At 58.3% G+C, this 57,671-nt stretch carries 34 protein-coding genes, 1 pseudogene and 1 riboswitch (1 of these 36 running past the window's edge); of the genes and pseudogenes, 18 read left to right on the forward strand and 17 right to left on the reverse strand.

Annotated features, from left to right (window positions below):
- Together J0X19_RS14120 and J0X19_RS14125 are read left to right on the forward strand one after the other, a co-directional pair.
- Nucleotides 1–630, forward strand: a 630-nt coding sequence (locus tag J0X19_RS14120; RefSeq protein WP_206985025.1) for an ATP-binding cassette domain-containing protein, incomplete at its 5' end; no start/stop codon positions are given.
- A 206-nt stretch (nucleotides 631–836) separates the two neighbouring features.
- Nucleotides 837–2,882 (forward strand): HelD family protein, encoded by a 2,046-nt coding sequence (locus tag J0X19_RS14125; protein ID WP_242582658.1) that lies wholly within the window; start codon nucleotides 837–839, stop codon nucleotides 2,880–2,882.
- A 102-nt stretch (nucleotides 2,883–2,984) separates the two neighbouring features.
- Here the strand turns inward: J0X19_RS14125 and J0X19_RS14130 are convergent, their stop codons facing one another.
- The 6 genes from J0X19_RS14130 to J0X19_RS14155 form a co-directional block, all read right to left on the reverse strand.
- Nucleotides 2,985–4,934, reverse strand: coding sequence for a M14 family metallopeptidase (locus tag J0X19_RS14130; RefSeq protein ID WP_206985027.1), 1,950 nt, complete (start codon nucleotides 4,932–4,934; stop codon nucleotides 2,985–2,987).
- 12 nt (nucleotides 4,935–4,946) lie between these two features.
- Nucleotides 4,947–5,696 carry a M14 family zinc carboxypeptidase gene (locus J0X19_RS14135; RefSeq protein ID WP_206985028.1) on the reverse strand — a complete coding sequence of 250 codons (750 nt, stop codon included), beginning with the start codon at nucleotides 5,694–5,696 and terminating at the stop codon, nucleotides 4,947–4,949.
- Between the two features lie 169 nt (nucleotides 5,697–5,865).
- Nucleotides 5,866–7,221 (reverse strand): RagB/SusD family nutrient uptake outer membrane protein, encoded by a 1,356-nt coding sequence (locus J0X19_RS14140; protein ID WP_206985029.1) that lies wholly within the window; start codon nucleotides 7,219–7,221, stop codon nucleotides 5,866–5,868.
- Nucleotides 7,222–7,233: 12 nt separating this feature from the next.
- Nucleotides 7,234–10,260, reverse strand: a complete 3,027-nt coding sequence (locus J0X19_RS14145; protein WP_206985030.1) for a SusC/RagA family TonB-linked outer membrane protein — start codon at nucleotides 10,258–10,260, stop codon at nucleotides 7,234–7,236.
- 475 nt (nucleotides 10,261–10,735) lie between these two features.
- A riboswitch (SAM riboswitch) is annotated at nucleotides 10,736–10,827 on the reverse strand.
- A 460-nt stretch (nucleotides 10,828–11,287) separates the two neighbouring features.
- Nucleotides 11,288–11,656, reverse strand: a complete 369-nt coding sequence (locus J0X19_RS14150) for a hypothetical protein (RefSeq protein ID WP_206985031.1) — start codon at nucleotides 11,654–11,656, stop codon at nucleotides 11,288–11,290.
- Between the two features lie 4 nt (nucleotides 11,657–11,660).
- Nucleotides 11,661–12,773, reverse strand: coding sequence for a hypothetical protein (locus J0X19_RS14155; RefSeq protein WP_206985032.1), 1,113 nt, complete (start codon nucleotides 12,771–12,773; stop codon nucleotides 11,661–11,663).
- Between the two features lie 174 nt (nucleotides 12,774–12,947).
- Here J0X19_RS14155 and J0X19_RS14160 point away from each other — a divergent pair, with 174 nt between their 5' ends.
- From J0X19_RS14160 to J0X19_RS14175, 4 genes are all read left to right on the forward strand, one after another.
- The gene (locus J0X19_RS14160) at nucleotides 12,948–14,783 is read left to right on the forward strand and encodes a type VI secretion system Vgr family protein (RefSeq protein ID WP_206985033.1); all 1,836 of its coding nucleotides are present in this window, start codon (nucleotides 12,948–12,950) and stop codon (nucleotides 14,781–14,783) included.
- A 10-nt stretch (nucleotides 14,784–14,793) separates the two neighbouring features.
- The gene (locus tag J0X19_RS14165; protein WP_206985034.1) at nucleotides 14,794–15,630 is read left to right on the forward strand and encodes a hypothetical protein; all 837 of its coding nucleotides are present in this window, start codon (nucleotides 14,794–14,796) and stop codon (nucleotides 15,628–15,630) included.
- 66 nt (nucleotides 15,631–15,696) lie between these two features.
- Nucleotides 15,697–19,908: a DUF6531 domain-containing protein gene (locus tag J0X19_RS14170; protein WP_206985035.1), complete on the forward strand. Its 4,212-nt coding sequence runs from the start codon at nucleotides 15,697–15,699 to the stop codon at nucleotides 19,906–19,908.
- 4 nt (nucleotides 19,909–19,912) lie between these two features.
- Nucleotides 19,913–20,350 (forward strand): hypothetical protein, encoded by a 438-nt coding sequence (locus tag J0X19_RS14175; RefSeq protein ID WP_206985036.1) that lies wholly within the window; start codon nucleotides 19,913–19,915, stop codon nucleotides 20,348–20,350.
- Between the two features lie 180 nt (nucleotides 20,351–20,530).
- Here the strand turns inward: J0X19_RS14175 and tssD are convergent, their stop codons facing one another.
- The 3 genes from tssD to J0X19_RS14190 all read right to left on the reverse strand — a co-directional run bounded on the left by tssD (nucleotide 20,531) and on the right by J0X19_RS14190 (nucleotide 22,921).
- Nucleotides 20,531–20,932: a type VI secretion system tube protein TssD gene (tssD, locus tag J0X19_RS14180; RefSeq protein ID WP_073287881.1), complete on the reverse strand. Its 402-nt coding sequence runs from the start codon at nucleotides 20,930–20,932 to the stop codon at nucleotides 20,531–20,533.
- 103 nt (nucleotides 20,933–21,035) lie between these two features.
- Nucleotides 21,036–22,409: a DUF5458 family protein gene (locus J0X19_RS14185; RefSeq protein WP_206985037.1), complete on the reverse strand. Its 1,374-nt coding sequence runs from the start codon at nucleotides 22,407–22,409 to the stop codon at nucleotides 21,036–21,038.
- A 71-nt stretch (nucleotides 22,410–22,480) separates the two neighbouring features.
- Nucleotides 22,481–22,921 carry a hypothetical protein gene (locus tag J0X19_RS14190; RefSeq protein ID WP_206985038.1) on the reverse strand — a complete coding sequence of 147 codons (441 nt, stop codon included), beginning with the start codon at nucleotides 22,919–22,921 and terminating at the stop codon, nucleotides 22,481–22,483.
- A 325-nt stretch (nucleotides 22,922–23,246) separates the two neighbouring features.
- Between J0X19_RS14190 and J0X19_RS14195 the strand changes: the two genes are divergently transcribed.
- Entirely contained in the window at nucleotides 23,247–25,811 is a 2,565-nt protein-coding gene (locus tag J0X19_RS14195; protein ID WP_206985039.1) for an ATP-dependent Clp protease ATP-binding subunit, read from the forward strand.
- 252 nt (nucleotides 25,812–26,063) lie between these two features.
- Here the strand turns inward: J0X19_RS14195 and J0X19_RS14200 are convergent, their stop codons facing one another.
- The 5 genes from J0X19_RS14200 to J0X19_RS14220 all read right to left on the reverse strand — a co-directional run bounded on the left by J0X19_RS14200 (nucleotide 26,064) and on the right by J0X19_RS14220 (nucleotide 31,502).
- Nucleotides 26,064–27,911: a type VI secretion system baseplate subunit TssF gene (locus tag J0X19_RS14200; protein ID WP_206985040.1), complete on the reverse strand. Its 1,848-nt coding sequence runs from the start codon at nucleotides 27,909–27,911 to the stop codon at nucleotides 26,064–26,066.
- Between the two features lie 125 nt (nucleotides 27,912–28,036).
- Nucleotides 28,037–28,462, reverse strand: coding sequence for a GPW/gp25 family protein (locus J0X19_RS14205; protein WP_206985041.1), 426 nt, complete (start codon nucleotides 28,460–28,462; stop codon nucleotides 28,037–28,039).
- Nucleotides 28,463–28,490: 28 nt separating this feature from the next.
- A complete protein-coding gene (locus J0X19_RS14210; RefSeq protein WP_206985042.1) occupies nucleotides 28,491–29,381 on the reverse strand; it encodes a hypothetical protein in 891 nt (296 codons plus the stop codon).
- 33 nt (nucleotides 29,382–29,414) lie between these two features.
- Entirely contained in the window at nucleotides 29,415–30,593 is a 1,179-nt protein-coding gene (locus tag J0X19_RS14215) for a hypothetical protein (RefSeq protein ID WP_206985043.1), read from the reverse strand.
- Nucleotides 30,594–30,662: 69 nt separating this feature from the next.
- On the reverse strand, nucleotides 30,663–31,502 hold the full coding sequence (locus tag J0X19_RS14220) for a TssN family type VI secretion system protein (protein WP_206985044.1): 840 nt from the start codon (nucleotides 31,500–31,502) through the stop codon (nucleotides 30,663–30,665).
- Nucleotides 31,503–31,769: 267 nt separating this feature from the next.
- Here J0X19_RS14220 and J0X19_RS14225 point away from each other — a divergent pair, with 267 nt between their 5' ends.
- Entirely contained in the window at nucleotides 31,770–32,756 is a 987-nt protein-coding gene (locus J0X19_RS14225; protein WP_206985045.1) for a hypothetical protein, read from the forward strand.
- Between the two features lie 315 nt (nucleotides 32,757–33,071).
- Here the strand turns inward: J0X19_RS14225 and pgl are convergent, their stop codons facing one another.
- From pgl to gndA, 3 genes are all read right to left on the reverse strand, one after another.
- Nucleotides 33,072–33,800 (reverse strand): 6-phosphogluconolactonase, encoded by a 729-nt coding sequence (gene pgl / locus J0X19_RS14230; RefSeq protein ID WP_206985046.1) that lies wholly within the window; start codon nucleotides 33,798–33,800, stop codon nucleotides 33,072–33,074.
- Nucleotides 33,800–35,317 carry a glucose-6-phosphate dehydrogenase gene (gene zwf / locus J0X19_RS14235; RefSeq protein ID WP_206985047.1) on the reverse strand — a complete coding sequence of 506 codons (1,518 nt, stop codon included), beginning with the start codon at nucleotides 35,315–35,317 and terminating at the stop codon, nucleotides 33,800–33,802. Before zwf ends, pgl begins: the two co-directional genes overlap by 1 nt.
- 135 nt (nucleotides 35,318–35,452) lie before the next feature.
- A complete protein-coding gene (gene gndA / locus J0X19_RS14240) occupies nucleotides 35,453–36,952 on the reverse strand; it encodes an NADP-dependent phosphogluconate dehydrogenase (protein WP_242582677.1) in 1,500 nt (499 codons plus the stop codon).
- A gap of 322 nt (nucleotides 36,953–37,274) precedes the next feature.
- Here gndA and J0X19_RS14245 point away from each other — a divergent pair, with 322 nt between their 5' ends.
- The 10 genes and pseudogenes from J0X19_RS14245 to J0X19_RS14290 all read left to right on the forward strand — a co-directional run.
- Complete coding sequence (locus tag J0X19_RS14245; protein ID WP_206985048.1) at nucleotides 37,275–38,501, forward strand: oligogalacturonate lyase family protein; 1,227 nt, start codon at nucleotides 37,275–37,277, stop codon at nucleotides 38,499–38,501.
- A complete protein-coding gene (locus J0X19_RS14250) occupies nucleotides 38,502–39,593 on the forward strand; it encodes a glycoside hydrolase family protein (RefSeq protein WP_206985049.1) in 1,092 nt (363 codons plus the stop codon).
- A 155-nt stretch (nucleotides 39,594–39,748) separates the two neighbouring features.
- On the forward strand, nucleotides 39,749–41,266 hold the full coding sequence (locus tag J0X19_RS14255) for a sialate O-acetylesterase (RefSeq protein ID WP_206985050.1): 1,518 nt from the start codon (nucleotides 39,749–39,751) through the stop codon (nucleotides 41,264–41,266).
- A 276-nt stretch (nucleotides 41,267–41,542) separates the two neighbouring features.
- The gene (locus J0X19_RS14260; protein WP_206985051.1) at nucleotides 41,543–44,755 is read left to right on the forward strand and encodes a SusC/RagA family TonB-linked outer membrane protein; all 3,213 of its coding nucleotides are present in this window, start codon (nucleotides 41,543–41,545) and stop codon (nucleotides 44,753–44,755) included.
- A gap of 104 nt (nucleotides 44,756–44,859) precedes the next feature.
- Complete coding sequence (locus tag J0X19_RS14265) at nucleotides 44,860–46,413, forward strand: RagB/SusD family nutrient uptake outer membrane protein (RefSeq protein ID WP_206985052.1); 1,554 nt, start codon at nucleotides 44,860–44,862, stop codon at nucleotides 46,411–46,413.
- A 482-nt stretch (nucleotides 46,414–46,895) separates the two neighbouring features.
- A pseudogene (locus tag J0X19_RS25245) lies at nucleotides 46,896–47,537 on the forward strand (DUF4450 domain-containing protein); the annotation flags it as partial.
- Between the two features lie 2,826 nt (nucleotides 47,538–50,363).
- Nucleotides 50,364–52,496, forward strand: coding sequence for a hypothetical protein (locus tag J0X19_RS14275; protein ID WP_206985054.1), 2,133 nt, complete (start codon nucleotides 50,364–50,366; stop codon nucleotides 52,494–52,496).
- A gap of 209 nt (nucleotides 52,497–52,705) precedes the next feature.
- The gene (locus J0X19_RS14280) at nucleotides 52,706–54,358 is read left to right on the forward strand and encodes a glycoside hydrolase family 28 protein (protein ID WP_206985055.1); all 1,653 of its coding nucleotides are present in this window, start codon (nucleotides 52,706–52,708) and stop codon (nucleotides 54,356–54,358) included.
- A 252-nt stretch (nucleotides 54,359–54,610) separates the two neighbouring features.
- Nucleotides 54,611–55,825, forward strand: coding sequence for a glycoside hydrolase family 88/105 protein (locus tag J0X19_RS14285; protein WP_317194780.1), 1,215 nt, complete (start codon nucleotides 54,611–54,613; stop codon nucleotides 55,823–55,825).
- A gap of 324 nt (nucleotides 55,826–56,149) precedes the next feature.
- A protein-coding gene (locus J0X19_RS14290; RefSeq protein WP_206985056.1) for a glycoside hydrolase family 2 protein crosses the window boundary here: on the forward strand, nucleotides 56,150–57,671 show its 5' portion. 1,349 nt of this gene lie beyond the right edge of the window; only the first 1,522 of its 2,871 coding nucleotides appear in the window; it begins with the start codon at nucleotides 56,150–56,152; its stop codon lies beyond the right edge, outside the window.

Genomic DNA, 57,671 nt, shown 5'->3' on the forward strand with positions numbered 1-57,671 from the left:
CCGCCCAGCACCGGCCAGGTGTTGCTGGATGGCCGGCCGCTGTCGGGTTTTGATAGTACCCAGCTAGCCCGGCAGCGGGCGGTAATGTCGCAGGAAATTCACCTGGCTTTTCCGCTCAGCGTGCAGGACGTGGTGCTGATGGGCCGCTACCCGCATTTCCAGCGCCGCCCCACCCGCCACGACCAGCACATTGCGCAGCAGGCCCTGGCCGACCTGGGCATGACGGATTTTGCCGGGCGCGACTATTCCACGCTGAGCGGTGGCGAAGCCCAGAAAGTGCAGATGGCCCGGGTGCTGGCCCAGATTTGGGAGGCACCTGCCCAGGGTAGCCGGGTGCTGCTGCTCGATGAGCCCGTATCCAGCCTCGATATTCAGTACCAACACCAGCTCCTGCAACGAGCCCGGCAGCTTGCTCACGCCCAAGCCATTGTGGTTGCCATCCTGCACGACCTCAACCTGGCCCTACGGTATGCCGACCGGCTGGTGCTAATCAAGAACGGCCAGATTTACGCCAACCTAGCAAATCCGCTTGACCTCACCGAGCAACTCCTGCGCGACGTATTTGCAGTGGATATGCACCTCATTACCAATCCGTACACCCAAAAGCCAGTAATTGTAGTGGCCAATTAGGTAGTGTTGTCGTTAGTGGTAAGCCGTTTGCTGTCCGAGCACAGCCTGGTACAGACCATTGGTGATGAAATTGATTGGTTGGCGGTTTTCCTGAAGGGCCTTTGCTGAATGCGGAGTACCCGTTTATAGCCAGGATACTCTTGAATCTTTCGGCTAACCAGATTTTGGGGCCACCTTTAAGGTCCGTTTTACAAGCGCCGCACGTGATGAACGACACCGAACAGCAAGAGCGAGAATACCTGGAAGAAATAAAGGAGCAACTGACACTGGCTATTCGGCGGGTTGACGACGCAGTTAAGCAGTCTTCCGCCGAGCTCCGGCAGCAAAAGCACTACATCCACGAGCACCAGTCCAGCATGGACGACGCCGACATGGTGGCCGCGGGCCAATCCATTAACCGCATGGCCTTTACCGGCGAAGCTGCCGTGTCGCGCAAGCGCAAGCTCCTCAAGCTGGGGCAGTCGCCGTACTTTGGCCGGGTAGATTTCGCTGCAAAAAATCAGGCCGTAACGCCGGTTTACATCGGTATTCACTCTTTCCTCGACGAGCGGCAGCGCCGTAACCTAATCTACGATTGGCGGGCGCCCATTGCCTCCCTCTTCTACGACTTCGAGCTGGGTGAAGCCTCGTACCGTACCCCTTCCGGCACAATTCAAGGGGCCATTGAGCGCAAACGGCAGTACAAGATCCGCGACGGTCGCATGGAGTTTATGCTCGACAGCGACGTCAACATCAACGACGACGTGCTGCAGCGCGAGTTGGCCAAGTCGTCGGACGACAAGATGAAAAACATTGTCGCCACCATTCAGCGCGACCAAAACGCGGTGATTCGCAACGAAACTGCGTCGGTGATGATTATTCAGGGCGTAGCGGGTTCCGGGAAAACCTCCATTGCGCTGCACCGTATGGCGTTTCTGCTTTACCGCTACCGCGAAACCATTGCGGCCCACGACCTGCTCATCATCTCGCCCAACAAGGTATTTGCCGATTACATCTCCAACGTCCTGCCCGAGCTTGGCGAAGAGCACATTCCGGAACTGAGCATGGACGAGCTGGCGGCCGACCTGCTCGGGCAACCTTACACGTTTCAAACTTTTTTCGAGCAGGTATCGGCGTTATTGGAGCACCACAACCCAGCGTTTATTGAGCGCATCCGCTTTAAATCTTCGTTCGATTTCCTGAGTCAGCTCAACCAATACCTGCTTCATATTGAAAATAACTATTTCACTTGGAGCGACTTGCGGGTTGGCCGGACCGTTGTTCCAGTTGCCTTTTTGCAGCAGAAGTTCCGGACCTTCCACCGCGTACCGCTCCTGAAACGGTTTGCGCTGGTCGCCAACGAGGTTCGGGCCTACGTGCGCGATGCAGCCGGCCGCAAGCTGACCGGACAGGAGAAGGCCACGATTGGGGAAGCAGTGCCTCGCCTGTTCAAGTTTCATCAGGTGCTGGACCTCTACCGAGACTTCTACCGCTGGCTCGGCAAACCCGAACTGCTTCAACTCGACCACCGGTTGCGCCTGGAGTACGCCGATGTTTTTGCGCTGATCTATTTACGCCTGCGCCTGGAAGGCATTACGGCATATGAGCACGTCAAGCACTTGCTGATAGACGAAATGCAAGACTACACGCCGGTGCATTATGCCGTGCTGTCGCGCTTGTTTCTGTGCCGCAAAACCATCCTGGGCGACGTTAGCCAAACGGTAAACCCCTACAGCTCCTCGTCGGCCGACACCATTGAGCGGGTTTTCCCGCAGGCCGAGGTGGTTACGCTTTACCGCAGCTACCGCTCAACCCTGGAAATTACCACCTTCGCGCAGCGGATCATACCGAACCCCAACCTCATTCCGCTGGAACGCCACGGGCCGGAGCCAACAGTAACGCACTGCAACAGCCAAGCCGAGGAGTTGGAAACCGTTAGGCAGCTAGTTGAGGCCTTTGCAGGTTCCGGCAATCAGTCGTTGGGAATCATCTGCAAAACGCGCCAGCACGCCGCGCAGGTGTATCGGGCACTGCAAGGACTTGATGTGCAGCAGCTCACGGAGGATTCCACAACCTTCAAAGAAGGGGCCGTTGTTACCACGGCCCATTTAGCAAAAGGGCTGGAATTTGATGCGGTAGTGGTGCCTTTCGCCTCCGCCCGGCACTACACAACGGAGGTTGATAAGCGCCTGCTCTACGTAGCCTGCACCCGAGCCATGCACCAGCTCACGCTCACGTATTCGGGGGCTATTACGGCCTGTTTAACAGCCTGATAGCAAGCCTCCAAATACGTGAGCTGATGCATAGGAGGGACGCTGGAACCCGCCCGTAAACTTTAGGCCGACATAGACCTACAGCTTCGGGCCGTAAGGTGCTTACTCTTCCTCGGCGGCAACAATAGAAGGGCCTTCGGGCAGGTTGAGCAGCGGGCCTAACAGCAAGGCGTTGGTGAACAGCCGGTCGGTGCCATGCCAGTAGTGCCGGAAGTTGGGGTTATCAGCAAAGAGGATAACCCGCCCGGTACCGGCTTTGCTGACCACCACGGCCGCCGAGTTGCTGATTTGCCGCAGGTTGGCTCTCGACACGTAGCCGCTTACCAGCGGCGTAGGCGTGTACTGCACCACCGTGGCATACGGGTTGCGGCTGGGGCGCAGGAAGGTGGTGCCGTTGCGGAATATATACAGCTGCCGGTTGGCCAACCCGAACCCAATGGGGTTGGTGGGGTCCACGGTGGCTTTGTAGATGGAGCCGGCAATGGCGCGGGTGCCTTCCTGCTCCTGCTCCACGAAGTCCACGCGCTTGGCGAAGGGCAATTCGCTTTTCTTGGGGCGTTGGGTGGCTTTCGGGGCGGGCGGGGTGGCCTCGGCTACGGCCACGGCAAAAGCCGTGGTGTCGGCCCAACCACCGTTGGCGGGAATCAGCAGTTTCTCCTTCACAATGCCTTGCTTGATGGCCCACTCCGAGGCATTCTTGAGCGTGATGAGCGTGCCGCCGTCCGTCACCCAGCGCCGGATTTTCTCCACGGCAGCCTTATCCAGCGCGGCGTAGCTGCCGCCTACCAGCACCAGGCTGCTGTAGCGGCTCAGCGGCGCACGGCCTACGTTGCTCAACTCGATGCGGCTCAAGGGCAAGCCCAGATGCTGGCTGGCCACAAACCACGCCTCGCCTACTTCGGCTACGTTGGTGCCAGCGCCTACCAGCAGCGCCGCCTTGGCTTCCGGCACCGTGCGTACGTTGTTGGATCCCAAATCAATACCACCCACGCTGAAACCAGTATTCACGCTGGTAAACGTGACTTGCGCCAGCCGGCTCACCCGGCTCACAATCTGAAACACCGAATCGGTGGGCAGCTTTTGCGTGGCCACCGGCACCACCAAAGAGCCGTACCCGAAGTCGATGGGCTGGGCGGCGGTGCCGGCGCGGAAGGGCTTGAAGGCGGTTTTCACGGTGACCCCAGCTTGCTGCAACGCCACCAAGGCTTTCGGGGCGTTGTAGTTGGACCAGGGCAGCAAGTATGCGTAGCTGCTAGCCCCGCCGTTGACGGTACCGGTCAGGGTTTTGGCCACGGTTACGGGCGCGCCTTGTACTAGGCTGGTGTTCTTCTGCTTAGACAGCGGTAACCCGTAGGCCTGGGCCTGACTCCAACCGGTTACGTCGTAGAAGATACTGTCGTGGAAGGCAGTAACTTCCTCGAACAACGAGTGCACAATGCGGTACTGGGGCTGCGCGGCGGGCACCACGTAGGCCTTGCCTTGCTCGAAAGTCTGCTTGTCGAGCGTAACCGTTTTGCCTAGCTCGTGCACCCGGATTTTGTGTTGCAGCAGCAATTCCAGAAACCGGTTGGTGAGCGTCGGGTCCTGGGCATTGCCGAACACGTAGGCTTTGGTCGGGAACTTGCCGGCGGCCGTCAGGGCCGAGCTGAAAAACTCGCGCTGGTGGCGCAAATACAGTTCCCGCTCTTCCACCGCGCCGCGCACGGTAGCCAGGCCAGTAGCTACGTGGTTGCGGATGGTAAACGGAAACTTCACCACGCCGTTGCCGCCTTCCTGCGCTATACCCCGCGAACTGCCCACCTCGAACGTCACGCCCACGCCGCCCTGAAAATCAGGGTAGGTAGAGCCGTAGATAGGGGAGAGGTTGTCGAACTGCTCTTTGGTCCAGTACAAAGCGCCGAGCTGGTCGAGGGCCTGGGCGTGGTACTTGGCCAAATGCACATTCAGTACCTCGTAAGTAGCCCTCGGAATCAGGTCGTTTTCGGTGCTCAGTGGCTTGGTGGGCTCGAAGTAGTAGGTGCTACTAGTGCCCATTTCGTGAAAGTCGATCATCACGTTGGGGTACTACTCGTGGAAAAATGCCATCCGGGCCCGGCTTTCCGGCTGGGTCAGGGCTAGCCAGTCCCGGTTAAGGTCGGTGTAGAAGTGGTTGGTGCGGCCGTTGGGCCAGGCCTCGGTGTGCTCCCGGTCCAGCGGATCCGTCACCGGCGGCCACGACTTATTCTGGTCGAACCAGTGCGAAGCCCGGTCGCGCCCATCCGGGTTTTCCAGCGGATCAATAGTAATGACGGACTGATCGAGCCACTGCTTGGTTTCGGGGGCGGTGGAGGCCGTGAGGTAATACGCCGTAAGCAACGCCGCTTCCGAGCTGGAGCTTTCGTTGCCGTGCACCCCGTAGTTCAAGCTGATAACCACCGGCAGCTTGCCGTAGTCGGGCACCGGCAACGACGGGTCCACCAAGCCCTTGCGCTCGGCTTGCAGCTTGGGCAGGTTCTGCTGATGCTCCACCGAGGTAATGGTAGCCACCACCTGGGGCCGCTCCTCAAACGTTTTGCCCAGCACCCGCAAACTCACCTTGTCGGATACCCGATCCAACTCGCGCAGATACGCCACAATCTGGTCGGTGCGGGTGTAATGCGAGCCAATTGGGTACCCCAGAAATTGCTCGGGCGTAGGAATGGCCGGGTCGAAGGAGCCTGCCGCTGCTTTGGGAAAGTAGTAGCCGATAGAGCCGGCAGTCTGGGCCGTGGCGGGCACCAGCGTCAGGCTCAAGCCCAACGTTAGAAGGGCAGCGGAGAAGTATGGTTTCAACATGAAAGTAGAAATCGGAAGGAGGTCTATAAGCTTGTGTTTGCAAGCTTATGGTGACAGTTATTTTGGTGACAGCCTGGTCAAGCAAGGATATTGTCATTCCGACGAAGGCGGAATCTGAGTAAGCTTTTCATATGAGTCAACTCAGATTTCTCCTTCGTCGAAATGACAATTAATAGCCCGGATTCTGCTCCAGGTCGGGGTCAGCAACCAAGTCGTTAAAGGGAATCGGGAACAGCCAGCGGCGCTGGTCCGTGACGCCGAGCACCGTGCCGGCCCGGCCGGTGCGCACCAGGTTAAACCAGCGGTCCGCCTCGAAGGCAAACTCGATGCGCCGCTCGTTTTCAATGGCCAGGAGCAAGGCTTCGGCAGTGGCGGCGGAACTGGCGGGTACCCCGGCCCGGCTGCGCACAGCGTTCAAATCGGCCAGGGCCTCGGTGAGCTTGCCTTGCTTGGCGCGGGCCTCCGCCCGAATCAGGTACTGCTCGGCCAGGCGCAGCACGTAACTCGGGTCGTCGCGCTGGGCCGAACGGCTGTAGAGGTTGCCGTAGGTAACAGGAAGGGTTGCAATGGTGGTGGTAGCCAGCAAGGCCGAGCGGTTGCCGCCCACAGCCGGGTCGTTAAGCTGCGTAATCAAGCTCTGTACCGGCTGGAAGTTGAACTGCCCGCCCAGCGCACTCGGGAACCAGTTGTTCCACATGGTATTGGCGTCGGAGTTGCTAAATGTCAGTTCAAAAATGGATTCCCGGCTCAGGAAAGGGGCCGTCGAAAACGTGCGGTAGGGCGTCACGAGGCCGTAGTTGGCGTTGCTGATTACCAGCGTAGCCGCCGTTTCCGCGTCGGTCCATTGCTGGCGGTAGAGGTGCAGGCGGGCGCGCAGGGCGCGGGTGGTGGCTTTCACGGCCCGGTTGCGGGTGGCGGCTTCGGGCAGCAGGGTTTCGGCTTCGTTCAAATCGGCTAGCACCTGGTCGTAGGTTTGGGCGAGGGTGCTCCGGCGGATACCCTGGCCGTTTTCTTTGCCGCGGGTGGGCGTGAGCACCAGCGGCACGCCGCCCCAGCCCCGGCCCAAATCGAAGTACACCAGGGCCCGCAGGAAGTAGGCTTCGCCCAGCAGCTGGTTTTTCTCGGTGGTCGGCAGCAGCGGGTCATTCACGCCGGGCACGGCCGCAATAACGTTGTTGGCGCCGTTGATGGCCTGGTACATCTGGGTCCAGGCTTCGGTAATCAGCACGTTGTCGGCGCTGAGCTGGTTCTGGTCGATTTGCAGGAACTGGTTGAGCGTGCCGTTGAAGCGCACGTCTTCGCCGGGCAGAAAACCGAGTACCGGCCAGTTCAGTTGGTAGTACGCCTGCACCCGGTCGTAGGCGCCGATGGTGGCCGAGCGGGCACTGCCGGCATCGGTTATGGCGCGGTCGGCGGGCAGCTGCTGCACGGGGGTGGGTTCCAGCAGGTCACCGCAGGCGCTCAGCCCGAGGGTAGCAGCGGTGGTTTGGAACGCGAAAAGGAGGCGGTATAGCGTCTGTTTCATCTCAAGTAAAGCTTAGAATCCGACCGTTACGCCCACCTGGAAGGTGCGGGGCTGGGGCACCGTGGCCCAGTCGATGTTTTTGCTGTTTTGCACGCCGCTCTGCGAGTTGATTTCCGGGTCGAGGCCGGAGTAGGGCGTGACAGTGAAGAGGTTGGCGGCCTGCACGTACACCCGCAGCGAGTTCAGATGCGCCTGTCCCACCACTTCCTTGGGCACGGTGTAGCCCAGCGTGAGGGTGCGCAAGCGCAGAAACGAGCCATCTTCCAGGTACCGGTCGCTCAGGTTCTGCACCACGCCGCCGTAGTTGTTGCTGGCCGCGTTGGTGGTCAGGCGCGGCACGCTGGTGATGTCGCCGGGCTGCTGCCAACGGTCCAGCTGCTCGCGCAGGTAGCCGATGTTGCTTTGCGTGCCGCCGTGCACCAGGAAGAAGCGGTTCATGTTCATGATTTTCGCCCCCTGCTCGAAGTTCAGCAGGAAATTAAAATCAAAGCCCTTGTAGCTCACCGAGTTGGTAACGCCCCCGAAGTAGTCGGGCCAGGCGTTGCCCACCAGCTGGCGGTCGGCCACCGAAATCTGCCCGTCGCCATTCACATCCTCGTACTCGGCATTGCCATTCTCGGGGTTCACGCCGGTTTGGTGGTAGAGCCAGAACGAGTACAGCGGCGCGCCTTCTTCCAACCGGAAAATGTCGCGCGAGCCGGCCGTAATCGGGGCCGCCAGTTTCTCGATGCGGTTCACGTTGCGGGCCAGGTTGAAGGTGGTGCTCCACTGCACCGCGCCCTGGGGCAGCCAGTTGGCGGTCAGCTGCACTTCCACGCCCTTGTTGCTCACGGCTCCGTAATTTTCCACCACGGAGGCAAAGCCGGTTTTGCGCGGCACCGGCACGTTCAGCAACAAGCCCGACGTGTACTTATCGTAGTAGTTCAGCTCCAGTTGCAGGCGGTTTTGCAGCACGGCCGCGTCCAGCCCTACGTTCCACTGCCGGGTCGATTCCCAACTCAGATTAGGGTTGGCCAGCTGCAACGGCGTGGTGCCCGGCAGGTCCAGGTAGTTGGCGCCGCCTTGCACCAGCCCCAGCGCCGCAAAGTCGCTGATGCCGGCCTGGTTGCCGGTTTTGCCTACGCTGGCCCGCAATTTCAGCTCCTGAAACACGTTCAGGTCTTTGACGAAGTTCTCTTCGCCCAAGCGCCAGCCCAACCCCACGGCCGGGAAGTAGCCCCAGCGCTGGTCGGCTCCGAAGCGCGAGGAAGCATCGGCCCGCAAGCTAAAATCAGCGGTGTAGCGCTGCTTGAAGCTGTACGTCGCCTTACCGAAAAACGACAGCAGCCCCGCCTCCGAGCGAGCCGACGACCCCGTTTGGGTTGCCGCCGAGGCAATGCTGGTTAAGTCGTTGCTCGGGAATTGCTGTCCGAACAGGGAGGTGCGTTGAAAGGTATTTTTCTGGATGGTATTGCCTACCAGCGCCTGCAACGAGTGGTTTTCCCCGAAATCCACGTTGTAGTTCAGGGTCTGCTCGTTGAGCAAGGTGATGTCGCGCGAGAGGTAGGAGGTGGCGGTGCCGCGCGGCTGCCCGGCCAGAATGAGCGTGTTGTTGAAGTTGTTTTCGTACATCTCATTGAAGTCGATGCTCCAACTGCTGCGCAAGGTCAGGTTCCTGCGCAGGCGGTATTCGCCGTACACGTTCGAGATGCCGCGGGTGCCCACCGCGTCGTTGTTGAGGTTGTCAATCAGGGCCTGGTGGTTGTCGAACGAGCCATATTTAGCGTACGAGCCGTCGGAATTATACACCGGCAGATTGGTGCGCGGAAACAAGGCCGAGTTGATGACGCCCACCGGGTTGTTGTCGTTGCTGCTTACGTTGCGGTGGGTGCGGGTGAGGGCCGTGCTGGTGCCGATGCGCAGCTTGTCGTTCACCGAGTTATCGAGGTTGACGCGCAAGCTGAACCGGTCGAAATCGGTGGGCCGGGCAATGGCTTCCTGCTTGAAATAGCCCGCCCCGATGTAGAACTGCGTTTTCTCGGAGCCCCCGGCCGCCGACAGCTCGTAGCTCTGGGTTTGGGCCGTGCGAAACACGTCGGAGAGCCGGTCGTAGGTTTGCTGCTCTTCCGGCAGGCCGCGCCCTCCCGATGCCACCGAGCGGTACGGCAGCAGCGCCGGGTTGCCGCCGTCATTCAGAAACCGCTCGTTTTCCAGCGTCGCCAACTCCTGCCCGGTTACCAAATCAAACTTTTTCGGCGCTTTCGACAGGGCGTGGTAGGTGTTGAAGGTGATGCGGGTTTTGTCGCTGGCTTTGCCGCGCTTGGTCCGGATGAGCACCACCCCGTTGGCCCCGCGGGAGCCGTAAATGGCTGTAGCGTTGGCGTCCTTCAGGATTTCCATGCTCTCGATGTCCTGCGGGTTCAAATCGGCCAGCGGGTTGGAGGCCACCTGGTTACCGAGGCCGGTGGCAATCAGGTTGCTGTTGTTGATGAACACGCCGTCCACCACGTAGAGCGGGTCGTTGCTGGCATTCACCGAGTTGCTGCCCCGGATGCGGATAAACACGCCCCCGCCCGGCACCCCCGAGTTGGCCGATACCTGCACGCCGGGTGCCTTGCCCTGCAAGAGTTGGTCGGGGCTGGCCGCCGGAATGTCGCGCAAGTCGTCGCCCTTCACCGAGCTGATGGCGCTGGTCAGGGTCTTGCGGTTCTGCTCGCTGTAGCCCGTCACTACCACTTCCGAGAGCTGCTTCACGTCGGATTTCAACGCAATACTTACCGTGCCCGACGTGGCATTTATCGTCTGGCTCACGTAGCCCACGGCGCTAACTACCAGCGTGTTGTTGCCGGCAGGCAGCACCAGCGTGAATTGTCCGTTTGCGTCAGTGGAAGCGCCTGCTGTGGTGCCTTTTACCACCACCGTAACGCCCGGCAACGGGGTGCGGTCGGCGGCATCAAGGATGGTTCCCGTCACGGTTTGCGCGGGGGTAGTTTGGGCTAGACTCGTGCTGGCCAGGCTCAGCAAAGCCACGGGCACCGCCCCAAGAGTAGATAATTTCATATGAAAAATGAGCGTAGTGGCGATGAAAACCCACCGTCGGCGGCGCGCAGTGGTAGCGGCGCTAGTGGGCAGTTCTTTTCGGAATGGGGGCCTTCGCGCGGGCTGCTACGCGGCTTGAAAAGGCGCACAGAGTAGCAGATTCCTCGGGGAGGAACTCGGCAAAAACCACCGTAAAAGGCAGGAAACGGCCCCAGAGGGTGTCTGGCGGTTGCGCGTAATAGCCCGCTGAAACGGGCAGCGCCGGGCCGGCAGGACACACAAGTGCCCTGGGGTGGGGTAACGGAGCGGCGTGCTATAGCCCGCGGTTACCTAAGCAAACAGGAAGGAGAAAAGGGGAGTACCCGGTCCTTAGCAGCTCATGCCCATCACCCGCATACAGACGACCAGACGCAGGAAGTCACAACATCCATGCTGTACGGCGGCGCAGGTGGCGGATGGGGCGGCAAGAAAGGTGAAGGTGCTCACGGCAATGTTGTTTTTATATGGTCAGGACTTGGCACCGTTCCGGATGTTCCGGGGGTTGTCGGCGGTTCATCGAGCCTGTCTCTCCGCGCCTCTGTATAAAAACAATCCTTTACTTTATTGGAAAGAATTGATGTTGCAAATGTAGGTGAGCATTTTTTAGAAATCCAAATTTTTATCACCAGCACCGCGCCGCGCTACCACTACTTCTGTTGATGTTGGGTTTTATTTCACCTCGTTTGAGGTGGTTTGCCGCCGCATTAAAATGATAGTAAGCAGTTGTTCTACTGCTCAGAATAAAGCGCTTTTATCATTAAAATAATGAGCTGATTAAATTGATAAAATTACATTAAGTACCTGTTGAAATCAGACTGCTGATTTGTTATTTGTTATACTAATCGGGCCTTAATTGTCTTGTTTGAAGGTGTGTTTTGGAAGAAATGATATTCGAAACGTAGATATGTTTACTTGTAAAATTATATTTTACTGACTTTGTAAATATTCTTGTTGTTTATATGGTATTTCCTGTAAATAGTGTTAATTCATTAATGTTCTGAGTTGCTTTTCATTTGCTGGCTGCCATGTGCGACTTTGCTCGTAGCACATGAAAGTTTGCTTGAGAAATTTCAGGGTATGCTGTCTTAAGCTTGGCTTCCGCAGCAGATTCTGACAGGATTCCGTCCCGGACGTTGTAGTAAATTTCCAGTGCTTGCCGGCCTGCTGCATCAGCTTTAGCCAGGGCAGTTTCCGCGTCGGATTTAGTAAGGCCGGGAAAAGCGGCCTGCAAGGTTTCAGCAGTAACTCTCGAACGGTTGGGGTCCGTGTTGAAGCTGGCTTGCAGTGCGTAATTGAAGGGGGTTTCAGCGGAGCCTAAAGGAGTGTTGGGCTTATCGAACCTTTCCAGAAAATCACCAATTGCGTCTCGCCAGCTCATGTTGCTACTTCTTAGGAATAGTGGTAATCTGAATTTCTGTGACGCGGCCGGCCTGCATGGAAGTCGCGAGTTCCTTTTCTTCAATCGTCGCCCAGATAGAAAATTTTGGGTCGTAGAACGGACCTTTATACACTTCCACGCTGCCGCTGGCTCCCCTGGCAAACCGGCGCGACAAGCGCCCCCACTGGGGCCGCATTTGCGTGCGCCAATCCACTTTGCCATCCAGCAGCACGGTTTGCCGATCCAGCCAGGCGCCGCCTCTGGTCATTTCCAAAGAAGTGCGGCCATTCAAGCGGGCCAGCATTTCGGCCTCTTGCGCCGCTTTCCCGCCCGAAACACCTTCCAGCCCCGACCAGAAAGCCGATTTACCGGGCGGGGTACTTACGTTCCGGAACGGAATCTGGGCCCTTACGGACGTAAAGCGCCCATAAGCTGGCGCTGCTTTGGCTACACTACCCGTCAGCTTGGTAATAGTCCGGACGTGCTGCACTTCCGTTGCGGCAATGCGGAAGCCGGTTTTGGCCGCGCCGCCGGCTCCTTTGGTCGTGAGTACGTCGCCGGCTACGCGGCCTACCACTTTGCCCCATTGCCGCGCCTTCCAACTCGGCATTTCCTTAATGGTTCGGTCTAACGCCATGACAATCTGCACTTGCCGCGGAGCAAACTGGGTACCAAGCTTCTGATCCAGCCATTGCGCACTGCGCATTCCAGCGGTAGGGTTGCCGGGTGTCTGGCCAATCAGGCTGACAGCAACGATGGTGGTACCCATTTCAGTCCAGGTTTTTGCCTGCCAAGCATCGTGGGTGGCAAAATTCCAGGTGCCTTTCAAGGAAGCGCCTACACCTTCATAAAAGCCGATGGAGTATTGCCCGTAGGCTCTGGCGGCCTGTACCCCACCCGCCAGCATCCGTGCTCCTATGCTAGGAGGCGCAATGGCTCGGGGGCGCTGGCTTACTGGCCGCGGAGCCACTCGCGGAGTTGCTTTTCCTTGCTGTGCCACCACCACCCGCCCACTTACGGGCCGAGACTTGCTTAGCGGTTTGGCAGTAGGGCGGAGCGCCTGTACCCGGTTACTGGCAGGTGGCTGGCGACGAGGTGGTGGGGTAGGAGCGAGCATATCGAATCAGCAGTACGCGAAATGAACAGCAATGCAAGAATCCACGTAAGGCCTAATGGAAGGCGGCCTTGAAAAGCGCAAGTTTCAAGAATTCTTCTAAGTTTACTGAATGCCCAGGATATAGTTGGGGTGTCGTTAGTGAATGTCCAGTTTTTTTTAACTTCTCTCGGATTCATGAGTCGTCAGGTAACATCCTCTGTGCAATGCGCTGGTGCGGCATTAGCCCCCTCCGCCGATATTCAACAAATATCTCTCACCCAAAGTCTGTTCGCTCATCACGAGTTTCAGGTGGTTGTACCCTTCGACCGGGTGGAGGGAAGCAAGGTGTCTTTTTTTTCGCAGGCCCATAAGCGTTTGTTAGGTCAGCCGCTTACACTGGCCATCGAAGCTGATTCCTTCCACTTCAACCAGGGGCAGAAGCTGTTGTTCAAGGGCGTAATTACGCATCTGGAAGCCGGCAAAGACAACGATTTTGCGGGCAGCGTAGTGGCTCGCGGCTTCAGTCCGTGCTACCTGCTGGCCAGCGGCTCCAAAAAGCGCACGTTCGTGGCCAAAACCCTCGATGCTATTTTCAATGAGGTGTTGCAGCCGTACCCGGCCAATGTATTGGCGCGCAAAATCAACCCGCAGCACAAGGCGCCGCTGCCTTACGTGGTGCAGTACCGCGAAACCAACTTCGAGTTTCTGAGCCGGCTGGCCGCCGAGTACGGCGAGTGGTTTTACTACGACGGCGAAGCCTTGCAGCTGGGTACACCGGCCAGCAGCGAGGAAATTGAGTTTGTGGCCGACGGCGACTACAACAGTTTCAGCTTTGGGATGACGCTGCTGCCCACCAAGGCCAAGATGTACGAGTACAACTACCAGAAACACCAGCACTTTAAAAGCAGCACCAGTAGCCAAAGCCTGCCCAGCCTGCAAAACCACCCCTACGGCGGCTTTGCGCTAAGCCAGGCCGAAAAGCTGTTTGCAGACGAGGCCCACACCACAGCCGAAATGGTTATCGAGGGCAACAGCCAGCTTGATGAAGAAGCCAAGCTGCTCAAGGCCAATGCGGCGGCCGGGCTCGTGACGCTGCAAGGCTTTAGCGACAACCCCAGCCTGCACTTGGGGAGCGTGCTCAACGTTAGCGGCGAGGGTATTGGCACGGAGCACCTCACGGCAGAAAGCTTCGGCAAGTACCGCATCCTGGAAATCACCCACTTCATTGATGAGGTAGGCAACTACAGCAACCAGTTTTCGGCGGTGCCGCACGTAGTGGAAGTGCCGCCGCTGAACCCAACTTACGACGCCCCGCAGGGCTCACCCGAGCTGGCCGAAGTCATCAACGACAAAGACCCCGAGAAGCTAGGGCGCCTGAAGGTGCGCTACCACTGGCCCGTTGATAATCCGCAGCAAGCCGAAACCGATTGGATACGCCTGCTCACGCCGTATTCCGGAAGTGGCAAAGGGCAGCTGTTCAAGCCCGAAGTAGGCTCGCAGGTGTTGGTAGATTACCAGAATGGGCTGGCCGAACAGCCGTTTGTACTGGGCAATATGTTCCACGCCAATAACAAGCAAGGAGCTAAATACTCGCCCGACAACAACCTGATGAAAGGCATTCAGACGGCTGGGGGCAATAAGTTTGTGATGCAGGACAAGGAGGGCGAGCAGAGCATCAATATCTCCAACTCCAACAACAAAGCCACGTCCCTGAACATCAACTTCAACGGCGACGGTAGTGTCAGTATCAGCACCAATGGCCCTATCAATCTCACCGCTGGCGGCGACATTACCCTTACGGCCAAGAAAAATATCACCCTCACGGCCGAAAACGTGACAATCAATGCCAAAACCAAAATCACGAAAACAGCCAAGGAAATAGCCATGACCGGCAGCGAAAAAGTGAATATGGATGGCAAAGCCACCTCCATCAGTGCTGGCGACACCATGAAAATTGCCGCGTCCTCGTCGTTGGATGTGACTGGGGGCAGTAAAGCCAGCATCAGCTCCGGCAAAACCAGAATCCACTAATTCCAGCGCTATGTCATTGCCTCTGGCGCTGGGAGCTGTGGCAGCCCCGCGTACGTACAAGCTCACTACCACCTCATTTATGCGCATGAATGAAGCCGAGGAGCGCAACGTGTATCATACGGTGGCCCGGCAGACGCTGCTGGAGCGCAAACCCAACAACACCTATCGGCTGGCTATTGATGTGCTAAGCTTTGAGGCTGAGAATCGTACTTTCTTCAACTCGCTGGCCGCCGACCTCAACCGGGTCAGCAATGCCCTAATTGTTCAGACCGACATTTACGGGCGGCTGGACCGCGTCGAAAACAAAGGGGAAATGCTTGACACCTGGCAGCGCATCCGCTCCGGCGTAAGCAAGAAGTACGAGAAGTACTACCCCAAAGCCTTTTTCGAGGCATTCGGCCAGAACATGCAGAAAGAGGGCGTGTTCGAGAAAACTATCCGCCACAAAGGTCTGCACGGCGTGCTACTACCTGGCATCTACGGGTACGGCTACACCCCTGACGTGCCCGTACCGGGTACGCGGGTGCTCGAGCAGTTTATCAATCAGGTAAGTCTGCCCCTTCAAATCACTACGAAAGTGGTGGAAAGTCAGGCTCCCAACCACCTGACCCTTGAGGTAGTGGGTACGCTCAACCAGGAGGCCTTGCAGGAAGACGACCTTCGCCGGTTGTTCCGTACCATGGCTGACAATCCCTTGCTGAAGGTGAATATGCACGTAAACTGTATGGAACGCTATACGCTGGAGGCAGCTACGGGCTGGCTGTTGCAGGCCGAGCAGCGCCTGGAAGTGGCAGTGCCGGGCATCTACCAAAACAACGTGCACCACACCCTGGAAACTGTTGGCTAGGTGCTCCTTTCCGCCAAGAAATTGCTATCTGTTCTGTTCGATCTTCCCTAACTCACCCGCTACGCTATGGCTGTTGACGACAAGTATGTGATGAACGGAGTCTGGCTCACCTGCGACAAAGGCGTAAGTCCTTCGCGCTTCAACGTGACCCCTAAGCCGGTACAGCTCTACGACGAGCACTTCGCCAACGAATTAGACAAGATTCCGCTGGTCAACATCCTGCCGTTTGGCGTGTGCAGCGTAACGCGCACTCCCTGCATGCCCGCTCCTGTGATGTGGGAGCGGGTGATGGAAGACGGCCTCACCGTGCTGGGCGCCCGGCCCCTGCTCGATACCAGCAAGTGCATGTGCGGAGTGGGCGGTAAAATTGCCATTCACTTCACCAAAGCCGATGCCACGGCCGCCGTTGAGCTGGACCAGAAGCTGGACCAGATAGACGCCGCCGCGGATGCCGTGGAAGAAGCCTCGGGCTGGGGCTTCTGGGGCGGCTTGGCCATGGGAATTGGCGGCGCTATTCTGGTGGCTACGGGCGTAGGGGCACCGCTGGGCGCAGCCATGATAACGGGGGCCGGCTACCTGATGACGGCCAGCACCATTGCGGGCACTGCCGCCGTGGCCGTGAGAGGAGCCACCAAGTTTGCCCGCGACCCAAGCAAAGAAGTTGGGTTGTCCATCGTAGGCGAAGTAGCTTGGGAAGCGGCGAAAAACTACGTAATGCAAAAGCTTGGCGGCAAGCTTATTGGCAAGCTGGCCAACTCCAAGCTCGGGCAGCGCATTGCCAACTCCAGGTTTGCCCGCACCATGGAGGATCGGTTTGCCAATGCCTTTGGGCGCAACCGCACCCCCAAGCCGCTCTGCGTTGGCGAGCCGGTAGATGTGGCAACGGGCAAGGTTATCAACGAAGCCATAGATTTCGAGCTGAACGGTCCGTTGCCTCTGGTTTGGCGCCGCGTGTGGTACTCCACTTCCGCCCACGAAGGCGCCCTGGGCCACGGCTGGCACCACAGCTACGACGAAGAGCTTTACGTTGACGATGAGGTGATAATCCTACGCCTGCCCGACGGCCGCTATACGGGCAGTGAGCTGATTCCGCTGGGGGAAGCTGTTTTCATTCGGAGCGAGAAAATAACGCTGGCCCACACTACGGCTGGCTATGTGTATGTTGATGCGGATGGGGTAGCCCACCATTTCAGCCACAGTAGCGCCACTGATTCCTACAAGCTAAGCCGGCTGGAGCGGGCTGGCAATGCGGGTACTATCGTCTTTGAGTATTCCGCTGATGGGCACTTAACCGGCCTCGTCGACAGCGCGGGCCGGGAACTCAAAATAGAGCACGACGCCGCGGGCCGGCTGCTCAGCATTCAGGCGCCGCACCCCACCGAGCCCCGCGGACAGGTGACGGTAGTACGCTACAGCTACAACCGACAAGGCCATCTGGTAAAAGCTGCTGATGCTCTGGGGCAGGCTTGGCAGTTCCGCTACCAGGGCTCGTTGCTGGTGCGGGCTACGTACAAAAATGGCGTCAGCTTTTACTACCGCTACGATGGTACTGATGCCCGTGCCCGTTGCCTGCGTACCTGGGGCGACGACGGCATCTACGCCTGCCAGCTTAGCTACGACCTGGAAAATCACCGCACCACCGTTGTCGATTCGGTGGGGGCGCAGCGGGTGTACGCCTACGACCCGGAGCTGGGGGTTGTCACCCAGCTTTTCGATGCGCGCGGGGGCGTCAGCAGCTTCGAGTACAACGAGTTTGGCGAGCTGCTCACTGAAACCGATCCGCTGGGTTATCAAACGCTGTACGACTATGATGAGCGCGGCAACTGCATTGTGGAAATCCAGCCCGACGGCGCTAAGTTTCAGCGGCAGTACGATGAGCAGGATTGCCTGATTGCCCTCACGGATGCCCTGGGCAGCCAGCAGCAGTGGCAGTATAATGAGCAGCGGCAATTGTTGGCGCGTAAAGACCCCACAGGGCGTAGCATCACCTACACTTACCAGAACGGCCGGCTCACCCAGATTACGGATAGCTTAACCGGCCGCTCAACGTCATTAGGCTACGATGCGGCCGGCAACCTTCTCGAGCTACGCAACGAGGAAGGAGCTACGAGCCGCTGGCTGTATGATGCCTGGGGCAGACCCTATAAAATCACCGATGTGCGCGGCAACGTGCAGTGGCGGGAGTACGATTTGTTGAATCGGGCGGTGAAAGTAAACGAACCCGATGGCAACGTCCGCTTTCTACACTATGACGCGCTGGATAACATCATCCGAGCCAAAGACCGGCGGCATGATGTGCAGTATGCCTACCGTGGCCTGGGCCGGCTGATTCGGCGCGTAGAGGCCGGCGTTGCCGTGGAATTTCTGCACGACACCGAAGAGCGGCTGCGTGCTGTTGTCAATGAGCACGGCCTGGCTTACCGCTTCGAGCTTGACGCAGAGGGCGACGTAACCGCCGAAGTAAGCTTCGACGGGCTGACGCGCCAGTACCGGCGCGACATTGGCCGCCGGGTTATAGAAATGGTGCTGCCAGACGAGCAGGCTGTTCGCTACGAGTACGACCAGGTTGCCAGGGTAACCAAAGTGCGTTATCCGGATGGCCAAATTAATTCTTTCACCTACCGGGCCGACGGAGCTTTGCTCAGCGCCAGCAACAACACCATCGACGTAACCTTCACGCGCGACCTGCTGGGCAATGTACTGGAGGAAGCGCAGGGAGTTCATACCGTTACCAGTGAATTTGATGCCGCTGGCCGCCGAACGAAAGTAACTTCGTCGATGGGGGCCGACCTTACCTTCAGTCGTGATAGGGCAGGTAATGTAGAGCGCATGCAGGCCGGCCAGTGGCAGGCCCTGTTTGAGCGAGACGCGCAGGGCCTGGAAATTCAGCGTAGCCTGAGCGGCGGCGTGCGTACCCGCTGGAAGCGTGACCAGATTGGCCGACCCACCGAACAGCACATCAGAACGGGCGCCGGGCGCCAGGAGCGGACCCGTGCCTATGCGTGGCAAAGCGGCGACCAGCTCCTCCATATCCAGGACAGCACGCAGGGGCTCAGCCGCTTCGAGCACGATGCGTGGGGCAACCTGGTAGCAACCACGTATCCGGATGGCCACAGAGAATTGCGCCTGCCTGATGCCACGGGTAATTTGTTTACAACCGTACAACGGCAGGATCGGCGCTATGGCCCGGCCGGGCAGTTGCTCGAAGCCAACGGCACGCGCTATGCCTACGACGCACTGGGTAACCTGATCCGCAAAACAACAACTCAAGGACAGGAATGGCGCTACACCTGGAATGCGGCCGGCATGCTGTGCGAGGTACTGCGGCCCGACGGGCAGCCGGTGCGGTTCACGTATGATGCCTTGGGGCGCCGCATCAGCAAATCTTACCAAGGCCAAACCAAGCAGTGGCTGTGGGATGGCAATACTCCCCTGCATGAGTGGTATGCGCCGGATTCCTTGGTTACGTCTGCGGCCGATGTGGTGACCTGGGTATTTGAAGACGATAGTTTCACCCCGGTTGGAAAGCTGCAGGGCAATGCGCAGTTCAGCATCATTGCCGACCACCTGGGAACTCCGCTCGAAATGCTAGACCAATATGGCCAGCAAGCCTGGTTGGCCGAACTGAGCAGCTACGGCCGGGTGCGCCAGCTAAAGGGAGAGGCCCAGGCGTGCCCGTTCCGCTACCCAGGGCAGTATGAAGACCTTGAAACGGGTCTTTACTATAACCGCTTCCGGTACTATGATCCGGAGAGCGGACAGTACGTAAGCCAGGACCCCTTACGGCTGAAAAGCAACAACCCGAATCTGTATGCCTACGCCCATGACCCCACCAGCTGGGTGGATTTATTTGGCTGTAGTATTTTTAATCCGGTACCTTGGACGGCGCCTACAACCGGAACCGGATTCGACTACAAAGTATACCAGCAGCAGATCAACTGGGACCTTCCACTCACGGCGAAAGGCGGTGGCACAGAAACAAACCTAGACCGTGCTCTGCGGGGTGAGGCCCCCTTCGTCGTCAAAAATGGGCGCTACGAGCAAATCAACCTGCACCACTCCCAACAAAATGGCAAAGGGCCACTTTTCGAGTTGTCGAAGGGTACGCACCAACGCTACTATGGCAGCAATGCGTTACACCCACATTTACCCAATAAACATCCCGACCACCCGGTAGACCGGGACCTGTTCAATACTGACCGAGAACAGTACTGGAAAGACCGGGCCGGAACGGTTCAAAAAGCGCGAAGTGCCCAATCAATAGGGTGTAAAAAATAGCACTATGTTGTCTGAAAAAGTAAAGCAATATCTGGTGGCCGATGGCAATGCCCAGCCCCAGAACTCCGTGAAGCAGCAATACGCTGACGTTCTACTCGATTTGAACATTCCGCTCGACAGCGAACTAGCCGAATTTCACTTGTCGACCATTGGCCCAACGTTCACAGGCCGTCTTTATGAGCTGTATCATATCTGCTGGAATACCATCTACTCCAGTTACGATTTAGATCTGGACCGCACCTGGAATATGCTGGGGTTGCCGAAACAGTACATTCCCCTGGATGGCTTCGAGGCCGAGGGCGGCTTTTTCTATGACCGCCATACGGGGGCGGTAGTGGAAGTGGAGCTGGGAGAAAAACTCACTGCATTGCGTAATGGCACCCTACAGCCACAATGGGCAACCTTCAATGAGTTTTTAGAGTGGTACTTCAAGTTAACTTAGCCGCTGTGCTGCCACCCTATGCCAGTAGCTGGGGCCCGAATGCGCTACGCCGAACCTGAGCGGCGGCTTGCGTGGTAGAATGGGCTGTGGGTAGATATTCTTGCTGATTATCAGAGAATTGCCAATAAAAAAAGCCCCGACACCACTGGTGCCGGGGCTTTTTTTATTGGTTCTGAGGGCTTACACCCATTTGTTGTCCAACACGGCGCCGTTTGCGTTTATTTTGTTGGCCGAGATAGTCAGGCTCAACGTCATGGACGTGTTGGTGTCGGCACCACGAGCATCAAAGTGCTCAGCATAGCTTACGCAGTAGGCTTCCTCAAAGGAAATTTCCTTGAGAGTGGAGTCCTGATCAATGCGCTTGAAGGTAATCTTACCACTTTCGCGCTTGTAGGGGTCTAGCATCCAGCTGGTAAGTGAGGCGCTATCCGTAGAAACGATGGTCACTTTGATAGTGCCACCCTGTACCTTAGAAGAAGGCCGACCTTTGTCGTCAATGGCTTGATCGAAGGAGTAGCTGCAGCTTACTACTTCGCAGTCACCGCTGCCAGCGGCATTGAAAAATGCACTAAATGAGGCCATACTACAAACTGGTTAGGGTTGAAAAATGGTTTTAATGGAAAGGAATAACTCTACTTCTGGTTGTTTACTTCATTATGACAGCATATCGTCGCACTGGTTCTTATTACTGCTGCTTGTACTCAGCATTCCAGTCACGGCCCGGATCATCTGGGTCGTCGCCTTTGGTGCCATCCAGCGAAACCAAGAAGGTTTTGGCTGGGAAATAAGGCACCATGTGAATGTCGAGCAGAATACGGTCCTTTTGGTTAGGGTCTCGCTCGAACTTCTTGATAGAGAATTTTTCAATCAACTTGCCTGGACCCGCAATACCGTCTAGGAACCGCACAATCTGGCTCTGGATGTCCATGCGCATGTTGTGGTCCCAGTTTTCAAAAGCCCGCCGGTTGAGGAAATCAATCAGTACTTTGGTTACATAGTCGAACACGCGCACCACGGAGTAGGTTTGCAGGCCGATATTGTCACCGTTGAACAGCGTTTTGGCCGAGAAGGCCATTACCCGTCCATATTCGTTTACCATAGGCACGAGGCCCAATTTCTCGAGGTTGGCAATTTCGCTTTTGCGCAGTGGAAACCGTACCCCATCCACTTCGTTGAGGGTGCCGTGCTTGCGGCCCGCTGTTACCTGCGAGGCCAGCGTGCTGTAGATGCGGCCCGCCAAAGCCGAAGAAGGTGGCACAAACAAATCCTCTTCTTCGCCTACTTCTTCCAGCTTGCCCCGGCCAACCAGCCAGTTACAGGCCATTATTACGTTGGATTTGTGCGCGTCGGCCCCAGTTAGGTTGGCTTCCTCGAACAATTCTATGACGTCGTCGGGCGTGTCGTAATGTTCGAAGTCAGTTACCAGCATCACCTTGTTCTTGTGCGCAATCTTGGCCCATTTGTCTACCACCTTGTTGGAGCCCAAATAGCCAGGTACTACTAGTAACGAGTAGTTGTCGCGCAGATCAAGACGGTCGTAGTTGTCTTCCAACTCGCTGGACACGGCATCGATAAACGTGGTATTGTCTAGGTCTTGCAACTGGTCCTTATCGGCGTTCAGGATGGAGATATTCTTTATCTCATCCTGGTCGGTGTTGCGGTAGAACAGCGCCACGGAGCGGTACGACTGCTCCATGTCGTGCGTGGCCTCAATGGCTTTCTTGAGGTTGTCGGTAAGCTGGTTCTGCGAAGACTCTACCTGTTGCTCGCACTGCTGCACGGCATCTGCCACCGAGTCGGCTTTGCTTAGCATTTCGTGCCACAGCGCCAGCCGCTTTTTGAGCTGCTGCCGGTCGGCTTTCTTGGTGTCTTCGGTAAGAAAAATTTTCTTACGCGCTTTCTTTTCAGGATTGAGGTTGGATGCCCCATCGATGGTAGTTTCCAGAAGGTCGAAACCACCGAATTTGGCCAACGCCTGCGTGGTTTGTTCTAACCCAGGAGCACGTTCCCGTTCGCGGGAGCCCGCTGCGGCGGCAGCATTCTGTTGTTCGGTCGCCATACAGAGAAGAAGCTCTAATGAGCTATAGTATAAGATAAGGGAGGGAAAAGGATGTTGCTAGGCCACTGAGCCTAGTCCAGTTCCTCCATCATTGCCTGAATGGCAGCTAAGAAGGCGGCTTTCGTTTCCGGTGTATCCAAAGCCGACTTCAAAATCTTATTGGACTTAAGCTGGCGCAGTAGCTTTTGCAGATCATCTGCCTGCGTACTCAAATCCTGTAGGAAATTGCTCTGATTGATGATGCCTTTTTTGCCAAAGTCACCGAGCGATTCAAAACGCAATGTTTCAGGAACGGTAGTGCCGTTTTCCTTCTCAAATTCCACCTCTACTTCCGGCTTGAAGTGGGCAAAAACAGCTTCTGGTGTACGGAGCCCTTCCACTATCTGGGCCCGGAGCGGCGGGTCGGCTGTGAGCTTTTGCACCAGCAAGGTGCGGTTGAGAGGAATATCTGTTATGGCCTCTTGAGCATTATCAAGTTTTCGCTCTTGGCCACCAATTCCGTAGTTGTACATAAGAAAGAGGATTACGCTGGATGCTTCACTATCAACTGCTCCCTATACGGGGCTTCATTGGTTAAGGTACAGGAAAATCATAGAATCTGCTTATAAAGATGTTGTTTCACCATTATTTAACACACTAAATGTCGTTCGTTTGCGTAGCCATTGAGCCTCAACTGAACCCCAACCGGCACTGTTTTACGTAGGCGAGGAAACGCGAAAGTATTCTACCTTACTACCGGCAGGGCGCTATTTGTTGGGAAGTATTTAGCTCCCGCGCGTAGTTTCTTATTGCTCTTTAGCACCTCTTCACATAGTTCTGTTATTCCATTCCGCATCTATGGCTTACACCGACGAGTTGAAACGAGTTCTGCACATTGCGCAAGCAGTGGCTCACGAGTACCGCCACGAGTATTATGCCGCGCCGCATTTGCTTATGGCCTTGCTGCACAATGAAATAGGCTTGGCATCGTGGCTGGCCGTGGACCTGGGCAAAGATGTGCATTACCTGCGCGAGTGGGCCGAGGTGCGGTTGGAAGGCCTCCCCAAATCCACTCGCCCGCCGGAAATGCCCACTGCCGACAAAGACCTGAAGGGGGTGCTGGAAGTGGCCGACTTGGTGGCCCTGCAACTATCTAAAGACCAGACGGATCCGCTGTGCGCGCTGGCGGCCGTGCTGCGCCCGGGTTTGGCCTACACCACCGAGCAGCTGAAATCATTGCCGCTCACCCAGCGGGAGGTGATGGAAGCCACCGAGCCCGACGTAATGCAGCCCGTAGCCGTGGGGGCCGACGGGCAGGAGTCGGCCCCGCTCACGGACCGGGGCGCCCCCGCTGCCAAGGCGGGGGCACTGGCTACGTACTGCGTTAATAAAACGGCGCAGGCCGAAGCCGGCAAGCTGGACCCCATTGTGGGCCGCGACCGGGAGACACGTCAGATGGCCGAAATACTAGGCCGCCGCACCAAGCCCAACGTGCTGCTGGTAGGCGAGCCCGGCGTGGGCAAATCGGCGCTGGTTGAAGGGTTTGCCCAGCAGATTGTGTTGAAGAAAGTGCCCCTGCATTTGCAACAGGTAACGTTGTTTGAGCTGGATTTGGGCACGTTGGTGGCGGGCGCTTCGTACAAAGGCGAAGTGGAGGACCGCATCAAAAGTGTGCTCGGCGAAATCAAGCAGTACACCCGCGCAATTCTGTTTATCGATGAAATTCACGCGCTGCTCGATCCGAAAGGCTCGGCTGGCGCAGGCATTGCGCAGCTGCTCAAGCCGGAGCTGGCCCGCGGCGAAATAACCGTTATTGGGGCTACCACCAACGACGAGTATCGCCAGTATATTGAAGCCGATGAGGCGTTCAACCGCCGTTTCGACGTGCTGCGGGTGGAGGAACCGAGCGTGGTGGTGGCTGAGCGGATGGTTGCCAGCGTGCTGCCGTACTACGCCACCCACCACGGCCTGCAAGTAGGAGCGGGCACTGTAGAAGAAGCCGTGCGCCTGGCCAAACGCTACATCAAAGACCGGCAGCTACCCGACTCCGCCATTGACCTTGTGGACCGTACCATGGCCGCCATCCGGATGCTCGACGACCACGCCGGGGCCGAGCTGCTCCAGATGCAACAGGATTTTGAGCAGCTGGCCGAAGCCCACCGGGACCTACCCGAAGCGGAGCGCCTGAAAGAGTTGCGCTGGTTTCTGTACCAAGTGCAGAACCAAGTGAGCCACCTCTGGCTCAACCAGCTCGACCAAGAGCAGCAACCCGACACCCTGGAAACCTCGGAGGCGCTGGAAACCTACATTCGGGAGCTGCTGGCGGCGGTAGTAGAGCTGTCGGCCACCAAGAAAGACAGCGTGGAGCGGGCCGATATTGCGGCGGTGGTATCGGGCAAAACGGGCATTCCGCTGGGTAAGCTGCAAAGCAATGAGCGGGATAAGCTCCTGAATATGGACCAGACCCTGCAACAACGGGTAGTAGGCCAGAACCACGCCGTGAAAGCGCTGTGCGAAGCCATTCTGGAGTCGCGCTCCGGCTTGACCAAAGCGGGGCAGCCTATCGGCTCGTTCTTTTTGCTGGGGCCCACGGGTACCGGCAAAACCGAACTGGCCAAGTCTCTGGCCGACTTTCTGTTCAACGACGAGTCGTTTCTGATTCGGTTTGACATGTCGGAGTTCAAGGAAGAGCACTCGGCCGCGTTGCTGTACGGCGCGCCTCCCGGCTACGTGGGCTACGAGGAAGGTGGCATGCTCGTGAACAAGATTCGGGAGAAGCCGTACTCGGTGGTCTTGTTCGACGAAATCGAGAAGGCCCACAGCTCGGTGTTCGACATCTTCTTACAGATTCTGGACGAAGGCCGCCTGCACGACCGGTTGGGCCGGGAGGGCGACTTTTCCAACGCCGTCATTCTGTTCACTTCCAACATCGGCAGTGAGCAAATCATCAAGTCGTTTGGCGAAGGGCAGATTCCGGCCACCAACACGCTCATGGAAACCATGAGCCGCCACTTCCGCCCCGAGTTCCTGGCCCGCCTCACCGAAATAGTGCCGTTTGCGCCTATTTCCGAGGAAAACGTGGTGCAGATATTCGACATTCATTTGCGGCCTTTGCAAGAGCAGCTACGCCGGCAAGGCATTACCCTGCACCTCTCCGACGCCGCCCGCACACATCTGGCGCTGTCGGGGTTCACGCCGCGCTACGGAGCCCGGCCGATTAAGGGCGTGATTCGGCAGCAGCTGCGGCGGCCTATTTCCCGGATGATTATTGCCGGTGAGGCAAGTAAAGGCACGGTGATTTCGCTGGATAAAGCCCCCGAGGCCGAGGAGCTTACCTGGCACAACCAGCCCGCCGAAGAGCTAACCGCGCAGCCCGTAACTACTTCAGCGCAAGAAACTTCAGCGCAAGAAATAAGCAGCTAGTATCAAGCAGCCGGCAATAACCCCGGGCAGTTAAACAAACACTGCATAGGAGCAGCGCAGGTTAGCTAACCCAAGTTGCGGACTAGCCGCGTAGCGGCGAAAGGCTGGTAGCTACCGGATTCTGTTGGAACGGTACGCCGCGTAGCGGTGCCAGAAGGGGGTGTGCCTCTGGCACCGCTACGCGGCGCGGCCCGTCTGTGGCCTGCTGAGCTACCAACCTTTCGCCGCTACGCGGCTAGTCCGCGACTTGGGTTAGCTAACCTGCTCTGCCACGCTTACCTCATACGGCAGGTTCATGGCCGACTGGCTGGCTAGCAGCGTTTGCAACTCCTGGGTGGCCCGGTGCCACTCCGGAACTGAGAGGCGGCTACCTAGGGCCGGGGTGAGGTGCACCCGAATACAACGCACAAACCCCTCGGTGGGGGTGGTGCCGTTGCGGAAGCCTTTCTCGATATGCACTTCCTTGAGCTGGCTGCCTAGTTCTGCCCAGCACGCTGCCCGAATATCCTCGAGCGTTACAATACGGTTGCGGCTGAGGAGGTTTTTGCGGAGCGCGTGTACCCGCTCTTCGGGGCGAGGCCGCTCCCGGCCGCCGGTGGTGGTGGTGAGCAGTTGCACCCCTTCCAGGTAGTGGCCATCGTAAACGAGCAGCCGGGTACCCGTTGGCAGCCGATTACCCGCTTCCCCGTCGCTCGACCAGTACTCCAGGTACACGCTGTCGTTGGCATCACGGGGGCGCAGCATCACGTAGGGCGCTGGGTCGGAGGCAGCTTCCGTATCGGTCTGGTGGAGGCGTTCTTCCAGGCGCGACAGGTTCTGATTCAGCTCACGTAGCGTGTGGGCCACAAAATCGGTGCCGGTGGCCGTGAAAGCGCGACTCTCGTCACGCAGTAACTCCAGCAGTTCTAGCAGCGCCTCTTTGCCTGAGCGGGCATCGAAGCGGCCTGCGCCATACCGTAGCGTGTAGGTATCGGTGTCGTGTTCCTCTAAGCTGCTGAGCGTGGTAGAGCGAAACACCACATTGCGCAGGCTGTACACGTCTTTGATGGCCAAAAAAGCTTCTTCCGATACTAGCGGGAAGATGTTGAGAGCCGGCTGCAACCGGAAAAGCTGCTTGTTAAGCCGCCTGTTCAGCACCGGAAAGCAGTTTAAGCCGCACGTTAGCGTGTGCAGGGCCTCGGGCGGCAGCGCATGAGAAAAGCGTACTTCCAGCCATACCAAGGGCTGCGTAAACGTCTGGGTTATTTCCGGGGCGAAGTGGCCGCTCAAAGCCGCCGGGAAGGTTTCACGCGGGTAAAATTGTAGCTCGGTGGCAGGGGAAGGCTGCAAGCGTACAAAGCTGGGCGCGTACAGGTTGCGCACGTGCTGTTCCACCCGTTGCAGAAAATCATATTCCTGGTGCAGAAGTGGCATATCGTCACTTACCGCCGGACTTAGCCCCTGTGCTACCGACAGCATCCGGTCGGCAAGGCGCCAGGTTTCGCCGGGCAGATAGCTCAGGTAGGTTTCACGCCGGGGCTCATTCAGCCAGTCGAAATAAAACATCAAGCCAGCCAACGAAACAACATCGGGGTGTAGCTCCAGGCCCAGCCACAGCCGGCGATACTCAGCAGGCTCCGGTTGGCTGGCAGTGGCTACGGGGCGCTTCTGGCCGGCTGCTTCCACCCGCCATACCTGGTCGTCGGTGGCCAGATAGCGCACGGCTCCTTCAGTGAGGCGGGTAGGTTGCAGCGGCGAAAAAAAGATGCCGGTTCCGGCGGCGGCGCGGCCCGCGCTGGGCCGCTGAAACAGAAACTGCGCATCGGCTGGTAACTGCAAATGCGGTTCGCGGGGCTGCGCCTGCGCAATGGCGTGCGCCGGCCGCGGGGCATCTACCACATCAGGGTTCAGCAGCCCCGCCAAGCGCTCCACCAGCCGGTATTGCGTGTTGTTGATTTCCTGCCCAATCTTCTCTAGTTCCACTGCGCAGGCTTCCAGCAGCAGCTGTACCAGTGGGTCGAAACCTTCCATATCGGCTTCACTGTAGCCCCACATTTCGGCCGCTTTCTGCGTGAGGCGGCTCTTGATACCGGCTTTGGTGAAATCCTCGGAGAACTGCATGGAAAGTAGTTAGGAACTAGAAGCTAGAAGTTAGTAGCGAGAAGAAAGTAGGCAGTGGAAGTTGGCAGCGAGAAGTGAGAGGCAAATATTCTGTAGCACAGAGATTTTACTTCTAGCTTCCTTCCTCACACCACTGATAACGGGGCCACGAATAGGCTGGCGCGAAATGCAAAGGGCTCGTTGGTGCGGTGCAGTACGGCGCGTACCGTTACCTCCAGCCGCTTACGAATGCGCTGGTTGACGCCTTTCATCTCGAAATCCTCAATGCCAACCAGCACTTTCACTTGCTCTAAGCGCGGTTCTCGCTCGGCAATGCTTTGCTCCACGGAGCGTTGCACATTGTCTTTCCAGCGCATGTTGGTCATGGCTTCAAAGTCCTGCTGCCACACCACGCAACCGAAATTGGGGTCGAAGCGCGACTCGCCGAAGTGAGTGGTAAGCATGAGGTACAGGTGCTGCGCAACAGACTCCTGCGCCGAACAACGGGCCAGGGGCCGGCGCTGCAACAACTCTTCGAAATTCAGAGGCAGACGGTAGTACTCGTTGCTCATAGAAAACGCGCTTGGCGCACAGCTGACCTTACTTATAACCGAATATGCCCCGCTTGCGGCCCAGTTCCTTGTCGATGGAGTCAATCATTTTTTCTACGCTGGCTTTCATATCCTCGGAGCTGGGGTTTTGCAGAATGGCTACGAAGCCCTTGCGCGACTGTTCCAGCATTTCCTTGCGCTGCTCTTTGCTCATACCCGAAGCGCGCAGCCGCAAACAGTCGGCATTTGCAAAGTTCACCTGGTCGGACAGCAGGGCCACTTGCTCGTTGCTGGCTATCAGGCGCCGTTGCAAATCAGATGCCCGGCCTCCACCGCCGTTGCCCCCGCCCCCGCCGCCGCCACTGTTCATTACCGGAGCAGGGCGGTTGGCCGCCGCCGCCTGGTAGGTGGCCAGCAGCTGTTTGGTTTGGGCCAGTTCGGCGGCTAGCTGTTCTTTGCCCGATACATCAATACCGCTCTTGTTGAGGGACTGCCGCAGAAAATCCACGGTGTTGCGGTTGCTGCGGAACAGGTCGAAGTCGCGGAGTACATTGTGGGCCAGGCGCTTGTTGGTTAAGAACTGCATCTTGGTGGAGTCGCGGCGTAGTTCGCTCAGCGTCACCGCAATGGCATTCAAATAGTCTTGGCTGCGTTTGTTCAGTTCGCCTACTACCAGGTCGTTGCTTTCGGTGCGGAGCTGCCGGTCGGTGAGTTCAATGCGCTGCAAATGGCCGGTGAGGGTGTCCAACTGCACCAACAGCTTGTGCTGCTCGTCGCGGGTGCGCTCTAATTCGCGCTTGAGTTTCTGGTTTTCATCGGCAATAGAACCATCCGAAAACAGGTAGTAAGAAGCCAGCAGCGGCAAGGCTAGCGCCAGCACATAAAAGACAGCAAATTTCCAGAGACGAGTCGTGCGTTCGGCGTGGTTGAGGGGCTTCATGTGGGAGGGAGCAGTAACAAGCGAAAAACGAACTTAGAACGGATTCCACCGCGTAACGGGCTTTTCCGGTGCGGCAGCCGGAGCTACAGGATTCTCGTTGATGAAAGTCTTCCAGCCTTCTTTGTTTTTGCCAATATACTCGAGCTGCGTGAGCTGGCGGAACACATTGGCCACCAACTGCCACAACGCGTACTGCTGGGCCAGGTGCTCATGCACCCGGTAGTGGTCGTAGCGCATGGTTACGGCGGCGCTTAGGGCATTGAGCAGCGTAGCCGGCAGTGTTTCCGACCACTGTTCGAAGTATTTCAACAACTCTTCCCGCTCGGCTTCGGTAAGGCAGTCGATAGCCGTTTTCACTTGCTTGGCAATGCGCAGCAGCGTATCGAGCAACTGAATGGGGGGGTGCTCGGCCGCGCTTAGGTGCAGCGTGGTCAGGTGCTGGGCCAAGGCAAATACGGTGCGCTCGGCCAGGGTCTGTACCTGTGCGCTGAGGGGGCTTTTTTTGTCCGTCCGCAGCTTCACTTTATGAATAATCTTGAAGCCGTCGGTTTCTATTTCCTGAAGAATATGCTCTAGTTGGTGCAGCCATTTTAGCAGCGCCGGATGGCTGGTTAGCGCCGTGCTGGGCGGAATAAACTCCTGCACTGGCCGCAGCATTCCTTCGGTGTACAGCAACTCGCCTACCACCAAGTGAAACGAGCTGACATCGGTGTTGCTTACCTGCTGCGTGGGTACCACACTTAGCTTATACTCCGGGCGGGTGTAGGGGTGGCGAGGCGGCACCTCCTCAGGGGCTGGCGGCCCCATCGGTACCCGCACATACGGATTCACCGACACCACGACGCTGAAGCGCAACTGCTCGGTAGCCGCCGGTAGATTAAAGTCACTCAGTAATTGAGCGAGGCTGGTGCGTAAAGTAAGCGGTGCGCTGCCCCCGGTTATTTCAATGCGGGCACCGCCGGCCGTTACGGCCCGGCAATGGGTGAGGCGTGCCTGGATGCCCTGCTGCTGGTCTACGCTGAGCAGCAGCTCGAACGAGGACAGGCCGTGCGGGTCGGAGGGGAGCAGGCCGTAGCGGTGGGCGCTTAGCCCTACGGCCGTGGCATCACGCAGGTGCTCGGTAGTAAATTGTTCAAGCTCAGTGAAATGGCGGCGGGAAATTTTCATTCCATCAACCCAGTTCACGGGGTAATGCTTGATTTCGGGTAGCATATAGAAAAGTGGAAAGACAAAGAATAGATTGCCCGGCCAATGGGAAAGCATTGCCGAGTGTCGGCGGCCTTAGCGAAGTACGCGCTGAGCCACGATAATGTCGCCTTGTTTCAGGAAATTGTCGCGGAAGCTGTAGTCGGGGTTGATGTAGCGGCGGGGCTTCCACCAGCGCTGCTTCACGTAGAATATCCAACCGTAAGGCCGCGCCTGCTCGTCCAGATACTGAATGGCCTGGTCGGGCTTGAGCACGTTGTAATCGGTCAGGAAGATCTGAAACAGGTCACTGAAATGCATTTCATAGGGTGCTTTCGACGAAAAATCGTGGTAAAGTGACTCGCCGTAGCGCCGCGACATCCAGAAGTGCACCACCATGAAGTTGTTTAAATCCATGCGGGCCAGGTCGGGGCCCGGCGCGTTGGCCTGGTAGTGCCACAGTTTGTAGTGGCGGTGCGGAATCTGGCGCCAGCTCCGGTAGGCTTCGTAGAAGAAGTAAGGAATAGTAGCGGGCAGCGTGGCCATAATAAACACCGTAGGAGTCATCCGGCCTTCGAGCTGCGGCAGCCATACCAGCAATGCCACGCCCAAAGCACCCGCCAGCCAGCTCACGATGGTCATAACAGTGCCATGTACCCACTCCTCTTCATTGAACCACGGGAGCCACTGCCGTTGCGCATACAAGTGAAAGCAGCCCAGCAGCACGGAAACAACCTGTACCAGCAAAAACGTAACCTTGTACGGAAGCGGGCTGTAGACGGCACCGGCACCCAGTAGCCCAAACAAAAGCAAGCTGCTCAGCAGATACAGGAAAACGCTGATGAAAGTTGGGTTTTGTTGCAGGCCAGAACGGGCGTTGGAAAGCATGCTGTTTGCCGCACTGCGCGCTTGGGCTTCCGGATTGGGAGTCAGCATAGATGGGCTAGCTTTAATCAGTCTTGTAAGAAGTGAAAATCCGATGACCTGTCCACTGAAAAGTACGTATCCGTGGCGTTTCAAGTGACGTGCATTAGCCGAGCAAGTCCCGAACCGTGCTATCTTGCTTTACCCAGTTTTGGGCCAACGGGTTGCTAGCATAGGCCGGGTACCATCCCACAACCGATTGTAAGTTGTCAGAAAAAAGATAGTATGCCAAACCTCGGTGCATTCCAACACTTTTTTGGGCCAGTATCTACCCAGCCGGTGCCACCGCCTCCTGTGCCGGTAGCTACCACTCCACGGCTGTTGTTGGAAAAGCTGCGTCGCCAGCCTTTCGACTTGCGGCTGGAGGTGGTGCTGGCTGATTTGCTGGCCCACGGCTACCGCTTTGATGATTTTGTTGTTCGGCCGGCAAGCCTATTCTCGCGCCGCTACCGCCGCGACATTGGCGCCGTAACCGACGAGCGTACCGAACGGTGGCAGGCACCCAAAACAGCAATTGAGGTGCACCGGGAAGGCCTCTACGATGCCTTGCCTCAACAGCTGTTTCATCAGCCCGGCGACCCTGCACCGCAGCCAGGAGTGCGGGCAATGATAGAGGATATTCAGGCGCAACGCCGCCGTGAAAAGGCCACCCGCCGCTTTTTTCTGCCTTTCGAGCAGGAATTTTATCGTTTTCGGGTGCTGCTAGAGCAGGAGGAGCGCCGATACATGACCAACCTGTCGGCGCAGTGGTACAACGAGGTGCTGGCCCGCTTCTGGGAGTTGGCCGGGCAGCTACCCCCGCGCCAAGTAACCACCTTGCTGTATTTGCTGCCCTTAGCGCACCGCATCGTCGGCGACTTGCCTCGTACGCAGCAGGTATTCGAAAGCGTATTGGAGCTACCTGTTCACCTGCGCACGGTAGCCCCGTTGGAGTTTGCTGTTGAAGCGCTGCAAACCACTGGGGCCACCACGGGCGCCGTGTTGGGCCAAGGGGCGCTAGGCCGCGACTTTGTGCTGAGCGGAGCCTATCAAGAAACACTTCCGGCGCTGGAAATCAGCCTGCAACTGCAATCAACGGCCGAACTCGAAACGTACCTGGCTCCCGATAGTTGGCAGTCCCGTGCGCTGAAGCTGCTTTGTAATTACTTCGTAAGCTTCGAAACAGACACCGTGTTCCGCTACGATATGGCCCCTGCCAGTCAATCGTTCTTGCTAGCAGATACCGGCGAAACGGCTGTATTAGGCTATACAACTGTCGGGTTATAGTGTCTGATATGCTGTAATTGTTTGAGGTATCCATAAAAACTTGCGCAATGGCTTGCGAAGGTGAAAATATAGAAGCCAAGCAAACCAGCTATTCCAGATAATGAACCTGTTTAGGAAGTTGCTGGACCGTCATGCTGAGCTTGCCGAAGCATCTCTACCGCTTTGTCTGAACCGTTGCAACGAAGCGGTAGAGATGCTTCGGCAAGCTCAGCATGACCTCCATTTTATGTTTTTCAGACTTCCTAAACAACTTCAATACGAAAACGCCCCTGGCTCTTATAAACCAGGGGCGTTTTTGCACTAAACCGAAAACGTCTATTGCCGCTCCAGCCTGGCAGCCGCAGCGGCATCCAGAAACCAGTGGATTTCGCCGCTAGTTGGCTCGATAAGCTGCGCGGGATATTCTTCGATGTTGCGCGAATCTTCGAGGATGTGTTTCACAGCTTCGGCTTTGTCTGCACCGAAAACCAGGAAGGCAATGGCTTGCGCCTGGTTGATGAGCTGGGCCGTTAGTGTAATCCGGTCGGCTTGTAGCTCCTCCACATACACTTCCTTGGCTCCCACGGAATCGTCGTGGAGGACGGGGGTGTGGGGGAAGAGTGAGGCCGTGTGGGAGTTGTCGCCGAGGCCGAGCAGCACCAAATCGAAGCGGGCGTTTTCGTTGCCGAAGTGCTGGTTGATGGCCTTGGTGTAGGCCACAGCGGCTTGCACCGGTGGCAAACTGGTATCCACCGGAAACGTCTGGGCTGCATCAATTTGCAGGGGCTCGAACAGCGCGGTTTTGGCCATCAGGTAGTTGCTCTGCGGGTCGGTGTGCGGCACGTTGCGCTCATCCCCGAAAAAGAAATACACCTTGGTCCAGTCCAGCTGGTCTTTGTAGGCCTCGGAGGCCAGCAGTTCGTACAGTTTCTTGGGTGAGCTACCGCCCGACAAGGCCACCGTAAACCGGCCCTGCGCGGCAATAGCCTGCTGGGCTGTGGCCACAAAGTAATCAGCCAGTTCGCGCAGGACTTCGGTGGTGGCCGGAGAAATATGCAGTTTCATTAGGCCGTTTTTTTCTTGTTGTTGAGGGGAAGCGTGAACCAGTGAAACCCGTCGCGGGCAATGAGGGCTTCCGCCGATTCGGGCCCCCACGAGTCGGCGGAGTAGTTGGGGAAGTTGAGGCTCTTGCGGTTCTGCCAGGTATTAAGAATCGGCATAATCAGGTCCCAGGCTTCCTCCACTTGGTCGCCGCGCATAAACAACGTCTGGTCGCCGAGCATGGTGTCGAGCAGCAGCGTTTCGTAGGCTTCCGGCGCCTGGTTGGTGTAGGTGCCTTTGTAGTCAAATACCATGTCCACGGTGTTCAGCACCATATCGAGGCCGGGGCGCTTGGCCTGCACCTGCAACCGGATGCTCATTTCGGGCTGAATGCTGATGATGAGGCGGTTGTGGCTGATGTTGTCGGCGGCGGCGGCCGGGAACATGAAATGAGGTACGTCCTTGAACTGAATGGTAATGACGGATGCCGACTGGTGCATGCGCTTGCCGGTGCGCAAATAGAACGGCACGCCTTGCCAGCGCCAGTTGTCCACAAAAAACTTCACGGCCGCGAAGGTTTCGGTGTTGGATTCCGAGCCCAGCTCGTCGCGGTAGCCGGGTACTTCCTTGCCTTCAATCCAGCCGCCGCCGTACTGGCCGCGCACCGTGGACAGGCGCACATCCTCGGGCGAAAAACGGCGCATAGCCCGCATGACGTCCACTTTGCGGTTGCGCACTTCCTCAGCGCTGAAGCTCACGGGCGGCTCCATGGCCACAATGCACAGCAACTGCAGCAGGTGGTTCTGAATCATGTCGCGCAAAGCGCCCGAACCGTCGTAGTAGCCGGCCCGCTCACCGGCCCCGAGCTGCTCGGTTACCGAAATCTGCACGTGGTCGATGTAGTTGCGGTTCCAGGTGGGTTCCAGGATGGAGTTGGCAAACCGGAACGCCATGATGTTCTGCACCGTTTCCTTGCCCAGGTAGTGGTCGATGCGGTAAATCTGCCGCTCGTTGAAGATGCGCGTCAGGAGCTGGTTCAACGACTTCGCCGACTCCAAATCGTGGCCAAACGGTTTCTCAATTACAATGCGGGTGCGTTCGGCATCCTTGGTGAGCTTGCTCTTGGCCAGGTTTTCGGCAATGATGGGGAAGAAGTTGGGGGCCACCGCCAGGTAGTAGATAACGTTGGCGCGGGTATGCCACTCGGTTTCGTGCTGTTGAATCCGGACGCCAAACTCCTTGTAGGTTTCGGCGTCGTTCAGGTCGGAAGCCTGGTAGAACAGGCTCTTCGAGAAGATGTCCCACTGCTCGGACTTCACCTTACCGCTGCGCGAAAACTGGTTGATGTCCTTGAGCAAATTGGCGCGAAACTCGTCGTCTTTGAGCTTGGTGCGGCCCGTACCGATGATGGAGAACTGCTTGGGCAGCCAGCCTTCCAGGTATAAGTTGTAGAGGGCCGGGGCCAGCTTGCGCGCGTTCAGGTCGCCGGTACCGCCAAAAATGACGAAGATGGTCGGCTGCATTTTCTCGTTGCTATTCATGCCAAAGGCTCGGTTTTCGGGTTTGGTTTTTAGCTGTTGGTGTTGGATGTTGGTTTGTGGTAATTGGTTCTTGGCCGGTGGTGCGTCAAATGGCAATTACCCAACAACCAATAACCAACAACCAAAAACTAACAGCTATTTGTTGGGCGTAACGGGTTCCTCGCGCGTGCCTTCTTCCACCTGCGCATCTTCCTTGTTTTCAGCGTCTTCGTGCTTCGGTGTCCACTGGGTGTGGAACACGCCTTCGTGCCCAATCAGCTCGTAGGTGTGCGCCCCGAAATAGTCGCGCTGGGCCTGAATGAGGTTGGAAGGCATCCGGGCGCTGCGGAAAATATCGAAGTAGCTGAGCGCGGAAGCATAGCCTGGTACGGCAATGCCGGCCGCTACGCAACTGCTTACCACTGTGCGGGCGCCGGGCACCACTTCCTGCACCAGGCGCTGCACCTGCTGGTCGAGCAGCAGATGGGCTAGGTCGGGCGTGCTCTGGTAGGCGTTGAAAATATCGTTCAGGAAGCTGGACCGGATGATGCAGCCGCCGCGCCAGATTTTGGCAATTTCGGCCAGCTGCAGCTCGTAGCCATACTCCTCGGAAGCCTTGGCCAGCATGTGCATGCCCTGGGCGTAGCTGATCATCATGCTGAAGTAGAACGCCTGCTCCAGGCTGGCCAGGAACTCGTCCTGGTTCACGTTTAGCGCGGCCTCGTCGTTCTGGCTGTACAGGCCGGCCAGCTGCTCCCGCAACGCCTTGAAGCGCGAAGCGTCGCGCATGGATACGGCCGTATCGATGGTGGGGATGGGGGCGGTGAGGTCCATGGCAATCTGGGAAGTCCATTTGCCGGTGCCTTTCGAGCGGGCTTCGTCCTTGATGTCGTCGAGCAGCAGGTGGTCGGTGTCGGGGGCAATGTACTGGAAGATGTCTTTGGTAATGTCGATGAGGAAGGACTGCAACCGGCCCTCGTTCCACCGGGCGAATACCTGTCCAATGGCCTCGTTATCGAGCTTCAAGCCTTTTTTCAGGACTTCGTAGGTTTCGGCAATCAACTGCATCAGGCCGTACTCGATGCCGTTGTGCACCATCTTCACGAAGTGGCCCGCCGCGCCCGGCCCGATGTAGGTTACGCAGGGTGCGCCATCCACTTTGGCGGCTACGGCTTCCAGCATGGGCCGCATGGTTTCGTAGGCTTGCTTGTCGCCGCCGGGCATCATGCTCGGGCCGAACCGGGCACCTTCTTCCCCGCCCGAAATACCCATGCCGAAGAAGTGCAGGCCCTCGGCTTCCAGCGCCTTGTCGCGCCGCTCGGTGTCGGTGAAATGGGAGTTGCCGCCGTCGATGATAATGTCGCCCTGGCTGAGCAGCGGCCGTAGCTCCTCGATTACGCTGTCCACTATTTTGCCGGCGGGCACCAGCATCATAATGGAGCGGGGCGTTGCCAGGCTCTGAATGAACTCGGGAAGGGTGGAAAAGCCCTGTACGGGCAAGCCTTCTCCCTCTTCGGCCAGCAACTGCACCTTGCTGGCGTCTTTGTCGTAGCCGGCTACCGCGAAATCATGGTCGGCGAGGTTGAGGAGAAGGTTGCGGCCCATCGTTCCGAGGCCAATCATGCCGAACGAGTAGTTGGTTGGCGTTGCGCTCATTGTATTCACTGGGTTTAAGAGCCAGGCAGTGCCCGACGGATGTTGAAGCAGAAGAGAAAGGAGCGCCAAAAGGTACACGCCTTTTATTGAATAGAATTGAGTTCTACTGTTATAATACCGTCATTGTTTAGGAAGCAGGAAATTAAGGCCCCAGCCGTGCTACGGTAGGTCAGACTGCCGCACCTCAGAGTACAGGACAGTTAGCGGCTGTTTCACTGCTTTCTTGGCTATACCTTCCACCTGCCGTTTTCGGTAGGTGGGCGCAGCTTTTTGCCCGGTGCGTTGTTCTTTGCTTTCCGCCAACTCCAACCTTTTCCTGCCCATGAAAACAACCTTCGCCCTAACCGTTCTGAGCGGCTTGCTGCATTTCGGGCTGAGTGCGCAGGCCCAACCAACCCTGGCCACCGGCGCGCAGAAACCTATGGCCGCCGCCGAATGGATTGACGAAGCCACCGGCCACCGTGTGGTGCGCCTGACCCCGCTGAGCGGTAGCAACGCTAGCTTCTACTTCCACAACAACCCATTCGTGAAGCAGCGCAGGCGGGAGGGCGACCAAATGGTGTATTATCACACCAGCCCCGAAGGCAAGCAGCTCTACACCGTAAACCTGAAAACCCGCAAAAGCGAGCCGCTGACCCGTGCCTTTGCCCAAGTGAGCGGCGAAATAGTGGCCCCCAAGCGGCGGGAGGTGTTCTACCAAACCGGCGACTCGGTGTACGCCACCCACCTCGACACCAAAAAAACGCGCCTGATTTACGTATTCCCCCCCGATTTCCGGGCCACCATCACCACCCTCAACGCCGACGAAACCCAGCTGGGCGGTACCTGGTCTACCAACGAGGAAAAGGAAATCTACCGGAAATACCCGGCCAAGAGCGACTATTTCAACCGCATCTACGAGGCCAAGCTGCCGCGCACTCTGTTCAGCGTGGGCGTAGACAACGGGCAGCTGACTAAGATTTTCACCGACAAAGCCTGGCTGAACCACGTGCAGTTTTCGCCCACCGATCCGCAGCTGCTCATGTTTTGCCACGAAGGCCCCTGGCACAAAGTGGACCGCATCTGGACCATCAACACCGAAACCAAGGACGTGAAGCTGGTGCACAAGCGCACAATGGACATGGAAATTGCCGGCCACGAGTTTTTTGCGCCCGATGGCAAAACCATCTGGTACGACCAGCAGCTCCCGCGCGGCGCCACGTTCTACGTAACCGGCACCGACCTGAAAACCGGCTACGAGCGGAAATGCCAGCTGGACCGCAACGAGTGGTCGGTGCACTACACGATTTCGCCTAGCCAGCAGCTATTTGCCGGCGACGGGGGCAACGAAACCGCCGTGGCCAAAGCCCCCGATGGCAAGTGGATTTATTTGCTGCGGCCCGAGGGGCTCAAGTTCAAGTCGGAGAAGCTGGTGAACATGAAGCAGCACGACTACGCCCTGGAGCCGAACGTGCACTTTTCGCCCGATGAGAAGTGGATCATCTTCCGCGCTAATTTCGAGGGGGAAAGCCAGGTGTACGCCGTGGAAATTGCCAAAAAAGCGCTGTAGATGACGAGCAGACGAGAGTTTCTAGCGGGCCTGATGCTGGCCCCGTTTGCGCGGGCCGCCGGGGCCATGAGCGGCTACCAGGCCGGCCGGCTGCTCGACTTGCCGAAGGGCAGCCTATCGAAGTTCAGCCGGCACCTCAAGCCCGTAGGCCGGGCCCTGGAGCTACCCGACTGGTACGTGTGGTGCAACTCGCCCATTTATGGCCCCGACGGCAAGGTGCACGTATTTTTCTCGCGTTGGCCCAAGGCCAAAGGCATGGGCGGCTGGATCAATAGCTCGGAAATTGCCCACGCCGTAGCCGATTCGCCTACCGGACCTTTTGAGTACCTCGAAACGGTGCTGGCACCGCGCGGGCCGGGTTTTTGGGATGCCACCACCTGCCACAACCCTAGCATTCAGTTCGTGGACGGCAAGTATTGCCTGTTTTTTATGGGCAACTCCAACGGCAAAACCGACACCAAGCGCATCGGCCTGGCCATTGCCGATTCGCTCAACGGCCCCTGGCAGCGCCCCGACCAGCCCCTGCTGCAACCCGGCGACACCGGTGCCTGGGACGACCATTGCACCACCAACCCGGCTTTCATCAAGCATCCCAACGGGCAATACTGGCTGTACTACAAATCGTGGAACACCCAGGACTACCTCACGGCCCCCGACCCCACCATCCGGGGCAACCGCAAATACGGCCTGGCCGTGGCCGACAAGCTGGAAGGCCCCTACGTGAAGTACGCCGGCAACCCCGTCATCGACTTCTCCCGGCAAGGCAACAACAAGCAGTTCGAGGATGCCTTTGTGTGGCGCGAAAACAACCGTTTCAAGATGCTGGCCCGCGACATGGGCGTGTATAACCACGAAGTTGGGCTGTACCTGGAATCCAGGGACGGTAAGGAGTGGGCGTTTCCGAAAGTGGCCTACCTGCCCCTGCGCGAGTACGGCGTGCAGGAGCCACCCGCCCCCCAAAACCTGAAGCGCTACGGCCGCCTGGAACGCCCCCAATTGCTAATGCGCAACGGCAAACCCGAGTACCTGTTCGGTGCCTCCCAAGGCGGCCAGGCCATGACAGCCTCGGCGTTTGTGTTCCGGATTACCTGATGCCCGTTTTGTAGTAAAAGACCGTCATGCTGAGCTTGTCGAAGCATCTCTACCGCTTCGTTTTTACATCAGATTTACCATTGCGGTAGAGATGCTTCGACAAGCTCAGCATGACGGGCTGGTTTGTTTTCCATTACATTCTCCACATACTTCATATGCGCCCCAAGCTCTTCCTGCCATTCCTGCTCGCTCCTTTTGCCTCCCGCGCCGACGTAACCCTGCCGGCCCTGATGACCGACAACATGGTAGTGCAGCAGAAAACCAACGTGGCGCTCTGGGGCTGGGCCGCGCCGGGCGAGGCCGTAACCGTAACAGTGGGCTGGCAAAAAGCCCCGCGCAAAGTGGTGGCCGATAAGGACGGCAACTGGCTGGTGCGCGTGCCCACGGGCAAGGCCGGCGGGCCCTATACCATTAAGGTGCAAGGCAACAATCAGCTCACCATCAACAACGTGCTGCTAGGGGAGGTGTGGCTGTGCTCGGGGCAGTCGAACATGAACTTCCCGGTAACCAAGCGGCCCAACAGCGGCTCCTACACCGGTATCATCAACGCGGCGGAGGTAATTCCGAAAGCCAATTACCCCAAAATCCGAATGTTCACGGTGGTGCAGAAGGTGGCCGATACGCCCCAGCGCGACGTGCAGGGCAGCTGGGTGGTGTGCAGCCCCGAAACCGTCGGCAACTTTTCGGCGGTGGCATACTTTTTCGGGCAGGAGATTCACGAGAAAACCGGCGTGCCCATCGGCCTGATTCACTCCTCCTGGGGCGGCACGCCGGCCGAGTCCTGGACCCGCAAAGATGTGCTGGAGCGCAACCCGGACTTCCAGCCTATTCTGACGCGCTACGAGCAGGGCCTCACCCAGCGCCCCGCCTACGAAACCGCCCTAGCGGCCTGGAAGCAGGAGCACGACGCCAACCCCCAGGCCACCAGCCCAAAGCCCGTTGAGCCGCTGAGTGCCACCAGCAATAAGTCGCCGTACAAGCTCTACAACGGCATGATTAAGGGCCTGGAACCGTACACCTTGCGCGGCGTTATCTGGTACCAGGGCGAAAACAACGCCGAGCGGGCCTACCAGTACCGCAAACTGTTTCCGGCCCTGATTGCCAACTGGCGCCAAGATTGGCAGCAGCCCAACCTGCCGTTCTACTTCGTGCAGATTGCGCCCCACCGCAGCCAGAACCCCGAAATCCGCGAAGCGCAGCTCCTGACCATGCAAACCGTGCCCCACACCGGCATGGCCGTCATCACCGATGCCGGCGACTCCCTGGACATTCACCCGCGCAACAAGCAGGTGGTAGGGCACCGGCTGGCTTTGTGGGCGCTCAGCCATGAGTACGGCCAGACCAAGCTGCCGTATTCCGGCCCCATCTACGAGGCTATGAAGGTGGAAAACGACAAGGTGCGCCTGCAATTCAAGTACGCCGATGGACTGCAAGCTCAGGGCGGCCCCTTGCGCCGGTTCACCGTAGCTGGCCCCGACAGCGTATTCGTACCCGCGCAGGCGCAGATTGAGGGCCGTACGGTGGTGGTGTGGAGCGACAAGGTGAAGCAGCCGGTGGCCGTGCGCTTCGGGTGGAGTGCTGCGCCGATGCCTAACCTCTACAACGGCGCCGGCCTGCCTGCTTCGCCCTTCCGCACCGACGCTTGGCGTACGCCTACCCAAGGCAAAAATTAGTCTTAAGTATAAGTCAGTAGCACTGTATAAGCAAAGGTGAGTGCCTACTTATATAGATGACAATGATGCTAACGTAGCTAGCTCAACAGCCTGCTTGAGTGTAGCTGAAGGCGTATGATAGGTAGGGGGCAAATATATGATATGAAAAATATGTTGTAATGCGGTAAAAGCGGTACGGTACAGGACAGTTGGAAGTGAGTAAGGGAATACTTTTGGGATAAGCTGGGATTTTCATCTCGCCTTTCATCTCAAAATTTTCCCACACCTACCTCCTATATGAACAACAACTACACATGGCGGCGTGGCCAGCTGGTAGCCTGCCTACCGCTGTTGCTACTAGCCGGCCCCGGACTTACGGCCGCGCAGGCCCACCCCGTCAGCAAAACGGTAGCTGATGTGCAACTCACCGGCCGCGTGGTTTCCCCAACCAACGAAGGCATTCCTGGCGTTACCGTGGTGCTGAAGGGAACTACCCGCGGCACAACCACGGGCGCCGATGGTAGCTTCACGCTGGCCGTGCCCGAAGGCGGTGGTACGTTGGTGTTCAGCTTTATCGGGTTTCAGACCCAGGAGCGGAATTTCTCGGGTGCGGAAAAACTTACCATCAAGCTTGCTGAGGATACCAAAAGCCTTGATGAGGTAGTGGTAGTGGGCTATGGCACCCAGAAGAAAGCCGACGTAACCGGCGCTATTGCCTCGTTCAACGCCGAAAAACTAGAGGAGCGTCCCATTGCCCGCGTCGACCAGGCGCTGGTGGGGCAGCTGGCGGGGGTGCAGGTAAAGCAGACTTCGGGGGTGCCCGGCCGGCCCTTTAGCATTCAGGTGCGCGGTGCCGGCTCGATTTCCGCTGGCAACGAGCCGCTGTATGTTATCGATGGCTTTCCGCTGGAAACGGTGGGCGCGAGCAGCAACGGCCGCTTCGGCAGTGGCAACCCGCTCGATAACATCAACCCCAATGACATTGCCAACATTGAGGTACTGAAGGATGCCGCCGCCGCCGCTATTTATGGCTCGCGGGCGGCCAATGGCGTAGTAATTATCACGACCAAGCGTGGCCGGTCGGGCAAGCCCCAAATCAGCGTGAATACCTACATTGGTGGTTCGCGGGCGGCCAAAAAGCTGGACTTGCTAAACGGCGAGGAGTGGGCTGCGCGGGCCACTGAAATCATCAACAACAACTGGGTGCGCTCGACGCCGACTACCCCAGGCGCCGTGCAGCGCACCGCCGACCAAACCACGGCTCAGCGGCGGCAGATTCTGGGTTTGACTGGCAACAATGTTAACCCCGATTTAATGCTGGACGACCGGTGGGCTATTCCCGGCCACCCCGGCCTGCAATACATAGACTGGCAGGACCAGCTCTACCGCACCGGCGTCACCCAGAACTACCAGGTGAGTGCCTCGGGCGCCACCGACAACGTAAACTACTACGTGTCGGGTAACTATAACAGCCAAGAGGGCTTTGCCAAGGGCCTCGACTATAAGCGCTACACCGTGCGGGCCAACGTGGAGGTGAAGGCCAACGACAAGCTGAAGTTCGGCCTGACTATCAACCCCACGTACTCGGTTTCCACTGACCCCGGCATTGAAGGCAAAGACAACCGCTTCCACCAGCTGCTGTCGCAAACCCCGATTGCGGAAGACACGGCTGGCGTGTACACTGGCTACGGCAAAAACGAGGCCTACCGCTGGGGGGTGAGCACGGCCAGCCCCATTGCTGTCATTGAAAACTTCTACGGCGATACTCGCAACTACCGCACGCTGGGCACAGTGTTTGGTGAATATCAGCCTATTAGTGGCTTGGTGCTGCGTTCTTCGTTGAACTTCGACAACAACGAGTCAACCTCGAAATCGTATTCGCCGCCCACCCGCAATCTGCCTACCTCGCTGGCGAGTGGCTCGTACAGCACCTACCGCCGCCAGACGCTGGTAACGGAAAACACGGCAACCTACAGCAAGACGCTGGGCAAGAACGATTTCACGTTGCTGGGCGGTTTCTCCTACAACTTCGCCAAGCTCGACAACAACAGTGCGTCTTCGTCGGGGGGCTTTGTCAACAGCCAGGTGCGCACGCTGAATGGAGCAGTGCTGGTGCAAAGCTCCGGCCCTACTGAGTCGCAGAGCACGTTGGTTTCCTATTTCAGCCGCCTGCAATACGCCTATGATGGCAAGTATTTGCTGTCGGCCAGTATCCGCCGGGATGCTTCGTCGCGCTTCGGGTTTGACGACCGGGCCGGTATTTTCCCGGCCGTGTCGGCAGGTTGGCGCATCTCGCAGGAGTCGTTTATGCAGCCTGTTACGTTCCTGAGCGACCTGAAGCTGCGAGCCAGCTTGGGCTACTCCGGTAACAACACCATCGGCGACTACAGCAGCATTGCCACGCTGGGCGTGTATAACTACACTTTTGGCGGCCTCATTGCGCCGGGCCAAGCCCCCAACAAAGTCGGCAACTCGCGCCTGAAGTGGGAGCGTAACCGCACCGTTGACTTCGGGGTTGATTTTGGGGTGCTGAAAAACCGCGTCACAGTTTCGGCCGATTATTACACCAAAACCAGCCAGGATTTGCTCCTGAACGTGCCTGTACTCACGGGCGCGGGCTTCGGCACCAACCTGGAAAACATTGGGGAGGTGCGCAACAAAGGGTGGGAGCTGGAGCTGAACACCCGCAACCTGGAAGGCGCCCTTTCCTGGACGACCTCGCTCAACGTAAGCCACAACGAAAACGAAGTGGTGCACCTGGGCCCTGGTGATGCTACCATTGAAGTGCCCAACGGCCTCGATACCCCCAGTAACATCCTGAAAGTAGGCTTGCCGGTCTACAGCATCTTTGTGGTGAAGCAAACCGGTATCCTCAGCCAGTCGGATATCGACAACGGGGCAGCCCGCTTTGGCAACCAGACCGCCGGCGACCCGCGCTACGAAGACTACAACGGCGACGGCAAGATTGACGTGAACGACCGGCAGGTGGTGGGCAACCCCAACCCCACCTACACTTTTGGCATTACCAACACGCTGCGCTACAAAGGCTTCGACCTAAGCTTCCTGGTGCAGGGGCAGCACGGCGGCTCCATCTACTCCACCCTGGGCCGCGCCATCGACCGCACCAGCGTGGGCTACAAGGAAAACGCTCTGGGCCGGGTGCGCGACCGGTGGTTCTCGGCCGAAGACCCCGGTGCCGGCGTGAAAGGCAAAGCCACGGGTAGCTTCGGCTTCATCCGTAACACCGACTGGCTGTACTCTTCCAACTACTACCGGGTGCGCACCATCACGCTGGGTTACGACCTAGGCCTGCTCATCAACAAGCGTGTAGCTCAGGGTGCCCGCGTGTACATGACGGCCGAAAACTGGTTTGGGCATGATAAGTACTACGGTGGCCTCAACCCCGATGCCTTGAACACGGGCAACACGGGCACCTTCGTGTCGGGCTCCGACTACGGCGGGTTGCCACTGGCTAAAACCCTGGTACTCGGCCTCAACCTCACTTTCTAACTTTAAGAAGCTGGAAATGAGGAGCTAAGAACTGGAATAAGGCAAATGCCTGTGCTTCTGGTTGCTGTGTTCTGCCTCTTGGCTTCTAACTCCTGAAATCATCCATGAAAAAGATATTCCTCTCCTTATCCCTTGCGTGCGCCCTGATGACCTTGGGTGGCTGCGAAAAGGAACTCGAACAAACCCCGATTTCCAACGGCTCGGTACCAGACTTCTATAAAACAGCGGCCGACTTCGACCAGGCCATGTCGGCCGTGTACGGCTCGCTGCGGGGCTACCCCGACCGTGAAGTGATTCTCTCGGAGTTGCGCTCCGACAACATGTTTGCAGTGAGTTCCATCGGCTCGCGCGACTGGGACCCCATCAACAATTTTTCGGCGGCCCTGCTTACCATTAATCCTTACGTAGCCGATGCCTGGGCGTCGAGCTATTCTACCATCTTCCGGGCCAACACCATGCTCGCGCAGTTGGCTGAGAATGGAGCCGTAACGGGTTCGTTGCGTACCCGTTACGAGGGAGAAGCCAAGTTCATCCGGGCGTTTATGTACCTGGACCTGGTGCGTAAGTTTGGCAAAGTGCCGGTGATTGACCAGCCGCTCATTCCGCAGGAGGTGGCCAAAATCCCGCGCAGCGAAGTATCGGCGGTGTATGCCCTGATTGAGTCGGACTTGCGCACGGCCATTGCCAATCTGCCCATTTCCTACACAGGCACGGGTGTTGGCCTCACTTCGGGCGTGGGCCGGGTAACGGCTGGTGCCGCCAAAAGCCTGCTGGCGCTGATGTACCTCACCAAATCGGGCCCAACCTACGGCATCAACGGGCCCGGCCTGAACAGCAACGAGTACGACAAGGCCAATGTGCTGCTCGACGAAATCATTGCCGGCACGGGTACGGCCCGTTACGCCCTGCAAAGCACCTACGCCAACATCTTCTCGCCGACGGCCGAAAATAACTCAGAAGTGATTTTCGACCTGCAATACATTTCCAATGGCACAGGCAACCTGGGTTCCTCGTTTATGAACGTGGTAGTGCCCGATGCCTACTATACCTCGATTGCGCTGCCGTTTTCGGCCGGCTCGGTGGAAATCAAGCCCTGCTCCAACGACCTGAACAACGTGGCGTATGACACTACTCGCGCCCGCCTCGACATCCGTCGCACCGTTAACATTCAGCAGGGGTATACCTTTCAGAATATCACCGATAGACGCCCGTTTTACAAGAAATACGTGAACGTAGCGGCCAAAGGCAGTAGCCGCACTGACTGGGCGACCAACTTTATTGTGATGCGCTATGCCGATGTTCTGATGATGAAAGCGGAGTGCGAGGTGCGGGGCGTGGGTGGTACGGCTGCCAGTGCTGCTACCCGCCTCACCCCGCTACGCACTCGTGCCGGGCAGCCCGCCCTAACAACTCTTACGCTGCAAGGCCTGATGGACGAGCGTCGCCGCGAATTTGCCGGTGAAAACCTGCGCTGGAACGACCTTATGCGCTCCGGCTTGGCCCTGACCACGATGAACGCCTGGGCGCAGCGTGAAGACCAGCCAGCCCCAAACAATAAAATCGTGCGCCCCATCACGGCCGACCTGTTGCTGCTGCCAGTACCGCAGGTGGAATTAAGTTCGGTGCCTGGGCTATACGAGCAAAATCCAGGGTATTAGTAAAAAATAGTATACAGTAGCACAAAGTACAAGGGCGTCATGCTGCGTCTGGCGAAGTATTCTGAAGTGTGATGAGTGAAAACCACATAGTACAGGATGCCGACCCAGGGGTGGCATGACGTTCTTGTATTTCGGAAAGTTTGATTTGGTGCGGTTTTAGGTGCTGCGCCAGTGAAAAAGGAAAGCCGGTGGTAAACAACTTGTGTAAGCGTTTCTTCAACCTCAAGTCTAGCAAACACATTGTGTTGGGCCTGTACTGGGCCGCCAGTACGCTTGCTGCCAATGCGGCGCTGGCGCAGCTGCCGTCTACCACTCCGGCGCTCTGGCACAACGAAGCGCGCACCCTCCGCTACCGCCCCGACGGTACCGACTTCGTGGTTGAAAACGGCACCAAACGGTTCACCCGCGCCCTGTACAGCACCCATACCGCTTTCCGCGTGGAAACCGGCGACTTACCCGAGTTTGCGCTGTATCTGCCCGGTATGGGCGGCAACTTCAAGTTCGGGTTGCAAGGGGGCAAGCAAAGCAAATGGCTCATCAAAGCCGACCGGATTGTAGCCCGCTACCGGCCCGGCAGCATGCTCTACGAAATCCAGGATCCGCTGCTGGGAACCGGCAAGCTGCAACTGGAAGTGCAAGCCATGGCCGATGCCGAAGGCATGCTTGTCAAGGCGAAGTTCGAGGGCGTGCCAGCGGGGCAGGTGCAGCTGCTGTGGGCGTTTGGGGGCGTAACGGGCAAGAAGTTCAGCCGCGACGGTGACATCGGGGCCGACCCGGAATCCAGCTTCTACCTGAAGCCAGAGAATTGCCAGGGCAACACATTTCAGCTGCAACGCAACGCATTCCGGCTAACGTATGGCGTGCCGCTCCGGAAAAAGGAAGGGGAGGAGAAAGCCCAGATCGAACAACGAAACCTGCTAGGAGTAGTGCCCCCCGGCGCCCAGCTGCGTGTGGCGGATGCCGCGCAACAGGACTCGCCGGAGGAGCTGCTGACTTCCACAGCATCGGCCGCGCCGGTGCTGGCCGGTGCTATGCCGGTGAAGGCGGGGGAAACTATGTATTTCGCGGTGCAGGTACCCCAAACGGCGGCTATGCTGCGCTACGCCGACCTGCCCGCCGCCTTTGCCCGCGCCGAAGCGGCGCGGCAGCAGCTGGCAAACCGCATTCAGGTACGCACGCCCGACCCGTACATTAACACGCTGGGCGGGGCGCTGGGGGTGGCGGCCGACGCCATCTGGCAGGAGCCTGGCTACCTGCACGGCGCCATTGCCTGGCGCATGCCGCTCAACGGCTGGCGCGGGGCCTACACCGCCGACCCGCTCGGCTGGCACGACCGGGCCCAAACGCACTTCCGAGCCTACGCCAAGTCGCAGCTGACCAGCCCCGCCACGGGGCCGGTGGTAATGGATACCACCCTGAATCTGGCTCGCAGCCAGGAAAAGCTAGGCACCAGCGTGTACAGCAGCGGCTACATCAGCCGCAATCCCGGCGGCGACTTCCGGCCCCACCACTACGACATGAACCTGGTGTTCATCGACCAGCTGCTGCGCCACTTCAACTGGACCGGCGACCTGGCTTTCGCCAAGGAAATGTACCCCGTGCTGCAACGCCACTTGGCCTGGGAAAAGCGCAACTTCGACCCCAACAACGACCACCTCTACGACGCCTACGCCGCCATCTGGGCTTCTGATGCCTTGCAGTACAGCGGCGGGGCCGTCACGCACTCGTCGGCTTACAACTACCTGGCCAACCAACTAACGGCCGAACTAGCCCAGCGCCTGGGCGAAAACCCAGCGCCATACCGCCAGGAAGCCGCTGCCATCAAACAGGCCATCGACAGCCGGTTGTGGATGCCAGCCAAAGGCTGGTACGCCGAGTATCAGGATGCCCTTGGCCGCAAAGCGTTGCACCCCGCCGCCGGCCTCTGGACCATCTACCACGCCCTCGACTCGCAGGTGCCCGACCCGTTTCAGGCCTACCAGGCGCTGCGCTACGTGGACGCGGAAATTCCGCACATCCCGGTGCGCGCCGCCGGCTTGCCCGACGACGGCTACTACCTGCTTTCGACCACCAACTGGCAACCCTACGATTGGTCGATCAACAACGTGGCCCTGGCCGAAGTGCTGCATACCACGCTGGCCAACTGGCAGGCGGGCCGCTCCGAAGAAGCCTTCACGCTCTGGAAAAGCGCTTTGCTGGAGAGCATGTATTTGGGCAGCAGCCCCGGCAACTTCCAGCAGGTTTCCTTTTATGATGCGCACCGGGGCGAATTGTACCGCGACTTCGCCGACCCCATTGGCATGGCGTCCCGCTCGTTGGTGGAAGGCTTGTTCGGAATTCAGCCCGATGCGCTGGCGGGTACGCTGGTGGTCCGGCCAGGGCTGCCCGCCGCCTGGAACGAGGCCGCCCTGACGGTGCCGGACGTGACGTTTGATTTTCGCCGTACTGGTCGGCGGGAAGTCTACACCATCACGCCGCGCTTCGCGAAGCATCTGAAACTGCGGCTGCAAGTGCCGGCCCGTGGCACCACCGTGCAGAGCGTAACGGTAAACGGCCAGCCGGTAAAATGGCAGAACGTAGTGGAAGCCATGGGCACACCAGTAATCGAAATCAACAGTGAACCGGCAGCCACTTACGTAGTGGAAATCCGCTGGACCGGCGACAAGCCCGATACCGCCGCGCTGGCTCCAACCTACGCGCCGGGGGCGGCGCTGGCTGTTCGGTTTCCGCACGCTACCATTACCAAGGTATTCGACCCGCAGCAGACGCTGCGTGGTGCTACGCCGGCAGGTTCGGCCCTCACGGCGCAGGTGTCCGGGGCCGCGGGCAGCCGCACCGCTTTCGTGCAGCTCCAGCAAGGCGACCTAACGTGGTGGGCGCCGTTGGCCCTGAACGTGCAAACGGCCTCCGCGCCGCCAGTTGCGGCCACTCCCGTTTCGGCGGCAAAGTACGAGAAGGTGAATCTGGCGCCGTACTTCAACGACCAGGTCACGCAGATTTTCCAGAACAAGTACGTCTCGCCCCGGCCCACCGGACCTACCTTGCAACTGCCTAAGCAGGGCATCGGCAACTGGTGCTACCCCCTCACGCAGGCCGTTATTGATGATGCTGGCTTACGTAAACTGGCCGGCGCGAAAAACGAAATTCAACTGCCGGAGGGTGTGCCGCTGGGCACGCCGGGCGCAGCCGGTGCTAAGAACATCCTGTTTGTGTCGCAGTGGGATAATTACGCCGACTCGCAGACGCTGCCGCTGCGCGGTAAAGCCCGCCATGCCTACTTGCTGATGGCAGGTTCCACCAACCCCATGCAAAGCCAGACAACGAACGGCGAAGTGGTGATAACCTACGCCGACAATTCCACCGAAACGCTGCCCTTGCGCAACCCCAGCACCTGGTGGCCCATCGAGCAGGATTATCTGGAAGACGGTTTTGCCTTTACCACCGGCGCGCCCCGCCCGTACCGGCTCCACCTCAAAACCGGCTGGCTTTCCCGCGAGGTTCCTGCCAGTTACACCAGCATCAAAGGCTTCAGCACCCGCGCCATCGACGGCGGCGCCGCCACCGTGCTCGACTTGCCCCTCAACCCCAAAAAGAAACTCAAGAGCCTAACGTTACGCGCTTTAGCCAATGATGTAGTCATCGGCCTGATGAGCGTAACGCTGGCGAGGGAGTAATTCCGGAACTACAGTATCTGGTAAATGAATCTAAGACTAGATCCAAGTAATAAAAAACTAGTTCCCCTCCTCAGATGAGGAGGGGCTAGGGGTGGTTGAAGAATTAGAGCTAAGATCTAGAGCTAATCCTCGTTCAACGCTCTGGTCAACCACCCCTAACCCCTCCTCATCTGAGGAGGGGAACTAGTCTCTAGCTTTAGTTTAATCCATATAGCAGGGAAGTCTATACTTCCATTTGCGCAGCACGAGCACCTGATGTCATTAACCCATCCACCTATGCTTCCACCCAAGCTCCTTCCCAGTCTGCTTGTACTCGGCCTCGCCCAACCGCTGCTGGCCCAGAAAACGCCCATCGACCGCAAAGCCCTGGTGGAGCGGCATACCGTGGTGAACACCACGACCGATACCCTCTCGTCGGTGTCGGTGGGGAACGGGGCGTTTGCCTACACCGTGGACGTGACGGGGTTGCAGACGTTTCCGCTGTACTATGAAAAGGGTGTGCCGCTGGGGACGCAGTCGGAGTGGGGCTGGCACAGCTTCCCCAACAAGGAGGGCTACAAGTTCGAGCAGAGCTTGCGCGACTACGACCTCAACGGCCGCAAAGTCAGCTACTCGGTGCAAGTGAAAACGGCCGGCAACAAGGAAGCCGTGGACTTCCTGCGGGCCAATCCGCACCGCTTGCAGCTGGGCAACCTGGGGTTTGTGCTGGTGAAAAAGAACGGCAAACCCGCCACCATCAAAGACCTGCGCAACATCCGGCAAACCCTCAACCCCTGGACCGGCGAAATCAAGAGCCACTTCACGCTGGAAGGCGTGCCGGTGGACGTGGTAACGGTGGGCCACCAGCAGCAGGATGCCGTGGCGGCCCGCGTGGAATCCAAACTGCTGCAAACCGGGCAATTGAAAGTGTCCCTGCGCTTCCCGTGGCCCACTGCCGGCTGGGCCGACATGGGTACCGACTACACCCACACCGAACAGCACAAATCGAGCCTCATTGAGGCGAAGAAAAACGCGGCGCTGCTCACCCACCAGCTCGATACCACCACCTACGCCGTGGCGCTGAACTGGCAGCAGCCCGCCACCCTGACTGCCGGGCAGGCGCACGAATTCATCCTTACGCCGGGCAAGCAGGGTACGGTTTTGGAGTTCGGCTGCCGCTTTGCGCCGCGGCCTGCCGTGGCCCCTACGTTTGCTGCCACGCGCACCAACAGCCAGCAGCAGTGGCCGATGTTCTGGAAAAGCGGCGGGGCCGTGGACTTCAGCGGTACCACCGACCCCCGCGCCAAAGAGCTGGAGCGCCGCATCATCCTGTCGCAGTACCTGACCCGGCTGCAAGGCGCCGGCTCGCAGCCCCCGCAGGAAACCGGGTTGGTGCTGAACAGCTGGTACGGCCGGCCGCACCTGGAAATGCACTGGTGGCACTCGGCGCACTTCGCGCTGTGGGGCCGCCCCGAACTGCTGGAAAAAAGCCTTGTGTGGTACGCCCGCCCCGATGTGCGTGCCGAAGCCCGCAAGATTGCCCAGCGCCAAGGCTACGACGGCGTGCGGTGGCAGAAAATGACCGACCCGTGGGGCCAGGAAGGGCCGTCGTCGGTGGGGGCGTTTCTGATTTGGCAGCAACCCCACATGATTTATTTCGCCGAAGAAATGTACCGCGCCCACCCTAACGCGGCCACCCTCAAGCTGTACCAGGATAGGGTAGCCGCCACGGCCGAGTTCATGGCGTCGTACCCGTTCTATGAGAAAGACAAGGACCGATACATCCTCGGCGAGGGCGTTATTCCGGCACAGGAGCGGTTCAAGGCCGAGGAAACCTTCAACCCCACCTTCGAGCTGGTGTACTGGAACTGGGCGCTGAATACGGCCCAGCAATGGCGCATCCGGCAGGGCCAGCCGCGCAACGCCAAGTGGGACGAGATGCTGGCCAAACTCTCCAAGCTCCCGCAAGCCGGCGGGGTGTACCTGGCCACCGAGTCGGCCCCTGATTCCTACACCAACCCCGAGTTCAAAACCGACCACCCCTCCGTATTGGGCGCGCTGGGCGTGATGCCCGCCACCGGCCAGGTGGATGCCGCCACCATGCGCCGCACCTTCGATTTGGTGTGGAAAGACTGGAGCTGGGACAAAACCTGGGGCTGGGACTTCCCCATGACCTCCATGACGGCCACCCGCCTCGGTATGCCCGACAAAGCCGTGGACGCGCTGCTGATGAAGGTGCAGAAGAACACCTACCTGCCCAGCGGCCACAATTACCAGGAGGACCGCCTGCCAATCTACCTGCCCGGCAACGGCGGCCTGCTCTCAGCCGTGGCCCTCATGTGCGCCGGCTACGACGGCTGCCCCACCGAAAATCCCGGCATCCCCAAAGGCTGGACGGTGCGCTGGGAAGGGTTAAGCAAGATGCCGTAACGGTATAAGCTAGCAAGCTAGTTCCCCTCCTTTTTTCAAGGAGGGGTGCCCGGAGGGCGGGGTGGTTTACTAGAGTTAGAAAGCTAGAGCTAGTTGTCGTTCTGACGGTTTTACCACCCCGGCCTCCGGCCACCCCTCCTTGAAAAAGGAGGGGAACTAGCTTCTAGTTTTAGCTTACATCATTCCTCTGTTACCATTTAGTAATCAGTATGATAAAATTCCTTGCCTTCCTTTCCTTACTTGCGCTTCCTGGCTTGGCCGTGGCTCAGCAATCCGCTTTGCCACCCGTCAAAACCACGTCCTTCCGCGCCGATACCTTTTCCATTGCCAAATACGGCGCGGTAGCCGATGCCCTGACGTCGAACACCGGGGCCTTTCAGAAAGCCATAGACGAGTGCAGCCAAAAAGGCGGCGGAGTGGTGCTCGTGCCGCGTGGGCAGTGGCTGACCGGTCCGATTGAGATGCGCAGCAACGTGAACCTGCACGTTGCGGCCGGGGCCCTCATCCAGTTCAGCGATAACCGCGCCGACTACAAACTGCACAAAACCAACTGGGAGGGCCTCGACGCCGTGCGCAACCAAGCCCTGATTTACGGCAAGAACCTGGAAAACGTAGCCATTACCGGCCAAGGCATCCTCGACGGGGCCGGTGAGGCGTGGTGGATGGTGCAAAAGGGCCGCTCCACCGAAGGCGAGTGGAAGCAGCTGGTGGCTTCGGGCGGCTTCCTGAACGAGAAGCAGGACCGGTGGTACCCCTCGGCTCAAAGCCTGAAAGGCACTACCGTAAAAGAAGCCGGCGTGCTGACCGAGGAGAAGTCGGAAATCAAGGATTTCGAAGAAATCAAAGATTATCTGCGGCCCGATTTCCTGGTGCTCGACCAGTGCAAGCGGCTGCTCTTCGAGGGCGTCACGTTCCAGAACTCACCCGCTTGGACCGTGCACCCCATGCGCAGCGAGGACGTAATCGTGCGCAACATCAACGTGCTCAACGGCCCCTACACGCCCAACACCGATGCCCTGGATTTGGAATCCTGCAAAAACGGTATTGTGGAAGGCTGTACCTTTAGCGCCGGCGACGATGCTATTTGCATCAAGTCGGGGCGCAACGAGCAGGGGCGCAAGCGGGCCATGCCCACCGAGAACTTCATCATCCGCAACTGCAAGGTGTACCGCGGCCACGGCGGCTTCGTGATTGGCAGCGAAATGTCGGGCGGGGCGCGCAACCTGTACGTGAGCAACATCACTATGATTGGCACCGACATCGGGCTGCGCTTCAAAACCACCCGTGGCCGGGGCGGCGTCGTGGAGAACATATTCATTCAGGACATCGACATGAAGGACATTCCCGGCGAGGCCATCCTGTTCGACATGTACTACATGATCAAGGACCCCACGCCGCAGGTAGCGGGCTCCAAGGAGCGGCCCGTGTCGCCGGCCAAACCCGTGGATGAAAGCACGCCGCAATTCCGCAAAATCCAGATCCGCAACGTGACCTGCAACGGCGCCAAAACCGGCATCATGGTGCGCGGCCTGCCCGAAATGGCCATCAAGGACATCAGCATCGAAAATGCCGTGCTGCAAAGCGAGAAAGGATTAGTCTGCATCGAAGCCGACAACATCAGCCTCAAAAACGTGACCCTGCTGCCCACCAGCACAGACCCCGTGATGGAAGTGCACAACAGCCAGAACATCACCCTCGACAACGTTAAGTACGCCCCCGGTGCCACAGTGCTGCTACGCGTATCCGGTGCCGATAAAGCCAAGAACGTCCGCCTGGTAAACACCGACGTTTCAAAAGCCAAGCAACCGTTGGAGCTAGGAGAGAACGTGAAGAAAAAGGCGGTAGTAGTATCAAAACGCTGATATCCGGAAAGTAAAAGAACGTCATGCTGAGCTTGCCGAAGCATCTCGCGTGCTGACGTTGAGTTAGTAATCTGGTGTCAGCACGCGAGATGCTTCGACAGGCTCAGCATGACGAGCAAGTGTTTCTGTAGAACCTGAAACGACGGTTTTTAAGGTGCTTCTGCTAGTTTCCTACTGAATCAGGCCAAAAAGCTACAAGCGGCTAGGTGTTTGCCAGCGTACTATTGAACCGTTGAATCCATGATGAATACTATGAAGTTGAACACAATGCTGCGTTTCTGTCTGTTGGTGGCCTTGGTGGCTTTTAGCTCCGGCTTACACGCTCAAACCAAGCCCAAAACCGCGCTGCCGTTGTCGCAGCAAATGGCCGATTCATTTATGCAACTCTACCCCGATTCGGTGCCGGCCAGCCGCAACCGGGCGGCCCGCTGGGGCTACGAGCACGGGCTGATGCTGAAGTCGATTGAACGAGTGTGGCAGCGCACCGGCGACAAAAAGTACCTCGACTACATCGTGAAAACGATGGACTACTCGCTGCCCTCTGATGGGTCCATCCAGTACTTCAAGATGGCCGACTACAACCTCGACAACATCAACGCCGGCCGCGTGCTGCTCACGCTCATGCAGCAGCCCGGCCTCGACAAAGCGAAGTATCAGCGCGCCGCCGAATTGCTGCACCAGCAGTTGCAGGACCAGCCCACTACCAAGGAAGGCGGCTATTGGCACAAGAAGCGCTACCCCTACCAAATCTGGCTGGATGGCCTGTACATGGCCGAGCCGTTTTCGGCCGAGTACAGCAAACTGTTCAACGAGCCCGCCGGCTTCGACCACGTAGCCCTGCAATTCGCGCAAGTGGAAAAGCACCTCGTAGACCCTAAAACCGGCCTGCTCTACCACGGCTACGACGAAAGCCGGGAGCAGAAATGGGCCAACAAAACCACCGGCCTCTCGCCCAACTTCTGGAGCCGCGGCATCGGCTGGTACGCCATGGCCCTGGTCGATGTGCTCGACTATTTCCCGAAAGACCACCCGCAGCGCGGCCAACTCATCAAGAACTTACAGCGCCTGGCGCCCGTGCTGGTGAAGTACCAGGACCCCAAAACCGGCGGCTGGTGGCAGGTAACCGACCAAGCGGGCCGCAAAGGCAACTACATCGAAACCTCGGGCTCCTGCATGTTCGTGTACGCGCTGGCCAAAGGTGTGCGCATGGGCTACCTCGACAAAAAATTCGCCGCCCCGGCTCAAAAAGGCTACCAAGGCATCGTGAAAGAGTTTGTAGCCACCGAGCCCAACGGCCTGCTGGCCCTGAACGGCACGGTCAGCGTCGGTGGCCTCGGCGGCGACCCGTACCGCGACGGTTCATACGAGTACTACCTGAGTGAGCCCATCAAAAAGAACGACTTCAAAGGCGTCGGCCCGTTCATCATGGCCAGCGTAGAAATGGAAATGGCGAAGGGTAAGAAGTAGGGCCCCACCCCCCGGCCCCCTCTCCCGTGGAGAGGGGGAGCCTGACGATTTACAGCGCAACGTGTTCGGCTGGGGCCTCACACATTGCTGCTGACCGACGCTAACAACTAAATCAGGGGAAACTCTGAAATACAAGGGCCTGAAGCTGCTAAGCTTCAGGCCCTTGCTCGTTGAATTCGGCTGGCTCCCCCTCTCCCCTAGGAGAGGGGGCCGGGGGGTGAGGCCCGCCAAACCACCGAAAGCAGGATACTACAGGTTACTGATAGGGAAATTCCGGGGTAAGTTGGGACGAAAATCACCTCCCGGCTTCCCGCTTCCTTTTCCATGAAGACCACATTCTTACCCTGGCTGGCCTGCGCTGCGCTGTTCTGGACTGCTCCAGCCGCCGCGCAAACGTCGGCCCGCAAGCAGGTGCAATACCTCTCCGGTACCGATAACATCCACACGAAAACCTGGGATTTTTACTGCACCGGCGGCCGCCGTAGTGGCGCCTGGACCACCATTCAGGTGCCTTCGAGCTGGGAACAGCAGGGGTTCGGCAGCTACAACTACGGCCGCGACTACAAAACCTACGGCAAGAACTTCCGCTTCGCCGACGAGAAAGGCCAGTACAAGCACCAGTTCAAGGTGCCCGCCGCCTGGCAAGGGCAAGAGATATTCATCGTGTTTGAGGGCTCGATGACCGATACCGAGGTGAAGGTAAATGGCCAGCTGGCCGGCCCTATTCACCAAGGCGCGTTCTACCGCTTCAAGTACGACCTCACCGACAAGCTGAAATACGGCCAGGACAACCTGCTGGAAGTAACCGTCAGCAAGATGTCGGCGGAACCGACTGTGAATAACGCCGAGCGGCTCGCTGATTATTGGGTATTCGGCGGCATTTTCCGGCCGGTGTACCTGGAGGCCTACCCCAAGCAGTTCATCCCGCACACCGCCATCAACGCCCGCGCCGACGGCTCGTTTGCCGTGAATGTCGCCCTCAAAGGTTTGCGCCAGCCGACCGACGTGAAGGCTGATATTCTGGACGCCCAGGGCAAAGTGGTCGGCACCGCCCAAGGCCGCGCCGCCGCCACCGATACATTGGTGAAGCTCAGTACCACGGTCAGCAAGCCGCTGCTCTGGAACTCGGAAAAGCCAAATATGTACCGCACCAACATCCGGCTGGAAGCAGGCGGCCAGACGCTCTACCAAACCACCGAGAAGTTCGGGTTCCGCACCATCGAAATCCGGCGCGGCAAGGGCATCTACGTGAATGGCACGCAGGTGAAGATGAAGGGCATCAACCGGCACAGCTGGTGGCCCGAAACGGCCCGCACCCTCAACGACTCCATTCACTTGATGGACGTGAAGCTCATCAAGGAAATGAATATGAACGCCGTGCGCATGTCGCATTACCCGCCCGACGCTAAGTTCCTGGACCTCTGCGACTCGCTCGGCCTCTACGTGCTCGATGAGTTGGCCGGCTGGCAGAAAGCCTACGGCACCAAAGTAGGGGAGAAGCTGGTGCGCGAGATGGTAGTGAAAGACGTCAACCACCCCAGCATCATCTTCTGGAGCAACGGCAACGAAGGCGGCACCAACAAAGAGCTGGATGACGACTACGGCAAGTACGACCTCTCGAACCGCCCCGTCATCCACGCCCACCACCGCCCCGGCAACGACTTCAACGGCATCGACTGCAACCACTACGAGAACTACTACAGCACCCAGAAAATCCTCGCTGATTCCCTGATTTACATGCCCACCGAGTTCCTGCACGCCCAGGACGACGGTGGCGCGGCCGTGGGCTTGCAGGACTTCTGGGACCTGCACTGGAAGTCGCAACGCTCCGGTGGGGGCTTCCTGT

Source organism: Hymenobacter telluris, from assembly GCF_017313265.1.
GTDB lineage: Bacteria > Bacteroidota > Bacteroidia > Cytophagales > Hymenobacteraceae > Hymenobacter > Hymenobacter telluris.

Coding starts and splice junctions, on each gene's coding strand:
- J0X19_RS14125 (WP_242582658.1), top strand. CDS start 837: ATGAACGACACCGAACAGCAAGAGCGAGAATACCTGGAAGAAATAAAG.
- J0X19_RS14260 (WP_206985051.1), top strand. CDS start 41,543: ATGAACAACAACTACACATGGCGGCGTGGCCAGCTGGTAGCCTGCCTA.
- J0X19_RS14200 (WP_206985040.1), bottom strand. CDS start 27,911: ATGCAGTTCTCCGAGGATTTCACCAAAGCCGGTATCAAGAGCCGCCTC.
- J0X19_RS14190 (WP_206985038.1), bottom strand. CDS start 22,921: ATGTACAACTACGGAATTGGTGGCCAAGAGCGAAAACTTGATAATGCT.
- tssD (WP_073287881.1), bottom strand. CDS start 20,932: ATGGCCTCATTTAGTGCATTTTTCAATGCCGCTGGCAGCGGTGACTGC.
- J0X19_RS14250 (WP_206985049.1), top strand. CDS start 38,502: ATGACGAGCAGACGAGAGTTTCTAGCGGGCCTGATGCTGGCCCCGTTT.
- J0X19_RS14185 (WP_206985037.1), bottom strand. CDS start 22,409: ATGGCGACCGAACAACAGAATGCTGCCGCCGCAGCGGGCTCCCGCGAA.
- J0X19_RS14145 (WP_206985030.1), bottom strand. CDS start 10,260: ATGAAATTATCTACTCTTGGGGCGGTGCCCGTGGCTTTGCTGAGCCTG.
- J0X19_RS14285 (WP_317194780.1), top strand. CDS start 54,611: ATGAAGTTGAACACAATGCTGCGTTTCTGTCTGTTGGTGGCCTTGGTG.
- J0X19_RS14245 (WP_206985048.1), top strand. CDS start 37,275: ATGAAAACAACCTTCGCCCTAACCGTTCTGAGCGGCTTGCTGCATTTC.
- J0X19_RS14210 (WP_206985042.1), bottom strand. CDS start 29,381: ATGAAGCCCCTCAACCACGCCGAACGCACGACTCGTCTCTGGAAATTT.
- gndA (WP_242582677.1), bottom strand. CDS start 36,952: ATGAGCGCAACGCCAACCAACTACTCGTTCGGCATGATTGGCCTCGGA.
- J0X19_RS14265 (WP_206985052.1), top strand. CDS start 44,860: ATGAAAAAGATATTCCTCTCCTTATCCCTTGCGTGCGCCCTGATGACC.
- J0X19_RS14160 (WP_206985033.1), top strand. CDS start 12,948: ATGAGTCGTCAGGTAACATCCTCTGTGCAATGCGCTGGTGCGGCATTA.
- J0X19_RS14170 (WP_206985035.1), top strand. CDS start 15,697: ATGGCTGTTGACGACAAGTATGTGATGAACGGAGTCTGGCTCACCTGC.
- J0X19_RS14150 (WP_206985031.1), bottom strand. CDS start 11,656: ATGAGCTGGCGAGACGCAATTGGTGATTTTCTGGAAAGGTTCGATAAG.
- J0X19_RS14135 (WP_206985028.1), bottom strand. CDS start 5,696: ATGTTGAAACCATACTTCTCCGCTGCCCTTCTAACGTTGGGCTTGAGC.
- pgl (WP_206985046.1), bottom strand. CDS start 33,800: ATGAAACTGCATATTTCTCCGGCCACCACCGAAGTCCTGCGCGAACTG.
- J0X19_RS14155 (WP_206985032.1), bottom strand. CDS start 12,773: ATGCTCGCTCCTACCCCACCACCTCGTCGCCAGCCACCTGCCAGTAAC.
- J0X19_RS14175 (WP_206985036.1), top strand. CDS start 19,913: ATGTTGTCTGAAAAAGTAAAGCAATATCTGGTGGCCGATGGCAATGCC.
- J0X19_RS14220 (WP_206985044.1), bottom strand. CDS start 31,502: ATGCTGACTCCCAATCCGGAAGCCCAAGCGCGCAGTGCGGCAAACAGC.
- J0X19_RS14165 (WP_206985034.1), top strand. CDS start 14,794: ATGTCATTGCCTCTGGCGCTGGGAGCTGTGGCAGCCCCGCGTACGTAC.
- J0X19_RS14130 (WP_206985027.1), bottom strand. CDS start 4,934: ATGATCGACTTTCACGAAATGGGCACTAGTAGCACCTACTACTTCGAG.
- J0X19_RS14280 (WP_206985055.1), top strand. CDS start 52,706: ATGATAAAATTCCTTGCCTTCCTTTCCTTACTTGCGCTTCCTGGCTTG.
- zwf (WP_206985047.1), bottom strand. CDS start 35,317: ATGAATAGCAACGAGAAAATGCAGCCGACCATCTTCGTCATTTTTGGC.
- J0X19_RS14255 (WP_206985050.1), top strand. CDS start 39,749: ATGCGCCCCAAGCTCTTCCTGCCATTCCTGCTCGCTCCTTTTGCCTCC.
- J0X19_RS14215 (WP_206985043.1), bottom strand. CDS start 30,593: ATGCTACCCGAAATCAAGCATTACCCCGTGAACTGGGTTGATGGAATG.
- J0X19_RS14275 (WP_206985054.1), top strand. CDS start 50,364: ATGCTTCCACCCAAGCTCCTTCCCAGTCTGCTTGTACTCGGCCTCGCC.
- J0X19_RS14205 (WP_206985041.1), bottom strand. CDS start 28,462: ATGAGCAACGAGTACTACCGTCTGCCTCTGAATTTCGAAGAGTTGTTG.
- J0X19_RS14140 (WP_206985029.1), bottom strand. CDS start 7,221: ATGAAACAGACGCTATACCGCCTCCTTTTCGCGTTCCAAACCACCGCT.
- J0X19_RS14195 (WP_206985039.1), top strand. CDS start 23,247: ATGGCTTACACCGACGAGTTGAAACGAGTTCTGCACATTGCGCAAGCA.